The organism is Ectobacillus sp. JY-23 (assembly GCF_023022965.1).
Classification (GTDB): domain Bacteria; phylum Bacillota; class Bacilli; order Bacillales; family Bacillaceae_G; genus Ectobacillus.
The window spans coordinates 1,549,956-1,606,998 of record NZ_CP095462.1 but is presented as its reverse complement, the minus strand read 5'-3'; the positions used below and the strand labels follow the sequence as shown (position 1 = coordinate 1,606,998).

Below are 57,043 nucleotides of genomic sequence, written 5' to 3'. Positions count from 1 at the left end.
AGAGAGAGCGAATTTAACAAATTCTATATCCCTTTTGTTCGGTGACGCACTGGAAACAGGCGAACAAGTGCAGGCATACGGTAAATTCGATGTTATTTTTATAGATGCTGCAAAAGGTCAATATCAGCGCTTTTTTGAAATGTATGAGCCGCTTCTTACGGATAACGGTGTTATTCTGACCGATAATGTGCTGTTTCGCGGTCTTGTGGCAGAAGAAACCATTGAAAACAAGCGGATGCGAAGTTTAGTGAAAAAGATAAAGAGCTATAATGAATGGTTAATGGCTCACCCTGGGTATCACACGACGATTTTTCCCATTGGCGATGGTGTAGCTGTAAGTAAAAAAAGAGGTGAACACAAATGAAAAAACCTGAACTATTGGTAACACCAACTAAGGTAGAAGATATAGAAGCATTAGCAAAAGCGGGTGCAGATGCAATTATTATTGGGGAACAACAATTTGGACTTCGTTTGGCAGGCGAATTTTTACGTGAAGATGTGAAGCGTGCTGTAGAAGTAGCTCATGCAAACAAGGTCAAAGTATATGTTGCGATGAACGCATTGTTTCATAACGAGAAAGTAGAAGCGTTAACAGAATATGCTGCATTTGTAAAAGAAGTGGGTGCAGATGCAATTGTATTTGGCGATCCTGCTGTGTTAATGGCTGCGCGTGAAGTGGCATCTGATATGAAATTACACTGGAACACAGAAACAACAGCAACCAATTGGTTTACTTGCAATTATTGGGGCCGTAAAGGAGCAAAGCGTGCTGTGTTGGCGCGTGAGTTAAGCTTTGATGCTATTCTTGAAATTAAAGAGCACGCAGAAGTGGAAATTGAAGTACAAGTGCACGGTATGACATGTATGTTCCAGTCTAAGAGATCCTTAATTGGAAACTATTTTGAATACCAAGGTCGCGAAATGGAAATTGAAAAGAAAAAGCTTGAAAAAAATATGTTCTTGTATGACAAAGAGCGCAATAACAAATACCCTGTATTTGAAGATGTAAATGGTACACATATTATGAGTCCCAATGATATTTGCATCATTGATGAATTGGAAGAACTTATTGACGCAGGTGTGGATTCCTTCAAAATTGATGGTGTGTTAAAAAGTCCTGCTTATATTATTGATGTTACTAAAAAATACAGACAAGCAATTGATTTATGTGTAGAAGATCGCGATGCTTACTATGATGTAAAAGATCGTTTATATAAAGAAATTGAAGAGTTACAACCGGTAAACAGACCGCTTGATACAGGATTCTTCTATAAGGAAACAGTATATTAAGGAGGCGACAGCATGACAGTTGTACGAGAGATATCAAAAATTGTAGACGGCAAACGTGTTATTGTGAAAAAGCCGGAATTGTTGGCGCCTGCGGGCAATCTAGAAAAGCTAAAAATTGCCGTTCGCTACGGTGCAGATGCAGTGTTTATTGGCGGGCAAGAGTTTGGTCTGCGTTCCAATGCTGATAATTTCACCTTAGAGGAAATGGCAGAAGGTGTTGCATTTGCGAAGCAATACGGCGCAAAAATATATGTAACAACGAACATTTTTGCACATAATGAAAATATGGATGGCTTGCGCGAGTATTTGCAAGGTATTGAACGTGCTGGTGTAACGGGCATTATCGTTGCAGATCCGCTTATTATTGAAACATGTCGAGAAGCTGCACCTTCTATTGAAATTCACTTGAGCACACAGCAATCCTTATCCAACTGGAAAGCGGCACAATACTGGAAAGAAGAGGGCTTGCATCGACTTGTATTAGCACGAGAAACAAGCTACGAAGAAATTAAAGAAATTAAAGAAAAAGTAGATGTTGAAATTGAAGCTTTCATTCATGGTGCGATGTGTATTGCGTATTCCGGCAGATGTACACTAAGTAACCATATGACAGCACGAGATAGTAACCGTGGCGGATGCTGTCAATCTTGCCGCTGGGACTATGATTTAATTCAAACCTTGTCACAAGACAAAAATGCACCCGAAACAGCGCTGTTTGCTGAAGGTGATGCACCATTTGCAATGAGCCCGAAGGATTTAACACTTGTAGAGTCTATTCCGAAAATGATTGAAATTGGCGTGGATAGTTTGAAGATTGAAGGGCGTATGAAATCCATTCACTATGTTGCAACAGTAGTAAGCGTATATCGCAAGGTGATTGACGCATATTGTGCAGACCCAGATAACTTTGTATTTAAGCAAGAGTGGATTGAGGAGCTTGATAAGTGTGCAAACCGCGATACAGCATCAGCATTCTTTGAAGGTGTACCGGGCTTTGAAGAGCAAATGTACGGCAAGCACAGCAAAAAGACAACGTATGATTTCGTAGGTCTGGTACTGGCTTACGACGAAGAAACAGGCATTGCAACAATTCAGCAACGTAACCACTTCAAGCCTGGACAAGAAGTAGAGTTTTTTGGACCAGATATGGATAACTTTACACAAACGGTAGGAACAATTTGGAATGAAGAAGGAACTGAGTTAGATGCAGCGAGACATCCACTTGAAATTGTAAAGATAAAAGTAACGAATCCTGTACGACCTTATGACATGATGAGAAAAAGATTTCAATAAGAAAGAGTGGTACGATTAATGGGGAAGAAAAAACCTGTTGTAATTGGAATCGCGGGCGGTTCTGGTTCGGGAAAAACGAGTGTGACAAAAGCCATTTTTGATCAATTCAAAGGCCACTCCATTTTAATGCTGGAGCAGGATTATTATTATAAAGATCAAAGTAATTTGCCGTTTGAAGAAAGATTAAAAACAAACTATGATCATCCGTTAGCGTTTGATAATGATTTGTTGATTGAGCATATTAAACAATTGTTGCAATATAAACCGATTGAAAAACCTGTATACGATTATAAAATTCATACCCGTTCGGATGAAGTGATTCCTGTAGAACCGAAGGATGTTATCATTCTAGAAGGCATTCTTGTACTTGAGGATAAACGTCTGCGTGATTTAATGGACATTAAATTGTTCGTTGATACAGATGCGGATATTCGCATTTTGCGTCGGATGCAACGCGATATAGAAGAGCGTGGTCGTACCATGGATTCCGTTATTGATCAGTATGTGAATGTTGTACGTCCTATGCACAATCAATTTATTGAACCATCCAAGAAATATGCGGATATTATTATCCCAGAAGGCGGTCAAAATCATGTTGCCATCGATTTAATGGTAACAAAAATTGGGACAATCCTTGAACAAATCACAGTTTTGTAATAGTATAGAAAAAGACGTCCATTAGAAGGGATTTCATTCCCATATAGCGAATAGAATGGAGCATACAAGCCTCACCCGGAAACGGGTGAGGATGTCTTTATATGGAACAACTCCTCGGAGTGAGGAATCGGCATACATAAAAAGGAGTGGAAAACATGGCAATGGAAAAAACGTATCCAATGACACAAGCAGGAAAAGAAAAACTAGAACAGGAACTAGAATATTTAAAGACGGTAAGACGTAAAGAGGTTGTTGAGCGCATTAAAATCGCACGAAGCTTCGGCGATCTTTCTGAGAACTCTGAGTATGATGCAGCAAAAGATGAGCAAGCATTTGTTGAGGGTCGTGTAACACAAATTGAAAATATGATTCGCAATGCCGTTATTATTGAAGAAAATGCAGAAACATCTTCTGTTGTAACACTTGGTAAATCAGTGACTTTTGTAGAGTTACCTGATGGAGAAGAAGAAACATATACAATTGTAGGAAGTGCGGAAGCAGATCCGTTTGAAGGGAAAATTTCTAATGATTCTCCAATTGCGAGAAGTGTTCTTGGTAAACAAATTGGTGATGAAGTAGTGGTACAAACACCGGGCGGAGATATGAAAGTAAAAATTGTTTCTGTAAAATAAAAGTATGAAATACAAAACACCTCGTCAACACTGTTGATGAGGTGTTTTGTATGCAAAAAAAACGTTTATATATATTGCTTGTTTGTATGGCAGGTGGAATGCTGTTTTTGCTAGCGAGGCTAGCGCAAATTCAGCTATTTGAAACGGAGTCATTTTCTAAGAGAAATATAAATTTGTTAGAAGAAAGTGTTATGCAACGCGTACATGCTGTATCTATACATGATGGTAGAGGTAGTTTTGTGGACCGAGCAGGTGAAAAGTTAGTGGACGATGTACATGGCAGTGTAGTGTTATTTCCTTTTCTCAAGTATGTAGATTGGCCAGTGGAACAACTCGCACATATTCTGGACATTTCCCCTCAGCACATTATGTTACAGCTTACACAGAAGCCAGTTATATTAAAGCAGAATGGAGAGGTGCTGCAGTTATCTGCAAAGCAAATAGAGGATGTAAATCATCTAAAAGTGCCGGGGGTAGTGGCTGTTTACGCAAAAACCGGTGGAGCAGTAACTGCAGACCATCTCATCGGTATTACAGGACAAAATGAGACTGAGGTCCGGAAACGATATAGGAATAAAATACAGAAAGGGATTATATCACCGCATACTCCTATTGGTATATCTGGGTTTCAGCGTGCCTTTGATGAATTTTTAGTAACGAGCGGTGAGTCAAAGTTATTGTATCATGTGGACCAAACCGGTGAGCCAATGTTTGGAAAAACAGTAAAGTATAGCAGTACGGCTAACCCTTTCTATCCGCTTGTCATTCGTACAACCTTAGATAAAGAGTTGCAGCAGCTAGCTGAGAAAGTAGTGGAGGAATCTGGAATGAAAAAAGGCGGTCTCGTTCTATTGGATGTACAAAGTGGTGAAATTTTGGCGATGGTAAGCAAACCGAGTCTTGCTACATATTCTCAGCATGCATACGCTGCAGGAGCTAAAAATCAAATGCTTTCTGCACATATTCCGGGTTCTGTTTTTAAAACTGTAGTAGCTGCTGCTGCAATTGATAAAAGAAAAACAAGCGGTACATTTAATTGTGACCAAGATTTATATGGAGAAGGTCCGGCAGAACACGAAATGGGGATGTTAACATTTAAAGAGAGTTTTGCGCAGAGCTGTAACCATACATTTGCAAAGATTGCTTCTGAATTAATCAAAGAGGACGAGGATGTTCTAGAGAGATATGCGAAGATGCTGGGATTGTCTCAAACTGTAGGATGGAAGGGGAATGTCTTTCATTTTACGGAATTTAAACAATTTCCTGAAGAAGAAGCCATGCAAATTTGGAAGGCGCAATCAGATAAACATATTAACAAGGCAATTGCACAGACCGCGATTGGTCAAAAAAATGTTCGGATATCTCCGCTTGCAATCGCCAATATGATGGCGACAATTGCACGCGGGGGACAGAGAATTGAGGTAACCGGTGTTAAAGAAATTCAATATAAAAATGGTGCTGTTATGCATGAATTTCCTGTACATGAAGTACATTCGCAGTTGAGTCAACGTGTTATGGAACAATTACAGCAGCTTCTGCGAAGTGTTGTTACTTCCTCAAAGGGAACCGGTAAGCGATACCAAAGTCTTCCTGGTGGGGTCGCCGGTAAGAGTGGCACTGCGGAAACGGGGGAGGGTAATTATGTGAACCGTTGGTTTGCAGGCTATTTTCCTTACGAAGCACCGCGATATGCACTGGTGAGCGTGGAACTGTATACGAACGAAGTTGACAATTTAGCAGGGAAAGTATTTGCAGATTATGTAGAAGCAATCGCTAACAAGGGTATGTAACAAATGTTTTTGTTTTATGACAATCGACAAAATTTTATTCAACCTCTTTCAAAATAGTGCTACAATGAACGTTGAATGATTGTTGATGGAGGTTGTAAACATGCCGCAGTTAGAAGACAATTCAAGATTGCAAACAAAAAGACAAAAACGCCGAAAAGCATGGTTTTTAAACATATTTATCGGAATTGTGTTGCTTGCAGCTGTTACAGTTGCGTACCAAACCTTTTTTGCGACACCAACGGTACAAGAACAAGCCCCTAAAAAAGAGGTAACGAAGAAGGAAGAACCGAAGAAAGAACAAAAAATGAAAAAAGAGATTTCTTCTGAAAAACCTGAATCTAAACCAAAAGAAAAAGTAATTGAAAATCCGGCACCTGTCGTAGAAGATCAGAAAGTACAAGTTCCTGAGTCTCAAAGTCCTGGTGTTGCAGAAGCATATACAAATCCGTCTTGGAAGCCAATTGGTACTGCACAAAGTGAACCGCATGTTACCAAGTTTGATTCTTCTTCTCAAGACTGGAAAGAGATGACCCAAGCGATTTCTTATGCGCTTGATATTCCTGCAGACACATTAACTATTTTGTTCCTTGGCAATAATGGTCCAAATAAGGCGATTGGAACCGTGCAGGCAAAGGATACGAAAGAAAGATTTAAAGTATACATTGAATGGGTAGAAGGACAAGGCTGGCAACCGACACTGGTTCATAAATTAATGTAAGACGAGCAAATTGATTTGCTCGTCTTTTTTATTTACTGACTGTGTTAAAGTCTGATGTGATAATCCGCATTTGTTGATTGGAATCGAAGGGATAGACTCCTGCGGTACAAGCGAATCAAAGGGAGATGTGCAGTGCTAAGTAGACTCTCTGACTGCCTGCAGAAAGAGACCTTCAATGTTTAACAGAGCTTAATGGATAAGAAAGTATAAAATTGCTGTTGTCTATCTCCTCAATTCAGAGGAATTCTACCTCATGAATCTGAACAAGCCGCTTCTACTTTTCACATTTGGAAAAGAATTCATAGTAGGGATAAGTTGACTTTTGAAACAAATCAGCATATTATACTGATAAATCCGATGAGAAAAAGGGGAATTAACATAATGGGAACAGAATTTAATCAACTATTTGATGAATGGGCACATACTTATGATTCTTTCGTTGCGGGAGAAGATGATGAATATAAAGAAGTATTTTCTAATTATGAAGCGATTTTAAATGATGTTGTTGCAAAATCTACAGGTACAGTATTAGAATTTGGTGTGGGAACTGGAAACTTAACCAATAAATTATTAGAGGCGGGCCATCTCGTATACGGTATTGAACCATCTAAAGAAATGCGTGCAATCGCTAAACAAAAATTACCGAAGCATGTTTCTGTAAGCGAAGGCGATTTCTTAAATTTTCATGTACCTGAACAGGTCGATACAATTGTAAGTACGTATGCGTTTCATCATCTGCTTGATGAAGAGAAGAATACAGCTGTAGAGAAGTATGGGCAAATGCTTAAAAAAGGTGGTAAAATAGTATTCGCCGATACGATATTCATAAATCAAGAAGCATTTGATAAGACTGTTGAAGAAGCGATCACGAAAGGATATCATAATTTGGCAAAGGATCTTCAATCGGAATACTATACACGTATCCCGGTTATGGAAACTATATTTACAAATAATGGATTTACGGTTACGTTTACACGATATAATCATTTTGTTTGGATTATGGAGGCCGTAAAGAACTAAGAAAGAGGGATCACGTTTTGAAAATTGCAGTCATTGGAGCAATGGAAGAAGAGGTACGCATTTTGCGTGAGCAGCTGGAAGGGGCTCGTACAGAGGTTGTAGCTGGGTGCGAATTCACATTGGGACAGCTTGCAGGTCATGAAGTTGTATTGCTTAAATCAGGAATCGGCAAAGTAAATGCAGCAATGTCCACAACAATTTTGCTTGAACGCTATCAACCTGAAAAGATTATTAATACCGGCTCAGCAGGTGGGTTTCATCATGCATTAAATGTAGGAGACGTTGTTATTTCAACAGAAGTACGTCATCACGATGTGGATGTTACTGCTTTTAATTATGAATACGGACAAGTTCCGGGTATGCCTGCAGCTTTTAAAGCAGATGAGGAGCTTGTAGCACTTGCGGAGCGTTGCATGAAAATGAGCGGTGTGCAGGCTGTAAAAGGAACAATTGCAACGGGTGACTCTTTTATGAATGATCCTGTGCGTGTAGATGGTATTCGCGGCAAGTTTGCTGATTTATATGCTGTTGAGATGGAAGCAGCTGCTGTAGCGCAAGTATGTTACCAATATAATGTGCCATTTGTAATTGTCCGTGCGTTATCTGACATTGCCGGAAAAGAATCACACGTTTCCTTCGATCAATTCTTGGATCAAGCAGCACGTCATTCTACGGCATTTATTGTGAATATGCTGAATGAATTGAAGTAAAAGTGAGAGTAGCAACTGTTCATACATAGAGGTGGGACAGTTGCTTCTTTACGGGAAGAGGGATTCCTTCATAATGGAGGTTGGATAGATGAATGTGTATAGAAATGTGCATGAATTAATTGGTAACACGCCGCTTGTTGAGATTACAAGCTTTCCGTTGCCAAAAGATGTACGGTTATTTGCAAAGCTTGAGTTTTTTAATCCCGGCGGTAGTGTGAAAGATAGACTTGGTAAGCATCTCATTGAAGATGCATTAGCACAAGGTTTTATTACTCCAGGCGGCACAATTATTGAGCCAACGGCTGGTAATACGGGAATCGGTTTAGCGCTTGCGGCGCAAAAATATGGCTTGCACGTGCTTGTATGCGTACCGGAAAAGTTTAGTATGGAAAAGCAGGACTTAATGCGTGCATTGGGTGCAACTGTCGTTAATACGCCAACAGAGCAGGGGATGACAGGGGCAATAGCAAAGGCTAAGGAATTGTTGCAGGAAATTCCAAATTCGTATTGTCCGCAACAATTTGCAAATGAAGCAAATCCAATTACGTATTATCATACGTTAGGACCAGAATTGTGGCGAGATTTAGATGGTAAAATAGACATCTTTGTTGCCGGTGCGGGTACAGGCGGTACATTTATGGGGACTGCTCAATATTTAAAAGAGAAAAACGCCAATATTAAAACAGTAATTGTCGAGCCTGAGGGGTCAATTTTAAATGGCGGAGAGCCTGGTTCGCACGCAACAGAAGGAATCGGTATGGAATTCTTGCCGCCTTTTATGGATCACTCGTATTTTAATAGCATTCACACTGTGCTGGACAAAGATGCATTTCGTCGTGTAAAGGAGCTAGCACAGCACGAAGGATTATTGGTGGGAAGCTCTTCCGGGGCTGCATTACATGCCAGTTTACAAGAAGCAGAACAGGCAAAGCCGGGTACACATATTGTGACCATATTCCCGGACAGTAGCGAGCGTTATTTAAGTAAACAAATATATAAGGGGTGGGAATAATGAGGGCAAAAACAAAATTAATTCATGGTATTCATATAGGAGATCCTTTGACAGGCGCGGTAACAGTACCCATTTACCAAACGAGCACATATAAGCAAGAAGCGATTGGAAAGCATAAAGGTTATGAATATTCTCGTACGGGTAATCCAACTCGGAATGCGCTAGAAGAAATGATAGCTGTAATTGAAAACGGTCATGCTGGATTTGCTTTTGGTTCTGGGATGGCAGCGATCACGGCAGTAATGATGCTATTTTCAAGCGGTGATCATGTTGTTTTAACAGATGATGTATATGGCGGCACATATCGTGTAATGTCCAAAGTATTAAATCGCTTTGGCATCGAGCATACTTTTGTTGATACAACAAACTTGAATGAAGTAGAAGGAGCTATTCGTCCGAATACAAAAGCGATTTATATTGAGACACCGACAAATCCATTGTTAAAGGTCACTGATATTGCTGAAGTGGCTGCACTTGCCAAGGCACACAACTTGCTAACCATTGTAGATAATACATTTATGACACCATATTGGCAAACACCGATTTCTTTAGGAGCGGACATCGTTCTTCACAGCGCCACAAAATACTTGGGTGGTCACAGCGACGTTGTAGCGGGGGTTGTAGTGGTAAATTCCGAGGAACTGGCACAAGACCTTCATTTTGTTCAAAACTCTACAGGTGGCGTTTTGGGGCCGCAAGATAGCTGGTTGTTGCTGCGCGGCTTGAAAACATTGGGGGTTCGTATGCAAGAGCATGAAGCAAATGCACATGCAATTGTAGAATTCCTGCAAAATCATCCGAAAGTAACAAAGGTATACTATCCTGGTATAGAAAATCATCCGAATCATGATGTAGCTAAAAAACAAGCAGAAGGGTTTGGGGCTATCGTTTCTTTTGATGTAGACAGTGAAGAAACATTAACAAAGCTCATGGAACGTCTGCAGTACTTTACGTTGGCGGAGAGTCTTGGAGCAGTAGAAAGCTTAATTTCTGTTCCTTCTAAAATGACACATGCGTCTATTCCGGCAGATCGTCGTGCCGAGCTTGGCATCACGGACACATTAATTCGAATCTCAATTGGAATTGAAGACGGGGAAGATTTAATTGAAGATTTGACGCAAGCATTATCATAAGCAGAAAAGACACCTTACATGGTGTCTTTTCTGCTTTGTTTTTGCAATCTTTTATATCCTTCAATGATAATTATACTTCCAATACTGCCCAAAGATACACTTGATAAATAGGAAGCAAGTATATAGTAAATAGCAGTGCCGATAGCCACATCGATAATGAAAAATGTTTTTAGTTTGGAGAAATGAATTACATATATTCTAAACTCTTGTTTGCTGTGGTTGTACATCACTTTTCCCACCTCTATGCAGTATATGTACGTTGTAATTTGTCCTATTATCTCTATGAGAACAGTTGGTTATATTGGTTGAATTTACTTGATTAAAAGGATAGTAGAGTATGTTACAGTAGAAGTAGAAGAACAAGCATTCTTTTGATAATGGCTGTGTTAAAGCCTAATGTTGCTAATTGGCACTTGTTGATGGAGTCTCCCTGGCCGTCCGCGGAAATCGCTCCCCATAACGGAAATTAACAACGAACTTTAACAGAGCCTTGATAATAGAGAAGAACTGACCGAGTCAGACCATAAATTATGAAGTAAGTTGTCTTGGTATCTTCGCTCCTTGACTGTTTGCATGTGTGGAAAACAACATGAACCAATATAGGTGGTGTTAGGGATGAAACAATTGCGTCAAAAAATAGATGACTATACTCGTTTTGCTCAGGTTTTGTTAGCGCTAAGTACCATTTTGCTGGCAGGCTTACTCATTCCAAATGGTGATAAGGAAGCATTGCAGCTGTATGTAATGATGGGAGCTATTATCCTGTTTTTATCAGGTGCATTTGGCTTGTTTTATCAAGTAAAAAAACTGCGTGAACAATTGGATGAAGTAGAAGAAACGCTCCGTTAGTAATATTAACGGAGCGTTTCTTCTGTGGGGATATATGTAAGCGTGCTACTTATTATATAAAAAATTAATGAAATAAGAAGTTGCCGGAATCGCTCTCTATCTTAATGACAGGTCCGTTTTCCCCTGCGCTTGCACGTAGGCGATGGGGAGTTTGTTCTTGGTATTGAAGAGAAGAACCTTGTACATTGTAGGTACCGGATTTACTTATAACATGAAATTGAACGGCAGGAACATTGGTGGCTGCAATTTCTGTATCACCGCTTTTGCTGTAGATACTAATCGGGTTAGTTAACTCTCGCTGCTTAAACAGAGTATCTCCAGATTTTGTTTGGATTACGCTACTGCCTTTGATTTCACGAAGTTTGATATCTCCGGATATAGATGAGATATGAATGTTCTCATTCTGAATAAAGTCAGCAATTATATTGCCTGATTCTGTGTCAAGTTTTGTGTTTGTAGCAACTGCAGATGTTAAAGCAACATCTCCCTGCTTAGTTTGGAGATTGATGGTTTTCCCTGAAATGTTTTTTATACGAACATCACCTGTATTTGTTACCGCAACGAGTTTTTTTATCTGTAAGCTGTCGCCGTGTATGCTACCGCTATTCGTTTTGAGGGTAAGGGTCTCATAGATTTTTTGTGGGATTTGTAATTCGACTTGCACATTGTTGATGTGAAAACCAATGGCCCATTTCTTTTTTTCTTTAATATTTATCTGCAATTTATCACCAGATGGCAACATGTGAATAGCGAAGCGATCTTTGTATGTATCGGAAATCTTCCCCGTTAAAGTGGCGACAATTTGCTCCTGGTTGTTTGTAGGAGTAATATGAATATCCGCTGAATCGGTATGTACTTCTATTTGTGTAACCTGATTTGCATTTACGCTTTTGGTGGTTTCAACGGAATGGATGTTTGTGGACATCGTTGCAATTTCTTCAAAGAAGAGAAAATATACAATCCACCCCACAATACCGAAGAAAGCCAATGTAGTCATAACTCGTATAATCCTCAATATAAATCCTCGCTTTCGTTCTTTATAATGAATGTTACGTTATAAAGAGAGATAAAATTAAAAATACTATACTCAAATTTTATAACAAATGTTATATATTCGTATAGTGCTAATGGAAATATTGAATATATCATACATTTTTTGTATAATTAAAGAGTATAATCGTGTAAAAATTAAGAAAATAATTCTGGGTGAAATCTATGAATATATTTGTTTTTTCTGTATAAGTAAATAAAGCACATATAGAATATGATTTAGAAATAACAAAGTAGGTTTTATCTTGAAATAAGAAAGGAATTCTTCATGAACAACATACAGCAAGCCATACGCACCATTGTAAAAAAAATGAAGAATGAAGATGTACAAGTGAGATTACAAGCCATAATGGCTATACAAAGACTGAATCTTGATGTTGTCGACACGTCTATTTTACGACGTATTATAAAAGAAGCTGCATCGTCATTTCCCAAATCGACTGCAACATGGGATGATCCTTGTGCACAATTATTACAGTTCGTTTGTCAGTATGAGGATGAAACCTTATTGCCTTTGCTTACAAAATACTATCCAAGGTTCAGTTCCGCAGGGCAAGATTTAGTCATACTCTATGCTTGTCGTCTTGGGCCACAAAAAGCGAAAAGCAGCATGCTTTATATGCTACAAATGTATATTCCAACACAGCAGGTCCGCCTTCCTGTTTCTGAACTTATCATTCAACCATCTTGGTTACCTGAGTTAGTTCCTATATGTATGTCTTATATAGATCATCCTTATTATAGCTTTGCTTTTCATCAATTGCTGGAAGCTGGGTTAGAAATAGGCACTTTTTCTATTCGAGAACATGAAGCCCGTTATCGTATATATGAAAAGTATAAGAATCTTCTCTGCCGCATGATGGAATATAATGAAGCCTACTCTGCGGTGTTCGTATATCATGCATGGCGCACAAGTTATCTGTCTGTTCGAACGGAACTATGTCTGTATATCCGAATAATGGGGCATTGTGCAAGAGAAGAAGTAGAAGTGTTGCTCATGCAAACATTAAGTTTGAACGACCCTGTCATTCGAACATATGGTATATGCACTCTTATTGATTTAGGTGTAGCTGTGGAGCAAGAATGCTTGTTTTCTTGTGCAACCAATATAGAATCAGCTTATTTGTTGTACACAGAGCTACACCGAAAAGACAAAGCATATCTGTATCCAATGGAGAATAAAATGGAACATTTAGTAAAAAGCTTTTTGTTTTACTATTTGTTAGAACATGAAGAGTGCGGAATGGTACTAGGTGACATAGAAGTTATGAGTGTAACGAAGCAGGAGGAGCACACTAATGTAAGAGTACGCTATCGTTTCGTTCATACGGATTGGTTACAAAAAGGATGGCTCATAGCTGAGATTACATTATTAAAACATGAGCCAGTTGAAGTATATACCGATTTTACATGTTTTGCTATAGAGACTGAAACAAGTACAGGAGCATTTTAAATATAGAACATATATTTTCTAAAATATTCAAGATGGAGGTGGCGCTATGAAAACAAAACGCGTCATGTATGGTGTTTTAATTGCTACAATGACCTTGGGTGCATGCAGTGAAGAAAATCAACCAGAATATGTACAACAACCGTATGCACCAATTGAGCCAGCACCACCAGTACAGGAATCTACACCAATTGAGCCAGCGCCGATAACGGAACCTGATCCGATTCTTGAATCGCAGGAAGAAGAAGGTATCTCCGATTCATATGAAGCGTGCGGTTATTATGAGATAGAAGAAGATTTTGAGGTGTGTGAAGACGAATCCTCTCCATATTACAGTTATGTACATCACAATGGTTTGTTCTTTACGTCTTTAGCAGCAGCTTCTATGTACCGGACTAAATATGGTACAAGTGGTGGAACAGCACAAAAAGGATTTGGAACCGGTTCGCCAGGTTATGGAGGATAAGGCGAGGAGGTGTTAACCCTCGCTTTGTCGCAATATCCCGTAAAAGAACATATTTAAGAAGTCTTCAACTAAGGTTTCTAGAGGAGAAGGCATTTTTTGAATGGTATCCAATTGGGTAAAGGCCTGTGAGATCATATTAAGATAAAATAATAAGGTTTCATCACGTACAGAGGGGCGAATAAGCTGCTTATCACGTCCTTCTGCAATGAGTTGAAATAAAAGTGGCATGGATCGCTCTTGCTGTTTTTTTAACATTTTTTCGCGAAATATATCATCCATCTGCATGAGTTCGTTGAAAGTATGTAAGTCAATTATATGTGCGCTTTGTTTTTTTAATAAAATAATTTGCTTTAACTTCTCTTCAAAGGAGAGGCCCCCTGTAATGACTTCTTTAAATTGTTGTAATTGATGATCAACGACGCGTTCTGTTGCAACCTGTAACAATTTTTCTTTGCTTCCATAATAATTATAAATAGTTACTTGAGATACGCCGGCTTGCTTTGCAATGTCGGCTATTTTAATGTCTGCAAGCGGCAGTGGAAGCATGGCGGCTGCTACGTTTTCAATGCGTTCCATTTTTTGCTGTGTTCGTTTTGTAAAACCGTCCAATCCGGTCACCTCCCTTTTTATTGTACCATGTTTTGAAATGTTTTATAACATTCATTTCAAAACCTATTTACATGTAAGATGAAAAGGAGTATATTAGTTTTGAAATAAGTTTTTATTTTCATTTCAAAAATGGGGTGAAGACATGATTGTTTTAGAACAGGTAACGCGGAGCTTTTCAAATGGAAGAGGCATATTTGATGTGTCTTTGCAAGTGAGAAAAGGCGAAGTGTTTGGTTTTATAGGTCCGAATGGGGCGGGGAAATCTACAACCATAAGACATCTCATGGGATTTATGAAAGCTGATTCGGGTAAAGCTACGATTTGTGGACTTGATTGTTGGAATGATGCTACAACTGTGAAACGGAGTGTAGGATATTTACCAGGTGAAATTGCATTTATAGAAGGAATGACCGGTACCTCATTTTTAATGATGATGGACGGCATGAGAGCTATAGGTGATACGCAGCGTAAGTCAGAATTAATTGAGCGATTTGAATTTAATCCAGATACACCTATACGTAAAATGTCAAAGGGTATGAAGCAAAAAGTAGGAATCGTCGCTGCGTTTATGCATGACCCGCAGGTTTATATTTTAGATGAGCCGACTTCAGGTTTGGATCCGTTGATGCAACAAAGGTTTGTAGAATTAGTTTTAGAAGAGAAGCAACGTGGTAAAACAATCTTTATGTCTTCACATATGTTCCGTGAGATGGAAAAAACCTGCGACCGTGCAGCCATGATTAAGGATGGTCGTATCGTTATAGAAAATGATATGAAAACATTTCAGAGAGAAAAGAAGCAACGGTTTCATGTGACCTTACGAACCGAAGAAGATATAAAACGCTTATTAAGCTATCCGCAGGTAAAGAAGTTAACTGATGCTACATGTGAAGTTTGTGTAGGTCATGATATAAAAAGCATGATTGATATGCTTCATGGTCTGGATATTGTTTCATTTCATGGTGTGGAGGAGAACTTAGAAGAGTTATTTTTACACTACTATAAAAGAGGTGAAAGCGTATGATGACTTTATATACAACAATGCTTAAAAAATATAGCAAGGGTTTTCTAGGATATGCGCTTGGATCCTCTCTATTTTTGCTGTTCATCACGTTGTTGTTTCCAAACATACAAGAAGCCTTAAAAGCCAAAGCGGATATTATGAATACAATGCCTGAAGGAATGCTGGCTGCGTTCGGTCTTGAAAAGGGGCAGTTTATTTCAACTTTATTAGATTTATTGTCCGTTCAATATTACAGCATGTTATTTTTAATTTTACTTTCTATCTTTACAATAACTACAGCCTCTAAATTACTTGCACGTTTAGTGGAGCAGGGCAGTATGGCGTATATACTGGCTATGCCAATTAGTAGAGGCAAGGTAGCTGTTGCTATGATTCTTGTATATTTGAGCGGTCTATTTTTTATCATCGCAAGCAATTTTCTAATTAGCGTAGTGGGAGCTATGATCATTCAGTATGACTTGGATGTTATTCTTTTTTTTCAGCTTCATATGTTAGGCTTTTTATTGTTTTTTGCAATTGGTGGATATAGTTTTCTATGCTCAGCTTTGTTCACAGAGGAACGTCGCGTGCTCAGTGTTGCCGGTGGTTTCACCTTTTTGTTTTATGTGCTTCATATGATAGGGGGCATTAATAAAACGTATGAGGTGGCAAAATCGTTTTCTCTTTTTTCCTTGTACGAACCATCCACAATTTTAAAGGGGGACACAAATACGCTCGTAGCCGTACTGATTTTATTGCTTGTAGGTATGCTTGGATATGTAGCTTCTGTATATGTGTTTCAGCGAAAAGACCTGCTGCTGTAATGTGAAAGGATGCTTAATTTGGCATCCTTTTTATTTATATGAAATAATGAAATAACATTTCCTTTATTCACTTTTTTAAGCACTGGCTTGATTAATGTGTTTGTTCCATCCGGCGGGGGACAGTGGGCTGTGCAGGCCCCTATTATGATTCCAGCTGGTGCAGAGCTTGTTGTGTCTGCTGCAAAAACAGCGATGGCAATTGCTTGGGGTGATGCCTGGACAAATCTCATCCAACCGTTTTGGGCGCTTCCTGCATTAGCAATCGCAGGCTTGGGTGCGAGAGATATTATGGGCTTTTGTGTTATTAACTTGTTATATTCCGGTGTGATTATAGGTCTTTGCTTCTTGTTTTTATAATAATAATTCTGTATGTTTGAAATAGTTAGGTAAAACAAGGGCAGGAGTTGAAAATAAGATGAGCGCGGTAATGAATCGTGTTACAAAAGAACAATTGGTTGCATGGCGAAGATACTTACATATGAATCCGGAGTTATCCTTTCAAGAGGAGAATACATCGCAGTTTGTATATGAAACACTACAATCTTTTCCGCATGTAGAAGTAACGCGTCCTACCAGGTATAGTGTGATGGGCAGACTAATTGGCGCCAAACCAGGGCCTGTATTGGCAATCCGAGCTGATATGGATGCTTTGGCAATTCAAGAGGAAAATGATTTTGCGTTTGTTTCACAAAAGCCAGGCGTGATGCATGCTTGCGGGCATGATGGACATACAGCTATGTTACTTGGAGCAGCGCAAGAGCTGGCGTACAGACGAGATGAACTTCAAGGAGAAGTACGATTTTTGTTTCAGCACGCAGAAGAGGAATTCCCGGGCGGCGCGCAGGAGATGGTAGACAATGGTGTTATGGATGGCGTGGATTATGTGATAGGGGCGCATCTTTGGTCTCCCATCGAGGTGGGTAAAATTGGTATCGTATACGGCAAAATGATGGCATCGCCTGATGCATTTACGATTACGGTGTCTGGTAAGGGAGGACATGCAGGTATACCACACGAAACGGTAGACTGCTTAGCAATTGGTACGCAAATTGTATCCAATTTACAGCAGATTGTCTCACGCAATACCAACCCATTTGAGCCCCTTGTTGTATCTGTTACGCAATTTCATGCCGGTACAGCCCACAACGTAATACCAGAGCATGCGACAATTGGTGGCACTGTCCGTACGATGAAACAAGAGCTGAGGGAAGAAACTGCAAAGCGTATTGAGCAAATTGTGAAAGGAATTACAGAAGCGCATGGTGCTTCCTATTCGTTTGATTTTATATACGGTTATCGACCTGTTGTAAATGCCGACGAGGTGACAAAACAGATTGAACAAACAGCAATAAAGTTATTTGGAAAAGAAGCTATTGTTTATCCAGAGCCTACAATGGGAGGAGAAGATTTTTCGGCATATTTACAAAAAGCGCCCGGCTGTTTTTTCTTCATCGGAGCGCGCAACGAGAGGAAGGGAATTGTATATCCGCATCATCATCCACGCTTTACCATTGATGAGGATTCATTGCTTATGGGAACATCTTTATTTGTGCAAGCTGCATTTGACCTACTGCAAAAATAATAAATCTTGTTGACAGATTACTAGAGAACATTTTATAATGAGTCCCATACTTATACGACTTTTAATATTTATAAAGCAATGAAGGGAATACAAGTAGGATTTACCTCCCTATTCTAGAGAGCTGATGGTTGGTGGAAATCAGTATATAGGTAAATGTGAATTTCAGTCCTGGAGCATCTTTTTCGTAGTGAAGCTATTTCATGAAGAAAAAGACGGTCATATGATCGTTAACAAAGCAAAGAGGCGGAGTTTTTCCGCAATTAGGGTGGTACCGCTTATATCTATAAGTCCCTGCTGATATATCAGCAGGGACTTTTTGTTTTTTAATTTTATATTGTATGTGATGAAGGGAATTTATAAGTGCAACAAATTTTCCAACATAACAATGATAAAAGGACGAAAGTGCAAAGATAGCTTGCTCTTTTCTCTCGTTTAAAAGGGATGTTGATTTTTTGTTTGTACCTATATAGTAGTGTGTATAATTTTGTTTGCAGAGAGCCGGTGGAGGGTGCGAACCGGTACAAATGAACACATGAATTTCGCTCCTGGAGCATCTTTTTCGTAGTGAAGCTATTTCATGAAGGGAAAGACGGTCATGTTGATCGTTAACAAAGAAGAGTGACGGATAATAAAGTGTCCGTAATCAGGGTGGTACCGCGGTTTTATCGTCCCTGCCGATATAATTCGGCAGGGACGATTTTTTATTTATGTAACAAGAAAAGGCGTGTAGTTTCCGCTTTTTTTATAAAAACTGTAGTAAAGGAGAAAACAGCATGAGCACAAATCAAACAGAGTTACAAAAAAAGCTATTGCCAAGACATATTCGTTTCATGGCACTTGGGGGAGCAATAGGAACAGGGATCTTTAAAGGCACCTCCGAAACAGTTTCCATCGCTGGGCCGGCTGTAGTACTGTCCTATATATTTGCAGGTTTGCTCTTACTTGTGGTAATGACTGCCATTGCGGAAATGGCAATAGCGTATCCAGACACAAATATGAAAGGTTTTATTCATAAGGCTTTTGGAACGCGTGTATCTTTTGTTATCGGTTGGTTGTATTGTTTTATGTGGCTTGTTGTTTGTATTATTGAGGTTATTGCTGCGGGAAGCTTTTTACAATACTGGTTTCCGTCAATACCGTTATGGACATTAAGTGTGTTATGTGCATCAGGGATTGTCGCAATTAATTTCTTAAGTGTTAAGCATTACGGAGAATTTGAATTTTGGTTTGCAGGTATTAAAATTACGATGATTGTGTTGTTCATTCTATTAGGAGCAGGTATTTTATTTGATATTATCCCAAGTAACCAAGTAGATTACTTACAAAACTATACAAATGAAGGTTTTTTTCCAAAAGGCTTTAGCGGTGTTGTCTCTGCTTTACTCGTTGTCATCTTTTCTTATGGCGGTTCAGAATTAATCGGTCTTACTTTAAATGAAACAAAAAATGCGGAGAAAGTGTTGCCTAAGGTTGTAAGAGGTGTGATTGTTAGAATTGTATTATTTTACACACTACCAATTCTTATTATTTGTGGACTTATTCCGTGGAACCAGCTTAGCGGAGATAGTAGCCCGTTTGTACAAGTATTATCGACGGTAGGTTTCTCCTCGGCTGCCCACATCATGAACTTTGTATTAATCACCGCGGTTCTCTCAGCAGCAAATTCTGGCTTATATGGATGTACACGAATGTTACATTCATTAGCAATGGAAGGAGAAGCACCTAAGTGGTTTGCTTATGTATCGAAGAAGGGAATTCCTTTATATGGATTAATATGTAGTGCAGTTATACTAATTGGCGGCTCTTTTATTGCTTATCTCTCACCAGATCGCATTTTTGGTTATCTTATGGCAATTCCCGGATTTACCGTTTCAATTGTATGGATTAGCATTTGTTTGGCTCAAGTAAAATTGCGTAAAACGTATGAAAAGCAACCCTCCTTTAAGGTATGGGGATTTCCTTATATCTCTTTATTTACAGCACTTGTGTTAACTGTTATATGTGTGATTTTTATGCTAAACCCTCAAAATAGAATTAGCATGGGTGTGTGTTTAGGTGTGCTATGCCTATTAATAATTGTTTCCGTACTAACCAAACAGAGGTCAACATAAATTACATGTAGAAGCCCGCTTGTTATAGGCGGGCTTTTGTGTGGTGAATTAAGTAATTAATTTTCTTAATTTTCAAAAAAGTATATTGATTTTTCATTTTGTCAGTGTAATACTTATATAAAAATTAAAAAAAACGTATTTTTATAAAAAGGGGAATGTACATATGAAAAAGATGAGTTTAGTAATATTGTCTACAACTTTAGCTGTCAGTATAGGACTAGCAGCATGTAGTGGAAATGAAACAGCTTCTGTCAAAAAGGCGTCAACAAATACACCTAAGCAGATTTTAAATGTAACAGAAAACGCAGAAATTCCTTCAATGGATTCTACTCTGGCAACAGATGCAGTTTCCTTTAGGGTAATGAATAATGTGTTGGAAGGATTATATCGTTTAGATCAAAATAATAAACCGCAACCGGCAATTGCGAAGTCTGTGAACATTAGTGAAGATAAGAAAACATATACATTCAAGCTTCGAGAAACAAAGTGGTCGAATGGAGATCCGCTTACTGCGCATGATTTTGTTTATGCATGGAAGCGCGCAGTAGATCCAAGTGTTGCGGCAGAATATGCTTATATTTTGTTTGATGTTAAAAATGCGGAAGAAGTAAATAATAAAAAATTGCCTGTTGATCAATTAGGCGTAAAGGCATTAGATGACTATACGTTCCAAGTAGAGCTAAAAAATCCTGTTCCTTATTTCCTGGATGTTATTACGTCACCAACGTTTTACCCTCTTAATCAAAAGTTTGTAACACAACAAGGACAGAAGCATGGTCTGGAAGCCAATACAGTTTTGTATAATGGACCGTTTGTATTAAAAGAGTGGAAACACGAGCAGAGTGTAAAACTTACAAAAAACCCTAATTATTGGGATAAAGATGAAGTGAAGCTGGAGGAAGTTAATATCAATATCGTAAAAGATGTATCAGCAGCAGTAAATCTTTATCAGTCTAAAGAAATTGATAAAGTCGATTTAAGCTCTGAGTTTGTGGATAAGTACAAAAGTAGTAAAGAGTTGAAAACTAAACTCGATTTCAGAAGCTACTTTTTGCGTTTAAATGAAAAAAATAAACTATTTGCTAATGCGAATGCCCGTAAAGCAATCAGCTTGGTCATTGATAAAAAGCAAATTACAGATGTTATTTTAAACAATGGCTCCATTCCGTCGGATTATCTTGTTCCTAAAAATATGTCTAATGGGCCGGATGGGAAAGATTTTCGTGCCACTGCAGGTACATATAACAAGATAAACATTGCAGAAGGCAAAAAGTTATGGGAAGAAGCGAAAAAAGAAACGGGAGTAGATAAGGTCACAATTCAGCTGTTGAATTATGATAATGAAGATGCAAAGAAGATTGGAGAATACTTAAAAGAGCAATTGGAAAAGAACCTAAACGGTCTGACCATTACAATTTCTCAGCAACCATTTGCACAAAAACTTGATCAGGAAAAGAAGATGGATTATGAGATGTCCTTATCCAGCTGGGGCTACGATTATCCAGATCCTATGACGTTTTTAGATATGTTTGTAACGGACGGTGCATTTAATCAAACTGGATACACCAATCCTACGTATGACCAATTAATTCTGGATGCCAAAGGGAAACTACTGTATGACTTGCCCGCGCGCTGGGAAGCTTTAAAGAAAGCAGAGAAAATCTTGCTTGAGGATGCGGCAATTGTACCAATCTATCAAAAAGGAGCTTCATATCTTCTTCGCTCTAATGTAAAAGGATTTTATTACGCATCAGCTCTTGATACGTATAAATACGTATACATTGATTAAGTTAATGTTAAAAGAACAGCCATATGGGAGGCTGTTCTTTTTGAATTTAGTTTCATTAAAAAGAACTTTTAATAAGTTAGGTTAAGAGGTTTTTACATAAGCAATCTATTGAAAGTTTCTTTCGCATATATATAAGGGGGAGAGGAGGCGAATGATGTATTTGCATGGAACGAGCAAAATCAATGAGCAGGGGTATTTAGAGATAGGCGGTGTGGAAGCAGAGGAAATTGCCATGCAATATGGTACACCTGTTTTGGTGTATGACGAAGAGCTAATTCGTATGCAGTGTCGTAAGTATAAGGAGGCTTTTTCCAAGAGCGGTTTTTCGTATAAGGTTTCATATGCGAGTAAGGCCTTTCTTTGTAAGCAACTGGTGAAGCTGATTGAAGAAGAAGGATTTGCACTGGATGTTGTATCAGGAGGAGAATTATATACCGCACTGCAAGCCGGTTTTCCTGCTGAGCGTATCCATTTCCATGGCAATAATAAGACAGTTCAAGAAATGCAGATGGGGTTAGAAGCGCATATTGGCTGCTTTGTGGTGGACAATTTTTGGGAACTGGAGCTGTTGCATACATTAGCTGAACAGCGCCGGCAAAAGGTTGATATTTTACTGCGTATCACACCGGGAATAGAGGCAAGTACACATGCATATATAACGACAGGACAGGACGATTCTAAGTTCGGGTTTAGTGTAAAGAACGGGCAAGCTATGCAAGCAGCTCGTATTGCTGCAAAGCAGCCTTTTTATAATTTGATTGGGGTTCATTGCCACATAGGTTCGCAAATTTTTGAAACAGTGGGATTTGTAAAAGCAGTAGAGGTTATGACATGCTTTTTTAAACGTGTACAGGAAGAAGGTCATCGCATGCATGTGCTAAATTTAGGGGGAGGGTTCGGCATTCGCTATAACGAAGATGATGGACCTTTGCCAATAAAAGAATATATTGAAGCGATGATAAAAGAAGTTGAGAAAGCTTTTTACAAGGAAAAGGATCTACCTGCTATTTGGATTGAGCCGGGGCGCAGTATTGTAGGAGAAGCGGGTACGACACTTTATACAATTGGTGCCATCAAAGAAATTCCAGGTGTTCGCAAATATATTTCGGTGGATGGAGGCATAAGTGACAATATTCGGCCCGCTCTGTATAAAGCACGGCATGAAGCGATGATTGCCAATCGGAATGACGAGCAAAAGGAATTGGTTTCCGTTGCGGGCAAGTGCTGTGAATCTGGAGATATGCTAGTTTGGGATATCTTGCTTCCTAAAGTAAGAAGCGGTGATATTTTGGCAGTTTCATGTACAGGTGCTTACACGTATGCGATGTCAAATAACTATAATAAAATGCCGCGCCCAGCAGTTGTGTTTATCAGCGGTGGTAAAGTAAGGCAAGTGATTAGAAGAGAGACATACGAGGATTTATTACGAAACGAACTATAAATACACGAAAACCTTACGCAAAATGCGTAAGGTTTTTCAGAGTGTCTTGTTATAGCACATGTAGTAAGGTAAAGCCTAGCATTGATAACAGTAAGGATCCTATTAAAGTGGCTAAAAACACCTTGCTCCCTTTTTGCTGAAAAGCCTTTATATTTACACTTATTCCCATGCCGGCCATCGCCATCGCCATAAGAAGATAAGCGCATGTTATAAGCAGATCTACAATTCCTTTCGGGATTATATGCAGTGAGTTAACCCCGCTCATCGCAAGAAATCCGAAAATAAACCAAGGAATAGGAACGGAATGCTTAGCGTCGTTGGTGACAGAATCGCGTCTTGTCCACCATATACCGATAAGAAGCGCTACAGGTATTAATAATGCCACGCGCGTCAGCTTGACAATAATAGCTGTATCTAGGGCTACGCTTCCACCCGGAGCGGCTGCTGCTACAACGTGTGCAATTTCATGAAGCGTGCCGCCCGCCAACACACCGTACGCATTGGCAGACAAGGATAAGATAGGATACAGCAACGTGTATGCAATTGTAAAAATTGTTCCGAGCACAGCGACTGTGGCAATGCCTAAAGTTGTTTCTTCCTCAGACGCTTTCACTTGCGGCGCAATGGCAGCTATCGCTGCCGCGCCACAAATTGCTGTGCCGCAAGCTGTTAGTATGCCAATTTTTTCATCGCCGCCTAGCCATTTAGTGAGCGCGTATATCATTGCGATTGTAAATACGATATGAATCACAGCAATTAGGAATACTTTAGGTCCAGCTTGTACAATGTCTTGAAAATCGAGGCGCATGCCAAGGAGAATAATGCCAAACCGAAGCAATACCTTGCTGGAAAAAGCTGTTCCTACGTTTGGTGTGCCCCCTGCACTTCTCCAAAGCATGCCGAGTATCATAGCAATGACAAGTTGTCCTACAATATGCAATAAAGGTAGCTGCGCCGCAAATTTTGCCATGATTGCCAGGGCAAGTGTAATTGTAATACCTTTATAAAAGGTCAATCGTTTTTGTTTTGTAGCTGTTATGAGTTGTTCTGTCATGATGTCACCTCTTCTTACTCGTACCTGTTTACTATACGAACTTTCAGAGCGGAAGGGAAGAGTGAATACATTTTATTTTGCTTCAATACGATGAAGCGCTTCATAGATAGCATGTACCGCAAGCGCATCGTCTTGAGCACGGTGGGCATTTGAAATCGTATGTCCAAAATAAGAAGCAACGTCTCCTAGCTTGAATGAAGCAATTTTATATTCCTGTTTCGCGCGTGCCAGCCTTTTTCTAGCGATGGCAAGTGTATCAACAGCAGGAATATTCCATTCTCCTTCTGTGTAGTGTTTTAAGAACGTAAGGTCAAAGGATAAATTGTGCGCAATAAGTGGACTCGTTTCTACAAAGCTATAAAATGCTTGTAATGCTTCTTGTACAGAGGGTGCATTTGCGACATGCGCTTGTGTAATGCCTGTTAAGTTTGTAATGTGTCTTGGTATGTAGGAGTTCGGTTTTACAAAGGTCTGGAACAAAGATACAGGTTCACCTGATAATACCTTTACTGCGGCAATCTCAATGATTTCTGCACCTCTAGCAGGATGAAAACCTGTTGTTTCTAAGTCAAACGCTACATATTCACGATAGGGCTTCATATCTTTTCACTCTCTCCATATAAACTTTCTTTTATTATATCTTGGTGAGAAAAGAAAAGCTTGTTGCATACAACAAAAAAGATGGCTATACGCAGCCACCTAGGAGGAAGTCCATTCCCCGCCGTTCACATGCAGTGTTTGCCCCGTTACGTACCGAGAGTCGTCTGATGCAAGATAAACGTATGTGGGAGCAAGTTCAAATGGTTGTCCGTGCCTTTGCATTGGGTTTGTGACAATTGCCACTTGATCAGTCGAAAAGCTCGATGGAATCAATGGAGTCCATACGCGTCCGGGGGCTACGGCGTTTACGCGAATGCCTTTATCCACTAGGTTGTTCGCCAACGCTGCCCTAATTGTTCAATTCGAGTTTTTGTTCGATTGGCATCTTCGTGTTCATCTAAGTAAGAAATTGCTACGTATTAACATGAGACTTTAACAGTCAATCATAAAATAAGAGCTTGCACCGAGTGTGCAAGCTCTTATTTGCATAACGCATGTAGGTGCTGTAGTACAATGTTTTTCATCATATCGGGAGACAGCTTATCAGGCTGCATAATGCGGTGTAAAGCTAGCCCGTCGATGAGTGCAAATAGCATTGTACTTTCTACGTTTCTGTCAATAGAACGTTTAATAAATCCATTTTCCACTAATGCATCAATAATCATCCTAACTGCACGCTTCGTCTCGTCATATACCTGTGAAGCAAGTGGCTGCATGCCTTTATCTGTGAGCGCTTTGAGATGAAAAACAGTCCACACCTCCATTTCCGCACGGCGCTCATCATCGAGCGGTAATAGTTCGAATAATAACGTTTGTGCATCTTCAAATGGGTTACCTGTAAAGCGAATAGCGGCAACTCTGTCATATACACGATCACTGACGAGCCTCATAGAAAACTGAAATAATTCAGATTGACTTGAAAAATAGTATCGCATGGAACCCGGTGAAATACCTGCTTCTTCGGCCACTTTTCGTACAGTTACACTTTCAATACCATCGCGTCTAATAAGTCGCCAGGCGGCCTCGGCTAGCTTTTGTTTTTGTTTATGGTGATCTACGATTTTTGGCATGTTTTTATTATACCACTGTTGCCTTTTTTAATACAAATGTGTTACATTGTTTTTAATACAATTGTATTAAAAAAGGAGTGGTTAACATACTCTGGCTTATTATAGCTTGTGAAATTGGATTTTGGGTGTTTGTTGTTTTGGGACTATGCTTTAGATATATATTAGGGCAAAAGAAAATAGGAGCCTTACTTTTGTGGTGTACTCCAGTTATTGATTTAGTTTTGCTTACTTTAACGGTAATAGATTTAAAAGGTGGTAAATCGGCAACCTTTTTTCATGGTGCGGCAGCTTACTATATAGGCATGACAATGGCGTTTGGTCAGGTGTTAATTAGGTGGGCGGATGAACGATTTGCATATCAATTTGCAGATGGAGCGCTTCCGACCCGGCAACCTAAGTATGGGCGAGCGCATGCGGCAAGAGAACGAAAGGGATGGTATAGGCATCTGATCGGCTGGGCGATTGGAAACATCTTATTAGTGAGCATGATTGTGTTGGTAGGAAATCAAGAGAGGACAGAGGCATTATACCAAGTTATGCAATTATGGGGATTACTCTTAGCCATAGACTTTGTATGGAGTTTTAGCTACAGTGTATTTCCTAAAAAAGAAAAGAACACTGCTGTATAAAAAACAGACGATTTTTTTTTTCTATTCCTTTTCTTTTGCCAACTTGTCTTTATCCTTTGTTCCCGGAGGCTGCTCTAGCCAATTATTTTGAATCATAAGATAAGCGTCGTCTTTTGCATACTTGGCGATTTCGAGAGAGAGTCTTTCGTAACTTAAAACAAGATCGCTTCTTTGACTAGCAGCCGCGGCTGTTCCATAGTTTCCTATTCCAGCGGCACCGAGAAATGACATATGAAACATCATTAATTTATCTGAAAAAATGGATGTAGTTGAATGAGTAATGCATACATCTGGTGAACCTGGAACAATCGTATCGTTATCAACGAGAGCTGATGAAAATATTTTCACATGTTTGTTGCTCAGTTCCTTGCCTTGTAACATATACTCTTGTACCCTTAGGGTTTGTGATGTTTGAGCGAGGCTGGTTGCCAGTTTTGCGCCGATGGAATTGGTTGGGATGTTCATGTAAAGGTGTGAAATCTCAATGGCATTAAGCGGTCTCGGTTTGGAAAAAGGGTTGCTACCGCTTAAATATTTTTGCTATCAATGTAATCAGTTTCCATAGGTAACATAATATAGGGCGCACGCACAAATATACCTTAGAACAGCGATTTCAGATTAGGTAAGATGAATCTGTTTTTCGGAAAAAGAAACAATCCTCCTTTATTATGTAGCGTGGTATTTATGTATATGAGTAGTTTTTCCTAAAACGAACTGTATATGCTAGTTGAGGAACCCTTTTGTACATAGAAAGCAATATGGATGTTCTTGCGCATACTCTTATTAAGATGGAAAGGGCTACAAATAGTTCTATTCGACCTGAATACATTGTAACTGAAAAGAAAAGGGTATATATGTCCTTGAACAGGTAACAAATCTAAAGATTAGCGTTGTTTCTTTAGAAATGTTCTTAAAGAATAGGCTGTGTTAAAGTTCGTTGTTGATTTCTGTTACAGGGTGCGCTTTCCGCGGGCGGTCAGGGAACCTCCTCAGCGCTATGCGCCTGCGAGGTCTCCCCTTGACTCGCTTTTCCCGTAGGAGTCTCACCCCTTCACTCCCATCAACAAGTACAAATAATCAACATTGGGCTTTAACACAGCCAAAGAATAAAGAATCATTAGAAATGGCAAGGTCGTTCAAAGAAACGAATTCGATTTAAAATATGAAAAAACGTGGGGATAGTCCACCACGTTTTTGGTTTATGTATTAGTCGCTTCAAGCTTTGATCTTAGTTCACTCAGAACCTTTTTTCGTTCTTCATAGTCTTCATCTTCTCCACTTTCAGCCCAAAGTTCTAAGTCTGCGCCTTGATTAATTAAGTCGATGGCTTTTACGCGAATTTCTTCTTGCAGCACATTTTTTTCTAGTTGCGCAGCTGCGAGTCCGGTGTATACCCAGGAAATTACTTCTAGGTCTTCTTCTTCAAACTCCTCTAAATGCGTATCTAATACTTGCTGTGTTGCTTCTTGAACTGATAATCCTTCTTCTAAGAATTCGAAAAAATCATCTCTCACATCACAAGTTGTATCATTATCAAATATGCCGGTTCCCCAAGCTCCCATCCATTGTCACTCCTTTAATACAGAAATAGAATTCTTACTCTACTTAACTATACTATATTTGAGTAAATTCAGATATTTTATTTATCGCAAGAAAAATAAGATGTCTCATGGGTGTAATTTATGATGAAGACTTATATGAAAAAAGGAGTTGGTATCTCCGCCTAAATACATTTAAGGAGTATGATGTAAAAAATACGTGAATGGTTAAAATTCTTATTTTTTATTGCTTCGTCATACGATGTTACTTGCCGTTCATGTGTCATACCCCTTCACCGCTAGCGCAACTAATCTGCTCATAAACCGCTATATATTTATTTCCGCATTTGGTACAAACAAGGACATTCCTGCAACTGCATACATTTAGTAACGAACACGATTTTGACGGGGGTGAAGAAGTGAGTATATTGGCTGCAATTGGATACTTAGTTCGGGAATTAATCTTGTTTGTTTCCTACGTAAAAAACAACGCATTCCCGCAGCCGCTGTCACCGGATGATGAAAGAAAATATTTAGAATTGATGGAGCAGGGAGATGCGGAGGCGCGTAATATTTTAATCGAACATAACTTGCGCCTTGTGGCTCATATTGTTAAGAAATTTGAAAACACTGGTGAAGACGCTGAAGACCTTATCTCAATTGGAACAATTGGGCTAATTAAGGCAATTGAAAGCTACTCCCAAGGAAAGGGAACGAAGCTCGCAACGTACGCAGCAAGGTGTATTGAAAATGAGATTCTTATGCATCTCCGTGCGCTCAAAAAAACGAAAAAGGATATATCCTTGCATGATCCAATCGGGCAAGATAAGGAAGGGAATGAAATATCATTAATTGATATCTTAAAATCGGAATCAGAGGATGTCATTGATACAATTCAACTTAGTATGGAACTAGAAAAGATTAGAGAGTATATTGATATTTTGGATGACCGAGAAAAAGAGGTGATTGTAAATCGCTTTGGATTGGGATTAGAGAAGGAAAAAACACAACGTGAGATTGCAAAGGAACTTGGTATTTCGCGGAGCTACGTATCTCGTATTGAAAAACGAGCACTTATGAAGATGTTTCATGAATTTGTAAGAGCAGAAAAAGACAAGAAAAACAGCAAATCCTAACGTTATTGTTAGGATTTTTTATTTGCATGAGAGAGAAAATGACGGACTTGCAGTAGATTCTATATAAAATTTGGCATATAATAACGTTTAATTGTATTTATAAAATACCTTTAGGAGGATTTACAGATTGCGACGCACATTTTATCGCTTATTTATTGAATTAACGAACGGCCGCTTTACATCTTACCTGTTGCGCAAGTTTACACAATCGCGCCTGAGTGCATTTCTCATTCCTTCGTACGCACGTGTGTTTCGAATTCAACAGGATGAAATGGAGCGCGAGTTACGAGAATATAAAACGCTGCATGAATTGTTTACAAGGCGTTTGCAGCCTGGGCGACGCACCATTGACACCGCACCGGATAGTGTAGTAAGTCCTGTAGACGGTATGCTAGAAGACTACGGCGCCATTACAGATGAAAAGCAGTTTGTAATCAAAGGTAAGACGTATTCCATTGTAGATATGCTTGGTACGAATGAAAGAGCGGAAACTTATGGCGGCGGTACATATATGGTGTTATATTTAAGTCCGAGTCACTATCATCGTATCCATAGTCCTGTATCGGGAACAGTACGAGAGCGGTTTGTGTTAGGACGGAAATCATATCCGGTAAATCAGCTTGGCTTACGCTACGGTAAAGAACCGCTTTCTAAAAATTATCGTTCGGTCACAGAGCTTGTAACAGAAAGCAGTCGCATTGCTATGGTAAAAGTAGGTGCCATGTTTGTAAATAGCATTGAACTTCTTCACGAACGAGATGCTGTTGAGAAAGGTGAAGAAATGGCCTACTTTACATTTGGGTCCACTGTTGTTTTATTATTTGAAAAGAATACTGTTGTGCTGGATCATCTGGACAAAGGCAAAGGTATTCGAGTGGGCGAGCGTTTAGGACGTATGCTATAATTAGTGAGAAAATGATTTGATGGTAAGGGGAAAGAGCCGTCTGATTTTAGGGAGGGCTCTTTTTACGCTTGCTGTACAGGTTGCTTAGGCTTGTCCTGTAAAGAGCGACGAATCATTTCTTGTTGAATCAGTAAAATGAACTCAGGATTTAATTTCAGCTCTTTTGCTTTATAATAAGATTCAGTAAGTAATTTATCAGATAATCTTTGCATCATTTTCACACCTCCGATTAGTAGGTAAGCAGAATGGGTCTGCTTGGGTATAATGTACCAAATCTTACCCACCAATACAAACGCTTGTTTGTCCACATGTCTCAGTGGATAACCTGTGTGATAGTTGTGTGTAAATTTGAAATTCGCTTAATATTTCTGTGTGGAAAATGTGTAAAAGGTTATCCACAGCACAAGTTGCGAAAAATGCTGTCGAAACATTTTTATGAATAACTGTTATAAATAAGAGGTGTAACCATGTTAAAACTGTTTTTACCAAGTGAGTATGTTAAAAATGTTTATCATATCACACCAGCAGCTCTAAAAGAGCGAGGTGTGAAAGGAATTATTACCGATCTTGATAATACTCTGATTGAATGGGACCGACCAAGCGCAACGCCGCAATTAATTCAATGGTTTAAAGAAATGCAAGATGCGGGCATTAAGGTCACAATCGTATCTAATAATAATGAAAAACGAGTACGCTTCTTTTCGGACCCACTGCAGATTCCATTTATCTATAAAGCAAGAAAACCGATGGGAAAAGCTTTTCGCAGGGCATTAAAAGCAATGGAACTGAAGCCGGAAGAAGTGGTGGTGGTAGGCGATCAATTGCTTACAGATGTACTCGGAGGAAATCGGATGGGGTTGCATACCATTTTGGTTGTGCCTGTTGCCCAGTCTGACGGTTTTGTAACACGTTTTAATCGTAAAATTGAAAGAAGAATCATGAGTAACCTAAAACGACAGGGCTTGATTCAATGGGAGGAATAAGATTTTGATAGAAGCAGTGAAATGTGTAGGATGTGGTGTGACGATTCAAACAGAGGATCCAAATAAACTTGGCTATGCACCACCGTCTGCACTTGAGAAAGAAGAAGTAATATGTCAGCGTTGTTTTCGTTTAAAGCACTACAATGAAATTCAAGATGTGGAGCTAACTGATGATGATTTTTTACGTATTTTAAATGGTATCGGACAAACGGATGCTCTTGTGGTTAAAATCGTAGATATCTTCGACTTTAATGGAAGCTGGCTTCCAGGATTGCACCGTTTTATTGGTAACAATAAAGTGTTGCTAGTAGGAAACAAATCTGATCTAATTCCTAAATCTGTGCGTCCAGAGAAAATGATTCATTGGATGAAGTATAGCGCCAAACAACTGGGGCTAAAGCCTGCAGATGTATTCTTAATCAGCTCTGCTAAGGGTCACGGCATTCGTGAATTAGCGCAAGCAATTGATGAGCATCGTGAAGGTAAAGATGTGTATGTGGTTGGCTGTACTAATGTAGGAAAATCAACATTTATCAATCGCATGATTAAAGAATTTAGCGAAGAAACGAACAATGTAATTACGACATCACATTTTCCTGGAACTACGCTCGACTTAATTGACATTCCCCTTGATCAGACATCTTCTATGTATGATACACCAGGAATTATTAATCATCATCAGATGGCGCATTTTGTGGGCAAACACAGCTTGAAGATAATTACTCCGACGAAGGAAGTCAAAGCGAAAACGTTTCAATTGAATGAAGAGCAAACTTTATTCTTTGGAGGAATGGCTCGTTTTGACTATATCAAAGGCGGCCGTCGTCCGTTTGTATGTTACGTATCTAATCAAGTGAACATTCATCGTACAAAGCTTGAAAAAGCGGATGAATTGTATCGTGAACATGCTGGCGAGTTACTGAGTCCGCCTTCACCTGAGGAGCTTGCTAACTTTCCGGAATTGATTCGTCATGAGTTCATGATTCGCGAACCGAAAACGGATATTGTTATATCAGGTCTCGGTTGGATTACTGTAAATGAAGCCGGTGCTAAAGTGGCGGTTCATGTACCGAAAGGTGTCAGTGCATCTTTACGAAAATCACTTATTTAAGGGGAGCGCTATGAGACGTTTATATGGTGTAATTGGAGATCCGATCGGGCATTCTTTATCGCCCGCCATGCACAACGATGCGTTTTTACATCAAGACATAGATGCGCATTATGAAGCGTTTCATATTAAAGAAGCAGAGCTTGCAGATGCGATTCAGAAATTGCGTGTAAAACAAATTGATGGTTTTAATGTTACAACACCACACAAAGAAACCATTATGGGACATTTGGACGAAATAGACGATTTAGCGAAGCGTATCGGAGCTGTTAATACAGTTGTGCGCAGGGGAAACAGACTTATCGGCTATAACACCGATGGTATTGGTTATGTTCGTGCACTACAAGAACTGAGTGGTGCTGTTACCGATAAACGGATTTTGTTGATTGGTGCGGGCGGTGCATGTAAAGCGATTTACTTTTCATTAGCTTCAGTTGGGGCTAAATATGTAGATATAGCAAATCGTACGACTGCACGAGCGCAAGCTATAGTAGCTTCTGGAAAGCTGAGTTCGCGTGTATTTACACCGCAGAAAGTGAATCTTGAAGCATATGATATCATTATTAATACGACAACAGTGGGGATGTACCCGCAGGTGAATGAAACACCTGTTTTTGTACAGTCTGTAAAACAACATGCAGTTGTTTCAGATATTATTTACAACCCGTTTGAAACGAAACTTCTTCAAGATGCCAAGCGAGCCGGAGCAATTGTGCAAAACGGAATAGATATGTTTGTGTATCAAGGGGCGTTGGCATTTGAATTATGGACAGGTATATGGCCGGATGTTAATCGAATGAAAAAGCTTGTAATTCAAAAACTCGGAGGTTGACATATGTTAACAGGAAAACAAAAGCGTTATTTACGTGCGCAGGCACATCATCTTTCTCCTATTTTTCAAGTAGGAAAAGGCGGCGTAAATGAAAATATGATAAAACAAATTCAAGAAGCGTTAGAAGTGAGGGAATTAATTAAGGTGAGCGTGCTTCAAAATTGTGATGAGGATCGTCATGAAGTAGCAGAGGCGCTTTCTGAAGGCGCTGGAGCGGAGTTAGTACAAGTAATTGGCAGCACAATTGTATTATACAAAGAATCCAGAGAGAACAAACAAATCGTTTTACCATGAAGAAAATAGGAATCATCGGCGGTACATTTGATCCCCCGCACAACGGACACCTTCTCATTGCAAATGAAGTAAGGCATGCTTTAGAGCTGGAGGAAGTCTGGTTTATGCCCAATCGAGTTCCTCCCCATAAGCAGGACAGAAAAATTGCCAGTGAAGCGCACCGGGTAACTATGCTAGAGTTGGCGTTGAACGGAGTTACCAATACAGCCATCTGTAAAGAGGAATTACATGGAAATGGACCTTCTTATACGTATGATACAATAAAAAGGCTGTGCGGTAAGTATCCGGAACGCGAGTTTTATTTTATAATCGGTGGGGATATGGTAGAATATCTCCCGAAATGGTACCGTATAGACGAATTATTAAAACTCATTACATTCGTAGGAGTAACGAGACCGGGTTATTCGCTATCGTCTCCATATCCGCTCATTCGTCTAGAGATTCCAGAGTTTGCAGTGTCTTCTTCTCTTTTGCGAGAGCGTTTTGCGAAGGGTGAGACAACAGCGTACTTGTTGCCGGAAGACGTACGCAACTATATTGAAAGGAATGAGTTGTATGGAACAAAAGGAAGCGCTGGAAATTGTTCGAAAACAACTTCATGATAAGCGTTATGTTCATACGATAGGAGTTATGGAAACCGCTATACAACTGGCTCGTCGGTTTGGAGCAGATGAAAAAAAAGCAGAACTAGCCGCCATTTTTCATGATTACGCAAAATGCCGACCTATTCGTGAGATGCAAGAAATTATTGGAAGAGAAAGCATGCCAAAGGACTTGCTTGATTATAATAAGGAGCTTTGGCATGCACCGGTGGGAGCTTACCTTGTTCAAGAGGAGGTAGGTATCTATGACAAAGACATTTTACAAGCGATTGCGTATCATACAAGTGGACATACAGAGATGACATTGTTAGATAAAGTAGTATGGGTAGCTGATTATATTGAGCCGGGCCGGCAATTCCCTGGTGTTGAGCAAGTAAGAGAATTAGCGGAGCAAGATTTGGATGCCGCATTGCTACAGGCGTTGAAAAACACAATTACGTATCTGCTACAAAAGAATCAGCGTGTATATCCACTTACATTTCATACGTATAACGCACTACTCAAGGAGGAATAGACTGAATGAAAGAATTAGAACTATTACACGTAGCAGTAAAGGCTGCTGACGATAAAAAAGCAGAGGATATTGTGGCATTAAATATGCAAGGCATTTCTACGATTGCAGATTATTTTATTATTTGCCACGGTAATTCTGATAAACAAGTACAAGCCATTGCTCGTGAAATGAAGGAAAAAGCGCATGAGCACGGATTTGATGTAAAGCGTATTGAGGGCATGGAAGAAGCACAATGGGTACTTGTAGATATGGGAGATGTTGTAGCTCACATTTTCCATCGTGATGATCGTGATTATTATAATTTGGAAAGACTGTGGGGCGATGCACCGCGTGAAGACATCGAGGTGGCGTTGCGTTAATGAGTTATCAACAATTCGCGTTGCTTTATGATGAACTCATGAGCGATGTTCCATATGAGAAATGGGTGTCGTTTGTTGAGAGAAAAATGAGCGAATATCACTTGACTGCTCCTTCCTTATTAGATGTTGCATGTGGAACTGGAAGTGTTGCCCTGCCCCTTATGCAAAAAGGGTATGATGTAACTGTGGTAGACTTATCAGATGATATGCTATCTGTTGCTCATGAAAAGGTGCTGTCTGCAGGCTATGATGCTGCATTTTATCAACAGGATATGAGGGAGCTGTCACTTGGCAGGGAATTTGATTGTGTCACGATTTTTTGTGATTCTCTCAATTATGTAACATCAGAAGATGGTATAAAACAGACGTTTAAAAAGGTATATGAGCATGTAAAGCCCGGCGGCTTGTTTTTATTTGATGTACACTCACTTTATAAAATACATCAAGTATTTATGAATGAAACGTATACAATTAATGAGGAAAAAGTCGCTTTAATTTGGAATTGCTTTCCTGGTGAAGAGCCAGACAGTGTTGAGCATGAAATGACATTTTTTGTGCAAGACGGTGAATATTATCAGCGCTTTGATGAACTTCATGTGCAGCGAGGGTATGAAACGGACCATATTGCATCTTGGCTTGAAGAAGCTGGTTTTACTGTATTGTGTGTGGAAGGTGACTTTACGGAAGAACTGACAGATACAACAGAACGTATCTTTTTTACTGCGCAAAAAAAACCGCGATGATTTCATCGCGGTTTTTTTGTTGTATGGAAGGAGAAACAAGAATTGTGTCGAATTGTATCTTCTAGTAGGTTTTAAACTGTTTATGAATGATTTCGATATCCTCGTAATACTTACTGTGTGTTTTTTGAAATACGTGTGCAAACATGTCTCCGAGCTCTGCCTCCATCACCGCAATGCCTTCACCTGTAATACCGCCTTTAACACAAACCTTTTCCTGTAGTGTATCAAGGGTAAAGACTTGCTTTTCAATTAATTTTCCCATTCCGATTAGCATACCGCTAGCTAGTTCTGTTGCTTGTTCCTCCGTAATTAGCGTTTCTGCAACTGCAGCATCAATAAAACGGCGCAATAAGTAGCTAAAAAAGGCAGGACCACAGCTTACGATATCAGAAGCGACCCTTGTAACATTTTCTTCAATATGAACAGTGTGTGAGATATGTTGAAATAAGAGAAGTAGCTTCTCTTCCCATTCTTTTGTGCAAGCGAATGTACACAGTGAAATGCCCGATAACGCGCGATTTGTAATACTGGGGATAATGCGTGCTACGCCACATGGTACAACAGAAGCAAGAAGTGTTGTGCTGATTGGACTGGTGATAGAAAGCAAGCATTGCTCTGATGTAAAAGCAGCTTTGTTCTCTTGTAGAATCGGGTATATCTCATGTGGCTTAACACTGATCAAGACTAGGTCAGAGCGTGCAATCACTTCTTGTATAGAGCTTGCTATATGAACGGAAGGATACTTTTGTTTAATATGATGTGCCTTTGTTAATGTGCGATTAATAATCGTTATATTTGCGGGATCGACTGCCTGTGCTTCAATAAACGAATCAATGAGAATTCGTCCCATATTTCCCGTTCCGATGATACCTATGTTCAATGTCCCGTCCCTCCCTTGCAATGCTTTCTCCTAAACAATATGAAGTATTTATGTATTTTATGATTTTGGCTTACATGTCGGAAAGGAGTACTTATGATAGAAGTCTATAAAAAATGGTTAGTGCTAGGTGTTGTAGTGTGTGTCATATTGTGCCTGTTTTTTTTGGGTGTACATCAAAAGAAAGATGAAAGTGTACCTATAAGCACGCCACAGGAACAGATGAAAGAGGCGGAACAAACTGTTTTGTTCGTAGATATTAAGGGAGCTGTCGCACGAGAGGGGGTATATGAATTTTCTAAAGGAACTCGTGTAAAAGACGCGATTGCCAAGGCAGGAGGATTGCTGCCAGAAGGAGATTCTTCTAAAATCAATTTAGCGCAGTTTATACATGATCAGATGTTGTTATATGTACCAAATAAAACAGATCCAGGAGCAGTTCCTGTTGCTCCTCAGACTAACAAAATTGCTATAAACATAGCATCGAAAGAAGAAATTGAAAAAATTCCGGGAATCGGCCCCAAAAAGGCGGAAAGTATTATAAGATATCGAGAAGAACATGGACCCTTTCAAACGATAGAAGATTTGCTTGAAGTGGACGGAATTGGTGAAAAGTCGCTAACAAATATAAAAGAACAAATTGTCGTTCCCTAAAACGAATGGTACACTGTAAACAAAAAAGGTGAGAGCGATGGAACGTATTTCTTGGGATCAATATTTTATGACACAAAGTTATTTACTATCACTGCGTAGTACTTGTACAAGGTTAGCGGTTGGTGCAACAATTGTAAGAGATAAACGAATTATTGCTGGCGGATATAACGGATCGATTGCCGGTGGTGTACATTGTATTGATGAAGGATGTTATGTTATTGACAATCATTGTGTACGTACTGTGCACGCGGAAATGAATGCTCTGTTACAATGTGCTAAATTTGGGGCGAAAACGGAAGGGGCGGAGCTATATGTCACCCATTTTCCTTGCCTGCAGTGCTGTAAAGCAATCATTCAAAGTGGTATTGTAGCGATATATTATGCAACGGACTATAAAAATCATCCATATGCACTGGAACTCTTCAAACAGGCCGGTGTGAATGTAAAGCATGTGCCATTGCATTATACGATTACAGAAAAAGAATAAAGGATTTCAACGGAAAAACTGACATACTGCATTTTAATTTTTTGTCAGTTTTTCCGTTTTGCTATTATGATAAAGGGGTGAATGAGCTTGCAAGGTCAATGGATATATATTTTAATATCCGTTGCAGTAGGAATTGTAACGGTGTCGTCCCAGTTTGTCTGGTATATGCTGCTTGTAATTGCGTTGTATACACTATATTTGTTTTATATGCTTCCTATGCGTAGCTTTGTTATAAGTATAAGCGGTTTCCTAATTGCTGTTATGTATATGCAATATATAGAAAAGAAAAATACGCCTTCTGTTCCTCTTTCTTCGTTTTATGGTGCCATTGAAACTCCCCCTCTTGTAGACGGTGATCGACTCTCTTTTATAGCTACGGCTGACAATGCGTCTTTTCGGCTCGTTTATAAGTTAAAAACTTATAAGGAACAACAGGAGTGGAAGAAGCAAATGCCTGGACTAACATGCTTTTTTACAGGTACAAGTGAAATTCCTTCACCTTCTCGTAATCCAGGTCTATTTGACTATCGGGAGTATTTAAGAAAACAACAAATCCATTATTTATTTCGTGCCTCCACAATTTCTTCTTGTACATCCAACCCATCGTTTACTCATCGTTTATTCTCTATAAGGAAAACAGCTATAACCTATGTGAATGCTCATCTTCCTGAACAAGCTGCAGCCTTTACAAATGCCCTTGTATACGGTGATCGTTACGGGCTAGAAGAGGAGACAGAGCGTGCGTACCAAGAGTTGGGCCTTGTGCACCTTTTAGCGATATCAGGTTCCCATATCAGCTTATTAATTGGTATAGGAGGGTATATATTATTGCGTCTGGGTGTAACAAAGGAGATGACAGCTGCTGTATTCGTTGTAATTGTGCCATTGTATATGTTTTTAGCAGGGGCCTCGCCATCAGTTATTCGCGCTTCTTTGATGGGAATATGTGCACTATTAGCATCACTATTCACGCTTCGTATGTCCGGCTTAGACATCTTATCGATTGCGGTTCTACTCATGTTACTCCACAACCCTTATGTATTATATGATATTGGGTTTCAGTATTCTGTATTTTCAACTGCTGTTTTACTTCTGTCCTCCAAAACTATGCTTAGGGGCGGATGGTGGCAAATGTATCTTAACATGAGCATTGTAGCCCAACTGGCTGCTATTCCTGTGACTTTGCATTATTTTGGACAAATCTCCCCGTATAGCCTTGTTTTAAATCTCGTATATGTCCCATACCTTTCCTTCATCATTTTACCTCTTTGTCTTATCACCCTTTCTTTATCTGTAGTACTCCCTTCTCTAGCACAGCTAATGGCGCAGTTCCTTAACTACCTCCTAGATATATCCAATTCGTTGCTATCTGTGTGTGAAAAGTTGCCGTTTCGTCAACTCACATTTGGTGCGTCACCAAGGTATGTAACAGTTTTGTATGTGGTTTGTATAATTGCAATCTTTATTGCTTGGGAGGGAAGGGTATGGCGTAAATGGCTAGTACATTGTATTTTTATGCTAGTTTTATTATGTGGTTTTCATTATGTGTCACCATTTTTTCGTGTGCATGGTACCGTTACATTTCTAGATGTGGGACAAGGGGATTGTATTATTATTCAGTTGCCGTATTCGAAAGCAACCTATGTAATTGACACTGGGGGAAATATTTCATTGCCAAAAGAGTCGTGGCAGATTCGGAAACGAGAGTACTCTGTAGGAACGGATGTGCTCTTGCCGTATTTAAGAAGTCAGGGCATTCGCCGCATTGATAAGCTCATTCTAACACACGGAGATCAAGATCATATTGGCGCCGCCAAGGATATCTTAAAAGCGGTATCGATAAAAGAAGTGATAGTGGGGAAAAAGATGCTGTATAGTGAACTGGAGGAAGAAAGCAAGCGACTGGCGCTAAAAACAGGTAGTACTGTGCGGACTGTGACAACGGGAGACACGTGGAAGAGTGGAGCATATCGATTTACTGTTTTAGCACCAGCAAACGAGGCGAGAAATGAGAATGATTCTTCCATCGTCTTGTATACGGAAATGGGAGGCAAACGGTGGTTGTTCACTGGAGATTTAGAAGCGGATGGAGAAGAGCATTTGGTGAAACGTTATGGTTCTATTCCAGCAGACGTCTTAAAAGTCGGGCATCATGGCAGTAAGACATCTACAACCGACAAGTTCATCCGTGCAGTACAACCTGCAATTGCTATCATTTCAGCCGGTGTACAAAATCGATACGGACATCCTCATCCAGAAGTATTACAACGTTTAACAGCAAACAAAACTTCTATATGGCGTACAGATCAGCATGGCGCAATTATTTTTACATTTACAGCTGAAGGGGGAACCTTTCAAAGGTATATCACATATGATGACATATAAAAAAAGAGACTTCATGATATAGGCATAAATCGTTTAAACAGGAAAGAATAATAAGCGCTGTAGAGTCCTTGTAGGAAGTGCATGCTGAGTCAGTCCGTAAGTATTGAAAAGTGGTTCTTGTGCAATGGTTTTCTTACTGTTTATACTTTGGGATTCCTACATGGGATTATCTAAACTCTCTCCTTTTTAATGCGTAGAATATCTCGGGTGTTTACAAAACTAGAATTTGATAAAAATAAGACTGCGCGTGGCAGTCTTAGGAAGCAATAAAATGAATTACTGTTGCAATGACAAATAAAGTAGTGAAGAACCCGAAGGAAACAATGAAACCAACCCCTGAATCTACTGCATCATTACGTGTGCTTTGAACGTTTTTTTCGAACTCATTCATTGATATACCCCTCCCAACTCATTACTTTCAGTATAAGGTAATGTCAGAAAAAAATCTACAATTTCTCTGTGAGATATGATGTCGGTGAGGAAGTCGTTCGCGAAGCGTTTATCGTTAACAGGTAAGTATCCCGGGACTTGCATGTTGACGTTTCATATAGATTGGGGGCGGGCACGACAGGTGCCTGTCCTGACTGTGCTTGTAAAAGATACGTGCTACAAGTAGTATAGAGATATAACTGTTTACGGGAGAGTTTACTTATGAACAATATACATAAGAAGTTAAAAAGAGGCGAGTTTGCCTCTGTTTATTTACTATACGGCACTGAAATGTACTTTATAAATGAGACGCTGGAAATACTGCTTACAGAAGCGCTTGAGGAGCAGGATCGGGAGTTGAATGCAGTCGTATATGATTTAGAAGATTCTTATTTAGAAGATGTAGTGGAAGATGCGAAGACATTGCCGTTTTTTGGAGAGCGTAAAGTAATTGTTATAAAATCACCGCTGTTTTTAACTTCACAAAAAGAGAAAATTGAACAAAATGTGAAGGTGCTTGAGGAATATCTACAAGAGCCATCTCCCTTTACTATTCTAGTTTTTATGGCTCCATTTGAAAAATTGGACGAGCGTAAAAAAATTACTAAGCTCTTAAAAACAAAATCAGAAGTCATGGAAGCTAACGTTATGCAATTGGCGGATGTACGGAAATGGATTCATGAAAAAGTGGTTGAACATCAAATTACGATGGAAGAAACAGCTATTGATCAGCTACTAGAGTTAGTAGGAAGCAATATTATGGTTTTATCGCAGGAAATAGACAAACTTTGCTTGTATTGTGAAATTGGGGGGAATGTCACGGCAAGTATGGTTGCGGAGCTTGTTCCTAAATCAATCGAGCAAAACGTATTCATGTTGGTGGAAAAAGTGGTGCAACGGAATATTGGCGCAGCTATGCGCATATTGGACGAGTTGCTTGTACATCAAGAAGAACCAATTAAGATTTTGGCATTGCTTGCAGGGCAGTTTCGTTTATTATATCAAGTAAAGGAATTGCAGCAACAGGGATATGCACAAAATCAAATTGCTTCTCATATTGGTGTCCATCCGTATCGTGTTAAGTTGGCGATGAAGCAAACAAATTCATTTTCATTTGAGCAGTTGCGCTTTATCACAAGCAAGCTTGCTGATGCAGATTATGATGTGAAAACAGGGAAAATGGAAAAACGGCTGGTTTTAGAGTTTTTTATTATGAACTTAAATGCTTTATAAGCAGGTCGAAGCTTTTGCTTCAACCTGTTTTTTGTATAAAGGGGTTAGCGTAATTCTTGTTCATAATGAGGTTTTTTTAAATGAAATGTGTGACATACCTTTGGGAATGTAAAATTCCCTACCTAATTAGTGGATAACTATTAATTTGCGCGAAGCCATAAAAAAAAACGACCCAGTTGGATCGTTTCATCATTACGCGTTTGTAACGTTAAGACGTTTCGCTAAGCGAGATTTCTTACGAGCAGCAGCGTTTTTGTGGATCAAGCCTTTTGTTGCAGCTTTGTCAAGCTTTTTCGCAGCAGTTGCGAAAGCTGTTTTTGCATTTTCAAGATCGTTATTGTTAAGTAAAGCTTCTACAGTTTTAACAGCTGTACGCATGTCAGACTTTAGAGAAGCGTTATGTGCACGACGCTCTTCGCTAAGGCTAGCGCGTTTGATAGCAGATTTAATGTTTGCCATATCTTTCACCTCCCTGGTGCGATCGAGTAACTCGATACTTACATAGAACAAGAGATATTCTATCAAACGAAAGAGGTAATTGCAATAGAGTTCGGCAATGAAATTTTTACAAACTATATTTTGTCTAAGAATGAGCACCTTTATTTTAGGGAAATATAAGCACATTTCATATAGATTAGGAGGATGAATAATGAGTGAACTGGATTTAAGCCAGTATTCCGTACGAACAGATTTAGCGGTAGAAGCCCATAAATTGGTACAAGAACGTCAGCAGGTTCCTGGTGTGGTGACAGGCGTTGATATACAAGAGCGTGAGGAAGACGGGGTGATAATTACAAAGGTAACGATTGCAGATACAGGAACGGAAGCGATGGGAAAAAAGCCAGGCAATTATTTAACGCTGGAAATACAGGGAATACGCCAACAAGATACAGAACTGCAGCAAAAGGTAGAAAAGGTATTCGCCAGAGAATTCTCACATTTTTTAGAGGAAATCGGTGTAGGAAGAGAAGCAAGCTGTTTGGTGGTAGGTCTTGGTAACTGGAATGTAACACCTGATGCGTTAGGGCCTATCGTTGTAGAAAATTTACTCGTGACGCGCCACCTGTTTGAATTGCAACCCGAACAAGTCGAAGAAGGATTTCGTTCTGTTAGCGCCTTACGTCCTGGTGTGATGGGGATTACAGGACTTGAAACAAGTGATATTATTCATGGGGTAATTGAAAAAGCAAAACCTGACTTTTTAATTGCTATTGATGCATTAGCAGCACGCTCTATCGAGCGGGTAAATACAACAATCCAGATTTCAGATACAGGTATTCATCCAGGCTCAGGAATTGGAAACAAGAGAAAAGAGCTTAGTAAAGAGACGCTTGGAATTCCAGTAATAGCGATTGGTGTTCCTACTGTAGTAGACGCAGTTTCCATTACAAGCGACACAATAGATTTTATTTTAAAGCATTTTGGGCGAGAGATGAAAGAAGGAGACAAGCCATCAAGATCTTTGCTGCCGGCAGGTTTCTCATTTGGAGAAAAGAAAAAATTCACAGATGATGATATGCCAGGAGAAAAGCAACGTAATATGTTTATGGGAATTGTCGGGACATTAGAGGAAGAGGAAAAAAGAAAGCTTATTTATGAAGTATTAGCACCTCTTGGGCATAATTTGATGGTCACACCTAAAGAAGTGGATGTGTTTATTGAAGATATGGCCAATATTTTAGCTGGGGGATTAAATGCTGCCTTGCATCACCAGGTAGATCAGGATAATGTTGGGGCATATACACATTAATGGAGGAGTTCGTAAAAAAATGCGGACTTCTGTTGGTATTGCTCTCTGTTATTACGGCGACGTGCATCCATCTTGCTGGAGACGGATTAAAGCGTATGAAGGGGTATTCCTACAGCTATGATGATATTGCCCATGTTACGGGGAAATCTGAGCCATTTAGAATAGAGGAAAAAGAGCGGCAGTTAGAGAGTGTTCACACCTTTAACATATGGTCAGGGAGCGCTCAATTGATAACAAGTGTAGTTGAACAATTAACATACGTAGTCACAGACGGAATGATTCAAAAAATTCGTGATATCTTTGCAACGTGGGTCTACACAAGGTAGTTGTCCGATTTGTTGATACATAGTGGCACTATACCTTCTTGTTTTTATGCCCAATAACTATAGATATACTTTATGCGATCGCTTTCTGGCAATTTTCGTTGAATCTTCGCTGCCGTATTGATATAATCAAGGCTAGTGTGTGAGATCAGTAGGAGTGAGAAGATGAATAAAGAAGAAAGAGCAAGTAGGCAATCTCGAATTCGTAATTTTTCTATTATTGCCCATATTGACCACGGGAAATCAACGCTAGCCGATCGTATCTTAGAAAAAACGGGTGCGCTTTCGCAGCGTGAGATGAAAGATCAGTTACTGGATTCAATGGATTTAGAGCGTGAACGTGGAATTACCATCAAGCTGAATGCGGTTCAGTTGAATTATAAAGCAAAAGACGGCGAAACGTATACAATGCATTTGATTGATACACCAGGACATGTCGATTTTACATACGAGGTGTCACGCAGCTTGGCGGCTTGTGAGGGTGCAATCTTAGTTGTGGATGCTGCACAAGGCATTGAAGCACAAACATTAGCGAATGTATATCTTGCGCTTGATAATAACTTGGAAATTTTGCCGGTCATTAATAAAATTGATTTGCCAAGTGCTGATCCGGAGCGCGTGCGTCAAGAGGTAGAAGACGTTATTGGTCTTGATGCATCAGAAGCTGTATTGGCTTCTGCGAAAGCGGGAATTGGAATTGAAGAGATTTTAGAGCAAATTGTAGAAAAAGTACCTGCCCCGCCGGGAGACCCAGAAGAACCACTACAAGCTCTTATCTTTGACTCGTTATACGACGCATATCGCGGTGTTATTGCGTATATTCGCGTTGTGAATGGTACAGTAAAGGTTGGAGATAAAGTCCGCATGATGGCGACAGGGAAAGAGTTTGAGGTCACAGAAGTTGGAGTATTCACACCGAAGGCAGTCCTGCGTGATGAATTGACAGTCGGTGATGTAGGATTCTTAACCGCTTCTATTAAAAACGTAGGCGATACGCGCGTAGGTGATACTATTACACATGCCAAGCGTCCAGCTGCTTCACCTTTGCCTGGTTATCGTAAATTAAACCCAATGGTATTCTGTGGTTTATATCCAATTGATACAGCACGTTACAATGACTTGCGAGAAGCACTTGAAAAGCTACAATTGAACGACTCTGCCTTGGAGTTTGAAGCAGAAACATCACAGGCACTTGGTTTTGGTTTCCGCTGTGGTTTTTTGGGGCTTCTTCATATGGAAATCATTCAGGAGCGCATTGAGCGCGAGTTTAAAATTGACTTGATTACAACAGCACCGAGTGTTATTTACAAGGTGTATTTAACAAACGGAGAAGAAATTATTGTAGATAATCCGTCTAACATGCCAGATCCACAAACAATTGATCGCATCGAAGAACCGTATGTGAAAGCGACAGTAATGGTACCAAATGATTATGTCGGTGCTGTTATGGAAATCTGTCAAGGCAAACGCGGCACATTTATTGATATGCAATACCTAGACCAAAGTCGCGTTACGCTAACATATGAAATTCCATTGTCTGAGATCGTATATGACTTCTTTGACCAATTAAAATCCAGTACGAAAGGATATGCATCATTTGATTATGAGTTAATCGGTTATAAGCCGTCTAAGCTTGTAAAGATGGATATCTTGCTAAACAGTGAGAACGTGGATGCTTTATCCTTTATTGTGCATCGTGATTCTGCGTATGAGCGCGGTAAAGTAATTGTAGAGAAATTGAAGGAGCTTATTCCGAGACAACAATTCGAAGTGCCTGTACAGGCCGCTATCGGAAACAAAGTTGTTGCGCGTTCTACCATTAAAGCAATGCGTAAAAACGTTTTGGCAAAATGTTATGGTGGAGATATTTCTCGTAAGCGCAAACTTCTTGAAAAACAAAAAGAAGGTAAAAAACGTATGAAATCTGTTGGCTCTGTTGAAGTGCCGCAAGAAGCATTCATGGCAGTTTTACGTATGGATGATAATAAATAAAAAGCCGCGGTCGCGGCTTTTTATTTATTATCTGCTTGTGTTCTTATTAAGGTATAACCGTATGAAGAAAGGAAGCTTCAAATGCGAGCAGCGTATATTCATATTCCGTTTTGTCAGCATATCTGTCATTATTGTGACTTTAACAAGGTTTTTATTGATAGACAGCCTGTTGATTTATATTTGGAGTATTTAGAAAAAGAAATAGTAAACACTTTACAAGTTGCGCCATTTCAGCAATTAGACACTATTTTTGTGGGAGGTGGCACACCAACCGCATTAAATATGACGCAAACGGAAAAACTTCTTTCTGTAATTAATAAACATTTAGTACCACGTACAGTAAATTACGAACTGACATTTGAAGCAAATCCGGGTGATTTACCAAAAGAAAAATTACAGCTTTTGCTTGACGGAGGCGTGAATCGGCTAAGCTTCGGTGTTCAGTCTTTTAATGACCAGCTACTTCAAAGTATTGGTCGTGTGCATACAAAGCGTGACGTATTAAAGGCTCTTACAGAGGCGCAAGAAGTAGGGTTTACAAATCTGAATGTAGATTTAATTTACTCGCTTCCTGGACAAACATTGGAAGACTTACAAGATACCTTGCAAACAGCTTTTACGCTTGGTGTGCAACATTTCTCCGCGTATTCGCTTATTATTGAGCCTAAAACGGTCTTTTATAATCTTATGCGTCGCGGAAAGCTACCTTTGCCTGGAGAAGAGAATGAAGCTAACATGTATGAAATGGTAATGGATGCGATGTCACGTAATGGCTATTCTCAATATGAAATAAGCAACTTTTCAAAACCAGGGTATGAAAGCAGACATAACTTAACTTACTGGAATAATGAGTACTACTATGGATTTGGAGCCGGGGCGCACAGCTATGTAGACGGCACACGTATTCAAAATGTGGGACCGCTGAAAAAATATTTTGAAACGATAGATGATGCGGGATTACCATACCTTTCTTCACATAATGTGACAAAGGATGAACAAATGGAAGAGGAAATGTTTTTGGGACTTCGTAAGGAAAAAGGGGTACACAAAACAAAGTTTGTTTCAAAATATGGTACGTCTGTACACAAAGTGTTTCAAAAACAAATTCAGCAACAGGTGAAGCGTGGTTTGCTCGAAGAAACGGAACATACAATTCGTCTCACAAGAGCAGGTAAGCTATTGGGGAATGAGGTATTTCAAACATTCTTAATGGAATAAACGTTACATGTATAACTAAATTTTTAGCTTACGTATGCATAAGCGTTGACAATGATACAGGAGTTTTGGTAATTTAATATTAGATTTAGCACTCGAAGTAAAAGAGTGCTAACAGAGGTGATGATATATGCTTACAGAACGTCAGCTCTTAATTTTACAAATTATCATTGACGACTTCATCCGTTCTGCGCAACCTGTAGGTTCACGCACATTGTCAAAGAAAGATGAAATTACGTTCAGTTCTGCCACCATCCGAAATGAGATGGCTGATTTAGAAGAACAAGGATATATTGAAAAAACACACAGTTCTTCTGGTCGCGTACCATCTGAGAAAGGTTATCGATTTTACGTTGATCATTTGCTATCTCCGCAGCGCTTACCTGCAGAAGATATTGTAAAAGTAAAAGGCGTATTCGCGGAGCGCATGATTGAAATGGAGAAAATTGCACAGCAGTCGGCGGAAATTTTATCAGATTTGACAAGTTACACAGCGATTGTACTAGGTCCTAAGGTCAGTGAAAATAAGCTGAAGAACGTTCAAATTGTTCCAATTGCAGCCGATACCGCAGTGGCTATCATTGTAACCGACTCCGGGCACGTACAAAGTAGAACAATTACGATTCCCGAATACATTCAAGTTGCGGATTTGGAACGAATGGTCAATATTTTAAATGAAAAGCTCACTGGTATACCAATCTCCGAGCTTCACAATAAAATTTTTAAAGAAATTATTACTGTCTTGCGTCAACACGTACAAAACTATGATCAGGTTATCAAATTGCTTGATGGTACGTTCCAGTTTAGTGCATCGCAAAAAATTTATTTTGGTGGTAAAACGAACATCCTATCGCAGCCTGAGTTCCATGATATTCAAAAGGTGCGTTCATTGCTTCATATGATTGATAAGGAGCATGATTTCTACCACCTACTGGGTAATACAGCCGGATTGCAGGTAAAGATTGGTCGAGAAAATGGCCCATCTGCTATGGAGGACTGTAGTCTTATTACGGCATCGTACTCTATCGGTGAGGATACACTTGGTACATTCGCAATTCTCGGACCAACCCGCATGAATTATGCGCGTGTGATTAGCTTGCTGCAATTGTTTACAAGGCAGCTTGCAGGTGTATTCGAAAACGCAAAGCACAATAAATCATAATTGATAAAACCGCATTTTTAAGGGAGGTGAAAATGGTGGAAGAACGTAACGAACATACAACAGAAGAAGTAATGGCAGAGCAAGAGCATACTGATGCTACGGAAGATCAGGAAGTTCTAGAAGAGACGAGCCCTGAATCGAATGGTCTACAAGAACAAGTAGCTGAGCTCACAGCAAAGCTTTCTGAAACAGAGAATCGCATGCTTCGTCTGCAAGCTGACTTTGATAATTATAGACGCCGTGTTCAACTTGATAAAGAGGCGGCTGAAAAATACAGAGCACAAAGTCTTGTATCTGACATTTTACCTGCACTTGACAACTTTGAAAGAGCAATGAAGGTAGAAGTAAGTGATGAGCAAGCACAATCCCTTTTACAAGGTATGGAAATGGTATATCGTCAATTAACAGAGGCTCTTGCTAAAGAAGGTGTAGCGGCAATTGAAGCGGCGGGACAGCCGTTCGATCCGCATTTGCATCAAGCTGTTATGCAAGTAGAAGACAGCGCTTATGAGTCTAATACGGTAGTAGAAGAGTTTCAAAAAGGTTACAAATTAAAAGATCGTGTTATTCGCCCTTCTATGGTGAAGGTCAACCAATAACACTACATATTGAGGAGGATGAACGATGAGTAAAATTATCGGTATCGACTTAGGTACAACAAACTCTTGTATCGCTGTAATGGAAGGCGGCGAGCCAAAGGTAATTCCAAATCCAGAAGGCAACCGTACAACTCCTTCAGTGGTTTCTTTCAAAAATGGTGAGCGTCAAGTAGGTGAAGTGGCTAAACGTCAAGCAATCACAAACCCTAACACAATCATCTCTATTAAGCGCCACATGGGTACTGACTACAAAGTGGAGGCTGAAGGGAAAGAATATACACCACAAGAAATTTCTGCAATTATTCTACAAAACCTAAAAGCTTATGCAGAAGAATACTTAGGTGAAAAGGTAACAAAAGCAGTTATTACAGTTCCCGCTTATTTCAATGATGCAGAACGTCAAGCAACAAAAGATGCAGGTAAAATTGCAGGCTTAGAAGTTGAGCGTATCATTAATGAGCCAACAGCTGCGGCTCTCGCATACGGGTTAGATAAACAAGACGAAGAACAAAAAATCTTAGTATACGATTTGGGTGGCGGTACGTTCGACGTATCTATCCTTGAATTGGCCGAGGGCACATTCGAAGTAATCGCGACAGCCGGTGATAATCGCCTGGGCGGAGATGACTTTGACCAAGTCATTATTGACTACTTAGTAGCAGAATTTAAGAAAGAAAACAGCATTGATTTATCTCAAGATAAAATGGCAATGCAACGCTTGAAAGATGCAGCTGAAAAAGCGAAAAAAGATCTTTCTGGTGTAACATCTACACAGGTTTCTCTACCTTTCATCAGCGCAGGAGCGGCAGGTCCGTTGCACTTAGAAGTAACATTAACTCGTGCGAAGTTTGAAGAACTTTCCGCAGAATTGGTAGAAAGAACATTAGAGCCGACTCGCCGTGCGCTTCGTGATGCAGGCTTAACGCCAAGCGACCTTGACAAAGTTATTCTTGTAGGTGGTTCAACTCGCATTCCAGCAGTACAAGAAGCAATTAAACGCGAAACAGGCAAAGAGCCATATAAAGGCGTTAACCCAGACGAAGTAGTTGCACTTGGTGCAGCAATTCAAGGGGGCGTATTAACAGGTGATGTAAAAGGCGTTCTATTGCTTGATGTAACACCACTATCTCTTGGTATTGAAACAATGGGTGGTGTATTCACGAAATTAATTGAGCGCAATACAACAATCCCAACAAGCAAATCACAAGTATTCTCTACAGCAGCTGATAACCAAACAGCAGTTGATATTCACGTGTTGCAAGGTGAACGTCCAATGGCTGCTGACAACAAAACGTTGGGTCGTTTCCAATTGTCTGATATTCCACCAGCACCACGTGGCATCCCTCAAATTGAGGTAACATTTGACATTGATGCGAACGGTATTGTTAACGTACGTGCGAAAGACCTTGGTACAAATAAAGAGCAAGCAATTACAATCCAATCCTCTTCAGGTCTTTCTGATGAAGAAGTAGAACGCATGGTAAAAGAAGCAGAAGCAAATGCGGGCGCAGATCAAAAGCGTAAAGAAGAGGCTGAACTTCGCAACGAAGCAGACCAACTTGTATTTCAAACAGAAAAGCTTGTAAAAGACTTGGAAGGCAAAGTAGATGCTGCAGAGGTAACAAAAGCAAATGAAGCAAAAGATGCATTAAAAGCTGCAATTGAAAAGAACGAACTAGAAGAAATTCGTACGAAAAAGGATGCACTTCAAGAAATCGTTCAAAACCTTTCCGTAAAGCTATATGAGCAGGCGCAACAAGCAGCGCAAGCACAAGGCGGATCGGAAGCGAATGGAAAGAACGATAACGTTGTAGATGCAGAGTTTGAAGAAGTAAAAGAAGATAAGTAAGAACAAAAAAGTCAGAGTCAGGCGCGCCTTGACTTTGGCTTTTTTCTGTGTTGCAAAGGAGTTTCACAAGGTGTTACAATTACGTTTATGTGAAAGGAGACGGCCATGAGTAAACGAGATTATTATGAAGTGCTTGGTGTTAGTAAAACGGCTTCTAAAGATGAAATAAAAAAGGCGTACCGCCGTTTGGCGAAAAAATATCATCCTGATGTGAGTACTGAAGCAGACGCGACAGAAAAGTTTAAAGAAGTACAAGAGGCATATGAAGTGTTAAGTGATGATACTAAACGCGCCCAATATGACCAATTTGGCCATGCTGGTCCAAATCAAGGGTTTGGCGGATTTGAAGGCGGATTTGAAGGTGGCTTCGGCTTTGAAGATATTTTCAGTACGTTCTTTGGCAGTGGAGGCAGAAGACGTGATCCAAATGCGCCACGTCAAGGTGCAGATCTGCAGTATTCTGTAACACTTGAGTTTGAAGAAGCCATTTTTGGCAAGGAGATGGATATCGAGATTCCATCTGAGGAAAATTGTGGTACATGTGACGGCTCGGGTGCTAAACCTGGAACGAAAAAGGAAACATGTTCGCATTGTAGCGGAGCAGGTCAAATTAACGTAGAGCAGAACACTCCATTTGGTCGCATCGTAAATCGCCGCACATGTAACCATTGTGGTGGTAGCGGACAAATCATTAAAGAGAAATGTACGACATGCCACGGCACAGGGAAAGTCCGAAAAAACAAAAAGATTCACGTGAAAATTCCAGCTGGTATTGATGATCAGCAACAAATTCGTGTGTCTGGTAAAGGTGAAGCCGGCGTAAACGGCGGACCTCCAGGAGATTTGTATGTAGTAATCCGTGTACGTTCCCATGAGTTCTTTGAGCGTGAGGGCGATGATATCGTATGTGAAATGCCGCTCACATTTGCGCAGGCTGCGCTTGGCGCAGAGGTGGAGGTTCCGACTGTACACGGCAAAGTAAAACTGAAAATTCCTGCTGGTACACAAACAGGAAAGCAGTTCAGATTGAAAGGGAAAGGTGCACCGAACGTAAGAGGGTATGGACAAGGCGATCAATATGTTATCGTACGTGTGGTGACACCGACAAACTTGAGCGCAAGACAGAAAGAATTGTTACAAGAACTGGACGGACATGAAGAATTGCATAAAGATGACAGCCTGTTCGGAAAGCTTAAAAGAGCCTTTAAAGGGTAATACTGGTAGAAAAACCGCAGGAGTGGTCACATAATGAAATGGTCAGAAATTAGTATTCATACAACGCAAGAAGCTGTGGAGCCTATCTCTCATATACTGCATGAGATGGGAGCAAGCGGTGTTTCTATCGCAGATATTGAAGATTTTAAGAAAGAACGCGAAAATGTTTTTGGCGAAATTTACGCATTAGATCGCAATGATTATCCAGAGGAAGGTGTGCTTGTTAAAGCATATTTCCCTGTTAATGATGAGCTGCATCAAACAGTAGAAAATATTCGCGCAGCTGTAGATTCCCTAAAGCTTCATGATATTGATCTTGGTGCGAACACAATTACTCTTCACGAAGTAAACGAAGAAGATTGGGCAACGTCTTGGAAGAAATACTATCATCCTGTGAAGGTGTCAGACACCTTTACGATTGTTCCTACATGGGAAACATACGATGCAACACCAGAAGAGCGCATCATTGAGCTTGATCCTGGTATGGCGTTCGGTACGGGCACACACCCAACGACCGTCATGTGTATTCGTGCGTTGGAAAAAGCGATTCGCCCAGGCGATCATGTAATCGATGTGGGCACAGGTTCAGGGATTTTAAGTATTGCTGCTGCCAAGCTTGGTGCTGCAAAGGTAGAAGCGTATGATTTAGATTATGTGGCAGTAGAAAGTGCCAAAGCTAATGTTACGCTGAATAAAACAGAACATGTGGTTACAGTGGGGCAGGGAAACCTGCTGCAAGGAATTGATGGTCCTGTGGACTTGATTGTTGCAAATCTACTAGCAGACATTATTCTACTATTTGTAGAGGATGCGGCAAAGGTAATAAAGTCATCTGGTTTATTCATTACATCCGGTATTATTCAAACGAAACAAAAAGAAGTGGAGCATGCGCTTACACAAGCAGGTTTCACTGTAGAAGAAGTTTTAAGCATTGAAGATTGGGTAGCGATTGTAGCTCGAAATAAATAAGCGGTTTGCCCCGTTTACGTAAACGGGGCATCCGTATTGTCAGGTGATAAACATGCAGCGCTATTTTGTTGAACGTATAGAAAACGAAGAAGTTTTATTGAATGGTGATGATGCGCACCATATTGTCAAAGTAATGCGTATGCAGCCAGGCGATGTATTGTATTGCTGTGCAAACGGAAAAACGGCCCTTTGTACAGTTGCTGAAATTACCAATGAATTTGTGAAAGCGGCTGTTGTACAATGGGTGGAGGAATCCAACGAGCTTCCTGTCTTCGTTACGATTGCCAGTGGTTTGCCAAAAGGAGATAAGCTTGAGCTTGTCTTGCAAAAAGGTACAGAACTGGGCGCAGCAGCTTTTCTTCCCTTTCAAGCAAAGCGTTCTATTGTAAAATGGGATAGTAAAAAAGGCGATAAAAAGGTGGAACGTTGGACAAAAATTGCAAAGGAAGCGGCCGAACAATCGCATCGTGCCGTTGTGCCTTCTGTATATGCACCGGTAACGTTTAAAGAGCTATTAGCAATGAGTGCTGATTATGATATATGCATTGTCGCTTACGAAGAGGAATCTAAACAAGGTGAGAAAGCACGATTTGCAGGCGCATTAGAACGATTACAGCCTGGGGAAAAGGCGTTGCTTGTCTTTGGGCCTGAAGGGGGTCTTGCGGAAGAAGAAGTTACACAGTTACGTGAAGCGAATTTTATTCCGTGCGGATTAGGACCTAGAATTTTACGGACAGAAACAGCGCCGCTTTATGCGTTGTCCGCTGTGTCCTATCATTTTGAATTAATGAGGTGATTATGATGGCAACAGTCGCGTTTCATACGTTAGGTTGTAAGGTAAACCATTATGAAACAGAGGCGATTTGGCAGCTGTTTAAAGAAGGTGGCTATGAGCGCACAGAGTTTGAGCGTACGGCAGATGTATATGTAATTAATACTTGTACAGTAACAAATACAGGTGATAAAAAGAGTCGTCAAATTATTCGCCGTGCCGTTCGTCAAAATCCAGATGCAGTAATTTGTGTTACGGGTTGTTATGCGCAAACGTCTCCTGCTGAAATTATGGCCATTCCTGGCGTGGATATTGTAGTAGGTACACAAGACCGGGAGAAAATGCTTGGGTATATTGAGCAATTTAAAGAAGAGCGTCAACCAATTAACGGTGTGCGTAACATTATGAAAACACGTGTTTACGAAGAATTGGATGTACCGTATTTTACTGACCGTACACGTGCTTCTTTAAAAATTCAGGAAGGGTGTAATAACTTCTGTACATTCTGCATCATTCCTTGGGCACGTGGTTTAATGCGCTCTCGTGACCCGCAAGAGGTTATTCGTCAGGCACAGCAGCTCGTAGATGCAGGTTACAAAGAAATTGTATTAACTGGTATTCATACAGGTGGCTATGGCGAAGATATGAAAAACTATAATTTAGCAATGTTGCTTCGCGATATGGAAGCACAGGTAAGAGGGTTAAAACGTCTTCGTATTTCCTCAATTGAAGCAAGTCAGATTACGGATGAAGTGATTGAAGTATTGCGTAATTCCAAAGTGGTTGTACGCCATCTTCATATTCCGCTTCAGTCTGGTTCAAACACTGTGTTAAAGCGTATGCGTCGTAAATATACAATGGAATTCTTTAAAGAAAGATTAGACCGTTTAAAAGAAGCATTACCGGGTTTAGCTGTTACATCAGACGTCATTGTGGGATTTCCGGGTGAAACTGAAGAAGAGTTTATGGAAACATATAACTTTATTAAAGATAATTGTTTTTCAGAGCTTCATGTATTCCCTTATTCTAAGCGTACAGGAACACCGGCAGCTCGTATGGATGACCAAATTGATGAAGAAATAAAAAATGAGCGTGTACATCGTTTAATTTCGTTATCCGATCAATTAGCAAAGGAATACGCTTCACAATTCGAAGGTGAAGTACTTGAGATTATACCGGAAGAATATAATAGCGATGGATTGTTAGTTGGTTATACGGATAACTATTTGAAAGTGCTTTTAGAAGGGTCGGAAGAATGGATTGGACAGCTTGTAAAAGTGAAGATTACAAAAGCGGGTTATCCTTACAACGAAGGTCAGTTTGTGCGCGTGTTGGACGAAACACCAACAGAATCTGCCAGCGCATAAGAAGTGTGTCTAATGACACACTTCTTTTTTATGGGTGCAGTATAAGACGTCAATAATTTTTGAATGAAGCTTTTCGTGCAATTCTATAATGAAAATTAACTTGAGATTTCACCAGCATAATTTATAAAAGTATATGCATGTAAATGCTTGTAACAGGAAAACTTAACATAGGAAATATCTTTTTTTTATGTTATAATGACTATCGAATTAGGTTGTCAGACAACTAACAAGTGATATACATATACGAAAGGGGTATAAGAAAATGAACTATGCAAAATTAATTGATCACACATTATTAAAAGCAGATACAAAAAAAGAGGCAATTGAGACACTTTGTGCAGAAGCAAAGCAACACGATTTCGCATCAGTATGTGTAAATCCGACATGGGTAGAAACAGCGGCACAACTATTAAAAGGTACTGATGTGAAGGTATGTACAGTTATCGGCTTCCCTCTTGGTGCGAATACACCTGAAACAAAGGCGTTTGAAACAAAAGATGCAATTGCAAAAGGTGCTACAGAGATTGATATGGTAATTAATATTGGTGCATTAAAAGATAAAAATGATGAGCTTGTTGAGCGTGATATCCGTGCGGTTGTAGAAGCAGCAAACGGAACGTTAGTAAAAGTTATTATTGAAACATGCTTATTAACAGAAGAAGAAAAAGTTCGCGCATGCGAGCTATCTGTAAAAGCAGGCGCGCATTTTGTTAAAACATCTACTGGCTTCTCTACTGGCGGAGCTACAGTGGAGGATGTAGCATTAATGCGCAAAACAGTAGGCCCTGATATTGGTGTAAAAGCTTCTGGTGGCGTTCGTGACGCTGCTGGTATGGATGCGATGGTAGAAGCGGGCGCAACTCGTATCGGAACAAGCTCCGGCGTATTACTTGTGAGTGGTAAAACGGCAACAACTGACTATTAAAAAACTGTCCCAATTTGGGACAGTTTTTTAATAGGTAGATGGAAAATTTCCATACCAAGAGTACCTTCCTTGTTAGATTTAGTTTTGCAAAGCGTGATCGGGTCGTCAGTCTTAACCTCAATAAACAACGCCCGTGCTTCTCTCTTATCCAAAAATATCTTTTTGTCTGGTATTCATCTAAAATCAGCAAGGATCCTCCCATTTCAAACAGTCCACAAGGACGTTAGGTGGGGGGGAGTTGACGCTGGTTTTTGTCTTTTATTCATGCAACTGTTGACCAATAGGAGTAAAATGTATTATAATTTCAAAAGACATGCTGAAGAAGTGTTTCTTTTTTTGCATGCCCTAGATTAGTGTAAGTGGATGTTTCGGAGGGAGGGAAAGAATAATGTCTAAAACAGTCGTTCGTAAAAACGAGTCTTTAGAGGATGCACTTCGCCGTTTCAAGCGTTCAGTTTCTAAAACTGGTACTCTTGCAGAAGCAAGAAAACGCGAATTTTACGAAAAGCCAAGCGTAAAGCGCAAGAAGAAATCCGAAGCAGCGAGAAAACGTAAATTCTAAGAGAGGGTGTAAGTATGAGTCTTCTCGAAACTTTAAACAATGATATGAAACAAGCGATGAAGAATAAGGAAAAAGAAAGACTTTCCGTCATTCGCATGGTAAAGGCTGCTTTGCAAAATGAAGCGATTAAAATGCAACGTACTCTGAATGAAGATGAAGAGCTTACGGTATTAAGTCGTGAAGCTAAGCAGCGAAAAGACTCCCTCCTCGAATTTGAAAAAGCGGGTCGTGAAGACCTTGTGAATAAAGTAAAAGACGAAATGAAAGTTTTGGAAACGTATATGCCAAAGCAACTTACGGAAGAAGAGCTCACAGCGATTATCCGTGACGTAATTGCGGCTACAGGTGCGTCATCCAAAGCTGATATGGGTAAAGTGATGGGTGCTGTGATTCCGAAAACAAAAGGAAAAGCAGACGGTTCATTGGTCAACAAGCTTGTTTCACAGTTGCTAGCATAAAAAAATGCCTCCATTGGAGGTGTTT

At 39.8% G+C, this 57,043-nt stretch carries 61 protein-coding genes, 2 pseudogenes and 2 other annotated features (1 of these 65 running past the window's edge); of the genes and pseudogenes, 50 read left to right on the top strand and 13 right to left on the bottom strand.

What is annotated here, in order from left to right:
• The 11 genes from MUG87_RS08400 to MUG87_RS08350 all read left to right on the top strand — a co-directional run.
• Positions 1-364, top strand: the 3' portion of a protein-coding gene (locus MUG87_RS08400) for an O-methyltransferase (RefSeq protein WP_247087026.1). 278 nt of this gene lie to the left of the window's left edge; 364 of the gene's 642 nt are visible here — the last part of the coding sequence; the start codon falls outside the window, past its left edge; its stop codon occupies positions 362-364.
• Positions 361-1,290: a peptidase U32 family protein gene (locus MUG87_RS08395; RefSeq protein WP_247087025.1), complete on the top strand. Its 930-nt coding sequence runs from the start codon at positions 361-363 to the stop codon at positions 1,288-1,290. The genes MUG87_RS08400 and MUG87_RS08395 overlap by 4 nt, the downstream gene beginning before the upstream one ends.
• Positions 1,291-1,302: 12 nt before the next feature.
• Positions 1,303-2,583, top strand: a complete 1,281-nt coding sequence (locus tag MUG87_RS08390; RefSeq protein WP_247087024.1) for a peptidase U32 family protein — start codon at positions 1,303-1,305, stop codon at positions 2,581-2,583.
• Between the two features lie 18 nt (positions 2,584-2,601).
• Positions 2,602-3,240: a uridine kinase gene (udk, locus tag MUG87_RS08385; RefSeq protein ID WP_247087023.1), complete on the top strand. Its 639-nt coding sequence runs from the start codon at positions 2,602-2,604 to the stop codon at positions 3,238-3,240.
• 155 nt (positions 3,241-3,395) lie between these two features.
• Positions 3,396-3,872, top strand: coding sequence for a transcription elongation factor GreA (greA, locus tag MUG87_RS08380; RefSeq protein WP_247087022.1), 477 nt, complete (start codon positions 3,396-3,398; stop codon positions 3,870-3,872).
• Positions 3,873-3,922: 50 nt separating this feature from the next.
• Positions 3,923-5,662 carry a peptidoglycan D,D-transpeptidase FtsI family protein gene (locus MUG87_RS08375; RefSeq protein WP_247087021.1) on the top strand — a complete coding sequence of 580 codons (1,740 nt, stop codon included), beginning with the start codon at positions 3,923-3,925 and terminating at the stop codon, positions 5,660-5,662.
• Between the two features lie 100 nt (positions 5,663-5,762).
• The gene (locus MUG87_RS08370) at positions 5,763-6,380 is read left to right on the top strand and encodes a YrrS family protein (protein ID WP_247087020.1); all 618 of its coding nucleotides are present in this window, start codon (positions 5,763-5,765) and stop codon (positions 6,378-6,380) included.
• 381 nt (positions 6,381-6,761) lie between these two features.
• Positions 6,762-7,400 (top strand): class I SAM-dependent methyltransferase, encoded by a 639-nt coding sequence (locus MUG87_RS08365; protein WP_247087019.1) that lies wholly within the window; start codon positions 6,762-6,764, stop codon positions 7,398-7,400.
• A 17-nt stretch (positions 7,401-7,417) separates the two neighbouring features.
• Positions 7,418-8,110 (top strand): 5'-methylthioadenosine/S-adenosylhomocysteine nucleosidase, encoded by a 693-nt coding sequence (gene mtnN, locus MUG87_RS08360; RefSeq protein ID WP_247087018.1) that lies wholly within the window; start codon positions 7,418-7,420, stop codon positions 8,108-8,110.
• An 88-nt stretch (positions 8,111-8,198) separates the two neighbouring features.
• Positions 8,199-9,122, top strand: coding sequence for a PLP-dependent cysteine synthase family protein (locus MUG87_RS08355; protein WP_247087017.1), 924 nt, complete (start codon positions 8,199-8,201; stop codon positions 9,120-9,122).
• Positions 9,122-10,255, top strand: a complete 1,134-nt coding sequence (locus MUG87_RS08350) for a bifunctional cystathionine gamma-lyase/homocysteine desulfhydrase (RefSeq protein ID WP_247087016.1) — start codon at positions 9,122-9,124, stop codon at positions 10,253-10,255. The genes MUG87_RS08355 and MUG87_RS08350 overlap by 1 nt, the downstream gene beginning before the upstream one ends.
• Positions 10,256-10,269: 14 nt before the next feature.
• Here the strand turns inward: MUG87_RS08350 and MUG87_RS08345 are convergent, their stop codons facing one another.
• The gene (locus MUG87_RS08345) at positions 10,270-10,482 is read right to left on the bottom strand and encodes a hypothetical protein (RefSeq protein WP_247087015.1); all 213 of its coding nucleotides are present in this window, start codon (positions 10,480-10,482) and stop codon (positions 10,270-10,272) included.
• Positions 10,483-10,870: 388 nt separating this feature from the next.
• Between MUG87_RS08345 and MUG87_RS08340 the strand changes: the two genes are divergently transcribed.
• On the top strand, positions 10,871-11,104 hold the full coding sequence (locus tag MUG87_RS08340) for a YrhC family protein (protein WP_247087014.1): 234 nt from the start codon (positions 10,871-10,873) through the stop codon (positions 11,102-11,104).
• A 64-nt stretch (positions 11,105-11,168) separates the two neighbouring features.
• Here the strand turns inward: MUG87_RS08340 and MUG87_RS08335 are convergent, their stop codons facing one another.
• Positions 11,169-12,101 carry a DUF4097 family beta strand repeat-containing protein gene (locus MUG87_RS08335; protein WP_247087013.1) on the bottom strand — a complete coding sequence of 311 codons (933 nt, stop codon included), beginning with the start codon at positions 12,099-12,101 and terminating at the stop codon, positions 11,169-11,171.
• 321 nt (positions 12,102-12,422) lie between these two features.
• Here MUG87_RS08335 and MUG87_RS08330 point away from each other — a divergent pair, with 321 nt between their 5' ends.
• A complete protein-coding gene (locus MUG87_RS08330) occupies positions 12,423-13,607 on the top strand; it encodes a hypothetical protein (RefSeq protein WP_247087012.1) in 1,185 nt (394 codons plus the stop codon).
• A gap of 46 nt (positions 13,608-13,653) precedes the next feature.
• Positions 13,654-14,070, top strand: a complete 417-nt coding sequence (locus MUG87_RS08325) for a hypothetical protein (protein ID WP_247087011.1) — start codon at positions 13,654-13,656, stop codon at positions 14,068-14,070.
• A 12-nt stretch (positions 14,071-14,082) separates the two neighbouring features.
• Here the strand turns inward: MUG87_RS08325 and MUG87_RS08320 are convergent, their stop codons facing one another.
• Positions 14,083-14,679 (bottom strand): TetR/AcrR family transcriptional regulator, encoded by a 597-nt coding sequence (locus MUG87_RS08320; protein ID WP_247087010.1) that lies wholly within the window; start codon positions 14,677-14,679, stop codon positions 14,083-14,085.
• A 142-nt stretch (positions 14,680-14,821) separates the two neighbouring features.
• Here MUG87_RS08320 and MUG87_RS08315 point away from each other — a divergent pair, with 142 nt between their 5' ends.
• The 7 genes and pseudogenes from MUG87_RS08315 (at position 14,822) to lysA (ending at position 23,429) form a co-directional block, all read left to right on the top strand.
• A complete protein-coding gene (locus MUG87_RS08315; protein ID WP_247087009.1) occupies positions 14,822-15,703 on the top strand; it encodes an ABC transporter ATP-binding protein in 882 nt (293 codons plus the stop codon).
• Positions 15,700-16,506: an ABC transporter permease subunit gene (locus MUG87_RS08310; RefSeq protein ID WP_247087008.1), complete on the top strand. Its 807-nt coding sequence runs from the start codon at positions 15,700-15,702 to the stop codon at positions 16,504-16,506. Before MUG87_RS08315 ends, MUG87_RS08310 begins: the two co-directional genes overlap by 4 nt.
• Positions 16,507-16,548: 42 nt before the next feature.
• Positions 16,549-16,863, top strand: a pseudogene (locus tag MUG87_RS08305) (TIGR00366 family protein); the annotation flags it as partial.
• 58 nt (positions 16,864-16,921) lie between these two features.
• Positions 16,922-18,088 carry a M20 family metallopeptidase gene (locus tag MUG87_RS08300; protein WP_281503684.1) on the top strand — a complete coding sequence of 389 codons (1,167 nt, stop codon included), beginning with the start codon at positions 16,922-16,924 and terminating at the stop codon, positions 18,086-18,088.
• 69 nt (positions 18,089-18,157) lie between these two features.
• Positions 18,158-18,384: a binding site (T-box leader), on the top strand.
• A 156-nt stretch (positions 18,385-18,540) separates the two neighbouring features.
• Positions 18,541-18,764, top strand: a binding site (T-box leader).
• Between the two features lie 97 nt (positions 18,765-18,861).
• Complete coding sequence (locus tag MUG87_RS08295; RefSeq protein WP_247087007.1) at positions 18,862-20,199, top strand: amino acid permease; 1,338 nt, start codon at positions 18,862-18,864, stop codon at positions 20,197-20,199.
• A gap of 163 nt (positions 20,200-20,362) precedes the next feature.
• Positions 20,363-21,988 carry a peptide ABC transporter substrate-binding protein gene (locus MUG87_RS08290; RefSeq protein WP_247087006.1) on the top strand — a complete coding sequence of 542 codons (1,626 nt, stop codon included), beginning with the start codon at positions 20,363-20,365 and terminating at the stop codon, positions 21,986-21,988.
• 154 nt (positions 21,989-22,142) lie between these two features.
• The gene (gene lysA / locus MUG87_RS08285) at positions 22,143-23,429 is read left to right on the top strand and encodes a diaminopimelate decarboxylase (RefSeq protein WP_247087599.1); all 1,287 of its coding nucleotides are present in this window, start codon (positions 22,143-22,145) and stop codon (positions 23,427-23,429) included.
• Positions 23,430-23,478: 49 nt separating this feature from the next.
• On the opposite strand, the gene MUG87_RS08280 is transcribed toward lysA, so the two are convergent.
• The 4 genes and pseudogenes from MUG87_RS08280 to MUG87_RS08265 all read right to left on the bottom strand — a co-directional run bounded on the left by MUG87_RS08280 (position 23,479) and on the right by MUG87_RS08265 (position 26,153).
• Positions 23,479-24,483: a YeiH family protein gene (locus MUG87_RS08280; RefSeq protein WP_247087005.1), complete on the bottom strand. Its 1,005-nt coding sequence runs from the start codon at positions 24,481-24,483 to the stop codon at positions 23,479-23,481.
• Positions 24,484-24,555: 72 nt separating this feature from the next.
• A complete protein-coding gene (locus tag MUG87_RS08275) occupies positions 24,556-25,083 on the bottom strand; it encodes a 3'-5' exonuclease (protein ID WP_247087004.1) in 528 nt (175 codons plus the stop codon).
• Positions 25,084-25,182: 99 nt separating this feature from the next.
• Positions 25,183-25,428: pseudogene (locus tag MUG87_RS08270) on the bottom strand (SDR family oxidoreductase); the annotation flags it as partial.
• A 134-nt stretch (positions 25,429-25,562) separates the two neighbouring features.
• Positions 25,563-26,153 carry a TetR/AcrR family transcriptional regulator gene (locus MUG87_RS08265; protein WP_247087003.1) on the bottom strand — a complete coding sequence of 197 codons (591 nt, stop codon included), beginning with the start codon at positions 26,151-26,153 and terminating at the stop codon, positions 25,563-25,565.
• A 191-nt stretch (positions 26,154-26,344) separates the two neighbouring features.
• Between MUG87_RS08265 and MUG87_RS08260 the strand changes: the two genes are divergently transcribed.
• On the top strand, positions 26,345-26,782 hold the full coding sequence (locus MUG87_RS08260) for a 2TM domain-containing protein (RefSeq protein WP_368042564.1): 438 nt from the start codon (positions 26,345-26,347) through the stop codon (positions 26,780-26,782).
• Between the two features lie 21 nt (positions 26,783-26,803).
• Here the strand turns inward: MUG87_RS08260 and MUG87_RS08255 are convergent, their stop codons facing one another.
• Together MUG87_RS08255 and MUG87_RS08250 are read right to left on the bottom strand one after the other, a co-directional pair.
• A complete protein-coding gene (locus MUG87_RS08255) occupies positions 26,804-27,247 on the bottom strand; it encodes a DUF3231 family protein (RefSeq protein WP_368042563.1) in 444 nt (147 codons plus the stop codon).
• Positions 27,248-27,981: 734 nt separating this feature from the next.
• Entirely contained in the window at positions 27,982-28,344 is a 363-nt protein-coding gene (locus MUG87_RS08250) for a DUF4259 domain-containing protein (protein WP_124563323.1), read from the bottom strand.
• Positions 28,345-28,739: 395 nt separating this feature from the next.
• On the opposite strand from MUG87_RS08250, the gene sigK reads away from it, so the two are divergent.
• Together sigK and MUG87_RS08240 are read left to right on the top strand one after the other, a co-directional pair.
• The gene (gene sigK, locus MUG87_RS08245; protein WP_247087001.1) at positions 28,740-29,456 is read left to right on the top strand and encodes an RNA polymerase sporulation sigma factor SigK; all 717 of its coding nucleotides are present in this window, start codon (positions 28,740-28,742) and stop codon (positions 29,454-29,456) included.
• A 127-nt stretch (positions 29,457-29,583) separates the two neighbouring features.
• Positions 29,584-30,360, top strand: a complete 777-nt coding sequence (locus MUG87_RS08240) for a phosphatidylserine decarboxylase (protein ID WP_247087000.1) — start codon at positions 29,584-29,586, stop codon at positions 30,358-30,360.
• Between the two features lie 62 nt (positions 30,361-30,422).
• Here MUG87_RS08240 and MUG87_RS08235 read toward each other — a convergent pair whose 3' ends face one another.
• On the bottom strand, positions 30,423-30,572 hold the full coding sequence (locus MUG87_RS08235; protein ID WP_124563326.1) for a sporulation histidine kinase inhibitor Sda: 150 nt from the start codon (positions 30,570-30,572) through the stop codon (positions 30,423-30,425).
• A gap of 255 nt (positions 30,573-30,827) precedes the next feature.
• On the opposite strand from MUG87_RS08235, the gene MUG87_RS08230 reads away from it, so the two are divergent.
• From MUG87_RS08230 to MUG87_RS08195, 8 genes are read left to right on the top strand one after another with little or no spacing between them, the layout of a single operon-like run.
• The gene (locus MUG87_RS08230; RefSeq protein ID WP_247086999.1) at positions 30,828-31,343 is read left to right on the top strand and encodes a YqeG family HAD IIIA-type phosphatase; all 516 of its coding nucleotides are present in this window, start codon (positions 30,828-30,830) and stop codon (positions 31,341-31,343) included.
• Between the two features lie 4 nt (positions 31,344-31,347).
• On the top strand, positions 31,348-32,454 hold the full coding sequence (gene yqeH / locus MUG87_RS08225; protein WP_247086998.1) for a ribosome biogenesis GTPase YqeH: 1,107 nt from the start codon (positions 31,348-31,350) through the stop codon (positions 32,452-32,454).
• 10 nt (positions 32,455-32,464) lie between these two features.
• The gene (aroE, locus tag MUG87_RS08220) at positions 32,465-33,283 is read left to right on the top strand and encodes a shikimate dehydrogenase (protein ID WP_247086997.1); all 819 of its coding nucleotides are present in this window, start codon (positions 32,465-32,467) and stop codon (positions 33,281-33,283) included.
• Between the two features lie 3 nt (positions 33,284-33,286).
• The gene (gene yhbY / locus MUG87_RS08215) at positions 33,287-33,577 is read left to right on the top strand and encodes a ribosome assembly RNA-binding protein YhbY (protein ID WP_247086996.1); all 291 of its coding nucleotides are present in this window, start codon (positions 33,287-33,289) and stop codon (positions 33,575-33,577) included.
• Positions 33,574-34,179: a nicotinate-nucleotide adenylyltransferase gene (locus MUG87_RS08210; RefSeq protein ID WP_247086995.1), complete on the top strand. Its 606-nt coding sequence runs from the start codon at positions 33,574-33,576 to the stop codon at positions 34,177-34,179. Before yhbY ends, MUG87_RS08210 begins: the two co-directional genes overlap by 4 nt.
• Positions 34,133-34,693 (top strand): bis(5'-nucleosyl)-tetraphosphatase (symmetrical) YqeK, encoded by a 561-nt coding sequence (yqeK, locus tag MUG87_RS08205; RefSeq protein ID WP_247086994.1) that lies wholly within the window; start codon positions 34,133-34,135, stop codon positions 34,691-34,693. Before MUG87_RS08210 ends, yqeK begins: the two co-directional genes overlap by 47 nt.
• Before the next feature lie 5 nt (positions 34,694-34,698).
• Positions 34,699-35,052 (top strand): ribosome silencing factor, encoded by a 354-nt coding sequence (rsfS, locus tag MUG87_RS08200; RefSeq protein ID WP_247086993.1) that lies wholly within the window; start codon positions 34,699-34,701, stop codon positions 35,050-35,052.
• Positions 35,052-35,795 carry a class I SAM-dependent DNA methyltransferase gene (locus MUG87_RS08195; RefSeq protein ID WP_247086992.1) on the top strand — a complete coding sequence of 248 codons (744 nt, stop codon included), beginning with the start codon at positions 35,052-35,054 and terminating at the stop codon, positions 35,793-35,795. The genes rsfS and MUG87_RS08195 overlap by 1 nt, the downstream gene beginning before the upstream one ends.
• 61 nt (positions 35,796-35,856) lie before the next feature.
• Here the strand turns inward: MUG87_RS08195 and comER are convergent, their stop codons facing one another.
• Positions 35,857-36,675: a late competence protein ComER gene (comER, locus tag MUG87_RS08190; protein WP_247086991.1), complete on the bottom strand. Its 819-nt coding sequence runs from the start codon at positions 36,673-36,675 to the stop codon at positions 35,857-35,859.
• Positions 36,676-36,768: 93 nt separating this feature from the next.
• On the opposite strand from comER, the gene MUG87_RS08185 reads away from it, so the two are divergent.
• The 3 genes from MUG87_RS08185 (at position 36,769) to MUG87_RS08175 (ending at position 40,198) form a co-directional block, all read left to right on the top strand.
• On the top strand, positions 36,769-37,326 hold the full coding sequence (locus tag MUG87_RS08185) for a helix-hairpin-helix domain-containing protein (RefSeq protein WP_247086990.1): 558 nt from the start codon (positions 36,769-36,771) through the stop codon (positions 37,324-37,326).
• Between the two features lie 37 nt (positions 37,327-37,363).
• Positions 37,364-37,813 (top strand): ComE operon protein 2, encoded by a 450-nt coding sequence (locus MUG87_RS08180; protein ID WP_247086989.1) that lies wholly within the window; start codon positions 37,364-37,366, stop codon positions 37,811-37,813.
• Positions 37,814-37,900: 87 nt separating this feature from the next.
• Entirely contained in the window at positions 37,901-40,198 is a 2,298-nt protein-coding gene (locus MUG87_RS08175; RefSeq protein ID WP_247086988.1) for a DNA internalization-related competence protein ComEC/Rec2, read from the top strand.
• 256 nt (positions 40,199-40,454) lie between these two features.
• Here MUG87_RS08175 and MUG87_RS08170 read toward each other — a convergent pair whose 3' ends face one another.
• Positions 40,455-40,589, bottom strand: a complete 135-nt coding sequence (locus MUG87_RS08170) for a YqzM family protein (protein WP_124563339.1) — start codon at positions 40,587-40,589, stop codon at positions 40,455-40,457.
• Positions 40,590-40,849: 260 nt separating this feature from the next.
• Here MUG87_RS08170 and holA point away from each other — a divergent pair, with 260 nt between their 5' ends.
• Positions 40,850-41,860 (top strand): DNA polymerase III subunit delta, encoded by a 1,011-nt coding sequence (gene holA / locus MUG87_RS08165; protein ID WP_247086987.1) that lies wholly within the window; start codon positions 40,850-40,852, stop codon positions 41,858-41,860.
• A 192-nt stretch (positions 41,861-42,052) separates the two neighbouring features.
• On the opposite strand, the gene rpsT is transcribed toward holA, so the two are convergent.
• Positions 42,053-42,319: a 30S ribosomal protein S20 gene (gene rpsT / locus MUG87_RS08160; RefSeq protein ID WP_247086986.1), complete on the bottom strand. Its 267-nt coding sequence runs from the start codon at positions 42,317-42,319 to the stop codon at positions 42,053-42,055.
• Positions 42,320-42,506: 187 nt separating this feature from the next.
• Between rpsT and gpr the strand changes: the two genes are divergently transcribed.
• From gpr to MUG87_RS08090, 14 genes are all read left to right on the top strand, one after another.
• The gene (gene gpr, locus MUG87_RS08155) at positions 42,507-43,610 is read left to right on the top strand and encodes a GPR endopeptidase (protein ID WP_247087597.1); all 1,104 of its coding nucleotides are present in this window, start codon (positions 42,507-42,509) and stop codon (positions 43,608-43,610) included.
• On the top strand, positions 43,610-43,936 hold the full coding sequence (locus MUG87_RS08150; RefSeq protein ID WP_247086985.1) for a DUF3679 domain-containing protein: 327 nt from the start codon (positions 43,610-43,612) through the stop codon (positions 43,934-43,936). Before gpr ends, MUG87_RS08150 begins: the two co-directional genes overlap by 1 nt.
• Positions 43,937-44,098: 162 nt before the next feature.
• Positions 44,099-45,925, top strand: a complete 1,827-nt coding sequence (gene lepA / locus MUG87_RS08145; RefSeq protein ID WP_247086984.1) for a translation elongation factor 4 — start codon at positions 44,099-44,101, stop codon at positions 45,923-45,925.
• A gap of 81 nt (positions 45,926-46,006) precedes the next feature.
• A complete protein-coding gene (hemW, locus tag MUG87_RS08140; RefSeq protein WP_247086983.1) occupies positions 46,007-47,143 on the top strand; it encodes a radical SAM family heme chaperone HemW in 1,137 nt (378 codons plus the stop codon).
• Positions 47,144-47,270: 127 nt separating this feature from the next.
• Positions 47,271-48,302, top strand: coding sequence for a heat-inducible transcriptional repressor HrcA (hrcA, locus tag MUG87_RS08135; protein ID WP_247086982.1), 1,032 nt, complete (start codon positions 47,271-47,273; stop codon positions 48,300-48,302).
• 26 nt (positions 48,303-48,328) lie between these two features.
• Complete coding sequence (grpE, locus tag MUG87_RS08130; RefSeq protein WP_281503683.1) at positions 48,329-48,901, top strand: nucleotide exchange factor GrpE; 573 nt, start codon at positions 48,329-48,331, stop codon at positions 48,899-48,901.
• Positions 48,902-48,926: 25 nt separating this feature from the next.
• Positions 48,927-50,750 carry a molecular chaperone DnaK gene (gene dnaK, locus MUG87_RS08125; RefSeq protein WP_247086981.1) on the top strand — a complete coding sequence of 608 codons (1,824 nt, stop codon included), beginning with the start codon at positions 48,927-48,929 and terminating at the stop codon, positions 50,748-50,750.
• 105 nt (positions 50,751-50,855) lie between these two features.
• A complete protein-coding gene (gene dnaJ, locus MUG87_RS08120) occupies positions 50,856-51,965 on the top strand; it encodes a molecular chaperone DnaJ (RefSeq protein ID WP_247086980.1) in 1,110 nt (369 codons plus the stop codon).
• A 33-nt stretch (positions 51,966-51,998) separates the two neighbouring features.
• Positions 51,999-52,934: a 50S ribosomal protein L11 methyltransferase gene (prmA, locus tag MUG87_RS08115; RefSeq protein ID WP_247086979.1), complete on the top strand. Its 936-nt coding sequence runs from the start codon at positions 51,999-52,001 to the stop codon at positions 52,932-52,934.
• A 52-nt stretch (positions 52,935-52,986) separates the two neighbouring features.
• Complete coding sequence (locus tag MUG87_RS08110; protein ID WP_247086978.1) at positions 52,987-53,730, top strand: 16S rRNA (uracil(1498)-N(3))-methyltransferase; 744 nt, start codon at positions 52,987-52,989, stop codon at positions 53,728-53,730.
• A 5-nt stretch (positions 53,731-53,735) separates the two neighbouring features.
• Complete coding sequence (gene mtaB / locus MUG87_RS08105; protein WP_247087593.1) at positions 53,736-55,073, top strand: tRNA (N(6)-L-threonylcarbamoyladenosine(37)-C(2))-methylthiotransferase MtaB; 1,338 nt, start codon at positions 53,736-53,738, stop codon at positions 55,071-55,073.
• A gap of 262 nt (positions 55,074-55,335) precedes the next feature.
• On the top strand, positions 55,336-55,998 hold the full coding sequence (gene deoC / locus MUG87_RS08100; RefSeq protein ID WP_124563351.1) for a deoxyribose-phosphate aldolase: 663 nt from the start codon (positions 55,336-55,338) through the stop codon (positions 55,996-55,998).
• 388 nt (positions 55,999-56,386) lie between these two features.
• On the top strand, positions 56,387-56,560 hold the full coding sequence (gene rpsU, locus MUG87_RS08095) for a 30S ribosomal protein S21 (RefSeq protein WP_000048061.1): 174 nt from the start codon (positions 56,387-56,389) through the stop codon (positions 56,558-56,560).
• 14 nt (positions 56,561-56,574) lie between these two features.
• A complete protein-coding gene (locus MUG87_RS08090) occupies positions 56,575-57,018 on the top strand; it encodes a GatB/YqeY domain-containing protein (protein WP_247086977.1) in 444 nt (147 codons plus the stop codon).
• Positions 57,019-57,043 lie beyond the last annotated feature (25 nt).

What these genes read in the sequence shown, in the direction of transcription:
- MUG87_RS08395 (WP_247087025.1), top strand. Translation starts at nt 361, where the DNA reads ATGAAAAAACCTGAACTATTGGTAACACCAACTAAGGTAGAAGATATA.
- MUG87_RS08390 (WP_247087024.1), top strand. Translation starts at nt 1,303, where the DNA reads ATGACAGTTGTACGAGAGATATCAAAAATTGTAGACGGCAAACGTGTT.
- udk (WP_247087023.1), top strand. Translation starts at nt 2,602, where the DNA reads ATGGGGAAGAAAAAACCTGTTGTAATTGGAATCGCGGGCGGTTCTGGT.
- greA (WP_247087022.1), top strand. Translation starts at nt 3,396, where the DNA reads ATGGCAATGGAAAAAACGTATCCAATGACACAAGCAGGAAAAGAAAAA.
- MUG87_RS08375 (WP_247087021.1), top strand. Translation starts at nt 3,923, where the DNA reads ATGCAAAAAAAACGTTTATATATATTGCTTGTTTGTATGGCAGGTGGA.
- MUG87_RS08370 (WP_247087020.1), top strand. Translation starts at nt 5,763, where the DNA reads ATGCCGCAGTTAGAAGACAATTCAAGATTGCAAACAAAAAGACAAAAA.
- MUG87_RS08365 (WP_247087019.1), top strand. Translation starts at nt 6,762, where the DNA reads ATGGGAACAGAATTTAATCAACTATTTGATGAATGGGCACATACTTAT.
- MUG87_RS08355 (WP_247087017.1), top strand. Translation starts at nt 8,199, where the DNA reads ATGAATGTGTATAGAAATGTGCATGAATTAATTGGTAACACGCCGCTT.
- MUG87_RS08350 (WP_247087016.1), top strand. Translation starts at nt 9,122, where the DNA reads ATGAGGGCAAAAACAAAATTAATTCATGGTATTCATATAGGAGATCCT.
- MUG87_RS08345 (WP_247087015.1), bottom strand. Translation starts at nt 10,482, where the DNA reads ATGTACAACCACAGCAAACAAGAGTTTAGAATATATGTAATTCATTTC.
- MUG87_RS08340 (WP_247087014.1), top strand. Translation starts at nt 10,871, where the DNA reads ATGAAACAATTGCGTCAAAAAATAGATGACTATACTCGTTTTGCTCAG.
- MUG87_RS08335 (WP_247087013.1), bottom strand. Translation starts at nt 12,101, where the DNA reads ATGACTACATTGGCTTTCTTCGGTATTGTGGGGTGGATTGTATATTTT.
- MUG87_RS08330 (WP_247087012.1), top strand. Translation starts at nt 12,423, where the DNA reads ATGAACAACATACAGCAAGCCATACGCACCATTGTAAAAAAAATGAAG.
- MUG87_RS08325 (WP_247087011.1), top strand. Translation starts at nt 13,654, where the DNA reads ATGAAAACAAAACGCGTCATGTATGGTGTTTTAATTGCTACAATGACC.
- MUG87_RS08315 (WP_247087009.1), top strand. Translation starts at nt 14,822, where the DNA reads ATGATTGTTTTAGAACAGGTAACGCGGAGCTTTTCAAATGGAAGAGGC.
- MUG87_RS08310 (WP_247087008.1), top strand. Translation starts at nt 15,700, where the DNA reads ATGATGACTTTATATACAACAATGCTTAAAAAATATAGCAAGGGTTTT.
- MUG87_RS08300 (WP_281503684.1), top strand. Translation starts at nt 16,922, where the DNA reads ATGAGCGCGGTAATGAATCGTGTTACAAAAGAACAATTGGTTGCATGG.
- MUG87_RS08295 (WP_247087007.1), top strand. Translation starts at nt 18,862, where the DNA reads ATGAGCACAAATCAAACAGAGTTACAAAAAAAGCTATTGCCAAGACAT.
- MUG87_RS08290 (WP_247087006.1), top strand. Translation starts at nt 20,363, where the DNA reads ATGAAAAAGATGAGTTTAGTAATATTGTCTACAACTTTAGCTGTCAGT.
- lysA (WP_247087599.1), top strand. Translation starts at nt 22,143, where the DNA reads ATGTATTTGCATGGAACGAGCAAAATCAATGAGCAGGGGTATTTAGAG.
- MUG87_RS08280 (WP_247087005.1), bottom strand. Translation starts at nt 24,483, where the DNA reads ATGACAGAACAACTCATAACAGCTACAAAACAAAAACGATTGACCTTT.
- MUG87_RS08275 (WP_247087004.1), bottom strand. Translation starts at nt 25,083, where the DNA reads ATGAAGCCCTATCGTGAATATGTAGCGTTTGACTTAGAAACAACAGGT.
- MUG87_RS08265 (WP_247087003.1), bottom strand. Translation starts at nt 26,153, where the DNA reads ATGCCAAAAATCGTAGATCACCATAAACAAAAACAAAAGCTAGCCGAG.
- MUG87_RS08255 (WP_368042563.1), bottom strand. Translation starts at nt 27,247, where the DNA reads ATGAACATCCCAACCAATTCCATCGGCGCAAAACTGGCAACCAGCCTC.
- MUG87_RS08250 (WP_124563323.1), bottom strand. Translation starts at nt 28,344, where the DNA reads ATGGGAGCTTGGGGAACCGGCATATTTGATAATGATACAACTTGTGAT.
- MUG87_RS08235 (WP_124563326.1), bottom strand. Translation starts at nt 30,572, where the DNA reads ATGCAAAGATTATCTGATAAATTACTTACTGAATCTTATTATAAAGCA.
- MUG87_RS08230 (WP_247086999.1), top strand. Translation starts at nt 30,828, where the DNA reads ATGTTAAAACTGTTTTTACCAAGTGAGTATGTTAAAAATGTTTATCAT.
- aroE (WP_247086997.1), top strand. Translation starts at nt 32,465, where the DNA reads ATGAGACGTTTATATGGTGTAATTGGAGATCCGATCGGGCATTCTTTA.
- yhbY (WP_247086996.1), top strand. Translation starts at nt 33,287, where the DNA reads ATGTTAACAGGAAAACAAAAGCGTTATTTACGTGCGCAGGCACATCAT.
- MUG87_RS08210 (WP_247086995.1), top strand. Translation starts at nt 33,574, where the DNA reads ATGAAGAAAATAGGAATCATCGGCGGTACATTTGATCCCCCGCACAAC.
- yqeK (WP_247086994.1), top strand. Translation starts at nt 34,133, where the DNA reads ATGGAACAAAAGGAAGCGCTGGAAATTGTTCGAAAACAACTTCATGAT.
- rsfS (WP_247086993.1), top strand. Translation starts at nt 34,699, where the DNA reads ATGAAAGAATTAGAACTATTACACGTAGCAGTAAAGGCTGCTGACGAT.
- MUG87_RS08195 (WP_247086992.1), top strand. Translation starts at nt 35,052, where the DNA reads ATGAGTTATCAACAATTCGCGTTGCTTTATGATGAACTCATGAGCGAT.
- MUG87_RS08185 (WP_247086990.1), top strand. Translation starts at nt 36,769, where the DNA reads ATGATAGAAGTCTATAAAAAATGGTTAGTGCTAGGTGTTGTAGTGTGT.
- MUG87_RS08180 (WP_247086989.1), top strand. Translation starts at nt 37,364, where the DNA reads ATGGAACGTATTTCTTGGGATCAATATTTTATGACACAAAGTTATTTA.
- MUG87_RS08170 (WP_124563339.1), bottom strand. Translation starts at nt 40,589, where the DNA reads ATGAATGAGTTCGAAAAAAACGTTCAAAGCACACGTAATGATGCAGTA.
- holA (WP_247086987.1), top strand. Translation starts at nt 40,850, where the DNA reads ATGAACAATATACATAAGAAGTTAAAAAGAGGCGAGTTTGCCTCTGTT.
- rpsT (WP_247086986.1), bottom strand. Translation starts at nt 42,319, where the DNA reads ATGGCAAACATTAAATCTGCTATCAAACGCGCTAGCCTTAGCGAAGAG.
- MUG87_RS08150 (WP_247086985.1), top strand. Translation starts at nt 43,610, where the DNA reads ATGGAGGAGTTCGTAAAAAAATGCGGACTTCTGTTGGTATTGCTCTCT.
- lepA (WP_247086984.1), top strand. Translation starts at nt 44,099, where the DNA reads ATGAATAAAGAAGAAAGAGCAAGTAGGCAATCTCGAATTCGTAATTTT.
- hemW (WP_247086983.1), top strand. Translation starts at nt 46,007, where the DNA reads ATGCGAGCAGCGTATATTCATATTCCGTTTTGTCAGCATATCTGTCAT.
- hrcA (WP_247086982.1), top strand. Translation starts at nt 47,271, where the DNA reads ATGCTTACAGAACGTCAGCTCTTAATTTTACAAATTATCATTGACGAC.
- dnaK (WP_247086981.1), top strand. Translation starts at nt 48,927, where the DNA reads ATGAGTAAAATTATCGGTATCGACTTAGGTACAACAAACTCTTGTATC.
- dnaJ (WP_247086980.1), top strand. Translation starts at nt 50,856, where the DNA reads ATGAGTAAACGAGATTATTATGAAGTGCTTGGTGTTAGTAAAACGGCT.
- prmA (WP_247086979.1), top strand. Translation starts at nt 51,999, where the DNA reads ATGAAATGGTCAGAAATTAGTATTCATACAACGCAAGAAGCTGTGGAG.
- MUG87_RS08110 (WP_247086978.1), top strand. Translation starts at nt 52,987, where the DNA reads ATGCAGCGCTATTTTGTTGAACGTATAGAAAACGAAGAAGTTTTATTG.
- mtaB (WP_247087593.1), top strand. Translation starts at nt 53,736, where the DNA reads ATGGCAACAGTCGCGTTTCATACGTTAGGTTGTAAGGTAAACCATTAT.
- deoC (WP_124563351.1), top strand. Translation starts at nt 55,336, where the DNA reads ATGAACTATGCAAAATTAATTGATCACACATTATTAAAAGCAGATACA.
- rpsU (WP_000048061.1), top strand. Translation starts at nt 56,387, where the DNA reads ATGTCTAAAACAGTCGTTCGTAAAAACGAGTCTTTAGAGGATGCACTT.
- MUG87_RS08090 (WP_247086977.1), top strand. Translation starts at nt 56,575, where the DNA reads ATGAGTCTTCTCGAAACTTTAAACAATGATATGAAACAAGCGATGAAG.